This window comes from Catenulispora rubra, assembly GCF_015356825.1.
Taxonomy (GTDB): domain Bacteria; phylum Actinomycetota; class Actinomycetes; order Streptomycetales; family Catenulisporaceae; genus Catenulispora; species Catenulispora rubra.
The window spans coordinates 1-42,700 of the sequence record NZ_JAACYW010000075.1; the positions used below are offsets into that span (position 1 = coordinate 1).

At 69.2% G+C, this 42,700-nt stretch carries 37 protein-coding genes; 31 read left to right on the plus strand and 6 right to left on the minus strand.

Features of this window, described 5'->3' with window-relative positions; genetic code table 11:
- The first annotated feature begins 23 nt into the window (after nt 1–23).
- The 6 genes from GWK61_RS21595 (at nt 24) to GWK61_RS21620 (ending at nt 8,523) form a co-directional block, all read left to right on the plus strand.
- Complete coding sequence (locus tag GWK61_RS21595; protein WP_194910789.1) at nt 24–515, plus strand: SRPBCC family protein; 492 nt, start codon at nt 24–26, stop codon at nt 513–515.
- Nucleotides 516–517: 2 nt separating this feature from the next.
- Nucleotides 518–1,081: a dihydrofolate reductase family protein gene (locus GWK61_RS21600; protein WP_194910791.1), complete on the plus strand. Its 564-nt coding sequence runs from the start codon at nt 518–520 to the stop codon at nt 1,079–1,081.
- Nucleotides 1,082–1,315: 234 nt separating this feature from the next.
- A complete protein-coding gene (locus GWK61_RS21605) occupies nt 1,316–2,959 on the plus strand; it encodes an extracellular catalytic domain type 1 short-chain-length polyhydroxyalkanoate depolymerase (protein WP_194910793.1) in 1,644 nt (547 codons plus the stop codon).
- Between the two features lie 43 nt (nt 2,960–3,002).
- Nucleotides 3,003–5,066, plus strand: coding sequence for a cellulose binding domain-containing protein (locus GWK61_RS21610; RefSeq protein WP_228562700.1), 2,064 nt, complete (start codon nt 3,003–3,005; stop codon nt 5,064–5,066).
- A gap of 364 nt (nt 5,067–5,430) precedes the next feature.
- Nucleotides 5,431–8,067 (plus strand): glycoside hydrolase family 48 protein, encoded by a 2,637-nt coding sequence (locus tag GWK61_RS21615; protein WP_194910796.1) that lies wholly within the window; start codon nt 5,431–5,433, stop codon nt 8,065–8,067.
- Between the two features lie 81 nt (nt 8,068–8,148).
- Complete coding sequence (locus tag GWK61_RS21620; protein ID WP_194910799.1) at nt 8,149–8,523, plus strand: methyltransferase; 375 nt, start codon at nt 8,149–8,151, stop codon at nt 8,521–8,523.
- Nucleotides 8,524–8,591: 68 nt separating this feature from the next.
- On the opposite strand, the gene GWK61_RS21625 is transcribed toward GWK61_RS21620, so the two are convergent.
- Entirely contained in the window at nt 8,592–9,320 is a 729-nt protein-coding gene (locus GWK61_RS21625) for a FadR/GntR family transcriptional regulator (RefSeq protein ID WP_438939775.1), read from the minus strand.
- 439 nt (nt 9,321–9,759) lie between these two features.
- Here GWK61_RS21625 and GWK61_RS21630 point away from each other — a divergent pair, with 439 nt between their 5' ends.
- The 11 genes from GWK61_RS21630 (at nt 9,760) to GWK61_RS21680 (ending at nt 20,402) form a co-directional block, all read left to right on the plus strand.
- Complete coding sequence (locus tag GWK61_RS21630) at nt 9,760–11,145, plus strand: ABC transporter substrate-binding protein (RefSeq protein ID WP_194910807.1); 1,386 nt, start codon at nt 9,760–9,762, stop codon at nt 11,143–11,145.
- Nucleotides 11,142–12,062, plus strand: a complete 921-nt coding sequence (locus GWK61_RS21635; RefSeq protein WP_194910809.1) for a carbohydrate ABC transporter permease — start codon at nt 11,142–11,144, stop codon at nt 12,060–12,062. Before GWK61_RS21630 ends, GWK61_RS21635 begins: the two co-directional genes overlap by 4 nt.
- Nucleotides 12,052–13,014 carry a carbohydrate ABC transporter permease gene (locus GWK61_RS21640; protein WP_194910811.1) on the plus strand — a complete coding sequence of 321 codons (963 nt, stop codon included), beginning with the start codon at nt 12,052–12,054 and terminating at the stop codon, nt 13,012–13,014. The genes GWK61_RS21635 and GWK61_RS21640 overlap by 11 nt, the downstream gene beginning before the upstream one ends.
- 32 nt (nt 13,015–13,046) lie before the next feature.
- Nucleotides 13,047–14,984 carry a DUF8034 domain-containing protein gene (locus GWK61_RS21645; RefSeq protein ID WP_194910813.1) on the plus strand — a complete coding sequence of 646 codons (1,938 nt, stop codon included), beginning with the start codon at nt 13,047–13,049 and terminating at the stop codon, nt 14,982–14,984.
- 211 nt (nt 14,985–15,195) lie between these two features.
- Complete coding sequence (locus GWK61_RS21650) at nt 15,196–15,468, plus strand: hypothetical protein (protein WP_194910815.1); 273 nt, start codon at nt 15,196–15,198, stop codon at nt 15,466–15,468.
- 1 nt (nt 15,469) lies between these two features.
- Nucleotides 15,470–15,811: an L-rhamnose mutarotase gene (locus GWK61_RS21655; protein ID WP_194910817.1), complete on the plus strand. Its 342-nt coding sequence runs from the start codon at nt 15,470–15,472 to the stop codon at nt 15,809–15,811.
- Between the two features lie 40 nt (nt 15,812–15,851).
- Nucleotides 15,852–16,703 carry an RICIN domain-containing protein gene (locus GWK61_RS61550; RefSeq protein WP_323747681.1) on the plus strand — a complete coding sequence of 284 codons (852 nt, stop codon included), beginning with the start codon at nt 15,852–15,854 and terminating at the stop codon, nt 16,701–16,703.
- 92 nt (nt 16,704–16,795) lie between these two features.
- Nucleotides 16,796–17,854 (plus strand): zinc-dependent alcohol dehydrogenase, encoded by a 1,059-nt coding sequence (locus GWK61_RS21665; RefSeq protein WP_194910822.1) that lies wholly within the window; start codon nt 16,796–16,798, stop codon nt 17,852–17,854.
- Nucleotides 17,851–18,618, plus strand: a complete 768-nt coding sequence (locus GWK61_RS21670; protein ID WP_194910824.1) for an SDR family oxidoreductase — start codon at nt 17,851–17,853, stop codon at nt 18,616–18,618. Before GWK61_RS21665 ends, GWK61_RS21670 begins: the two co-directional genes overlap by 4 nt.
- Complete coding sequence (locus GWK61_RS21675; RefSeq protein WP_194910826.1) at nt 18,615–19,583, plus strand: aldo/keto reductase; 969 nt, start codon at nt 18,615–18,617, stop codon at nt 19,581–19,583. Before GWK61_RS21670 ends, GWK61_RS21675 begins: the two co-directional genes overlap by 4 nt.
- Before the next feature lie 39 nt (nt 19,584–19,622).
- Complete coding sequence (locus GWK61_RS21680) at nt 19,623–20,402, plus strand: maleylpyruvate isomerase N-terminal domain-containing protein (RefSeq protein ID WP_194910828.1); 780 nt, start codon at nt 19,623–19,625, stop codon at nt 20,400–20,402.
- 15 nt (nt 20,403–20,417) lie between these two features.
- Here GWK61_RS21680 and GWK61_RS21685 read toward each other — a convergent pair whose 3' ends face one another.
- Nucleotides 20,418–22,430: an alpha-L-fucosidase gene (locus GWK61_RS21685; RefSeq protein ID WP_194910830.1), complete on the minus strand. Its 2,013-nt coding sequence runs from the start codon at nt 22,428–22,430 to the stop codon at nt 20,418–20,420.
- A gap of 185 nt (nt 22,431–22,615) precedes the next feature.
- Here GWK61_RS21685 and GWK61_RS21690 point away from each other — a divergent pair, with 185 nt between their 5' ends.
- Both GWK61_RS21690 and GWK61_RS21695 read left to right on the plus strand, forming a co-directional pair.
- Nucleotides 22,616–24,331, plus strand: a complete 1,716-nt coding sequence (locus GWK61_RS21690; protein WP_323747682.1) for a cellulase family glycosylhydrolase — start codon at nt 22,616–22,618, stop codon at nt 24,329–24,331.
- Between the two features lie 75 nt (nt 24,332–24,406).
- Nucleotides 24,407–25,345: an alpha/beta hydrolase fold domain-containing protein gene (locus GWK61_RS21695; protein WP_194910834.1), complete on the plus strand. Its 939-nt coding sequence runs from the start codon at nt 24,407–24,409 to the stop codon at nt 25,343–25,345.
- 29 nt (nt 25,346–25,374) lie between these two features.
- On the opposite strand, the gene GWK61_RS21700 is transcribed toward GWK61_RS21695, so the two are convergent.
- Nucleotides 25,375–26,658 (minus strand): MFS transporter, encoded by a 1,284-nt coding sequence (locus GWK61_RS21700; protein WP_194910835.1) that lies wholly within the window; start codon nt 26,656–26,658, stop codon nt 25,375–25,377.
- A gap of 85 nt (nt 26,659–26,743) precedes the next feature.
- Here GWK61_RS21700 and GWK61_RS56685 point away from each other — a divergent pair, with 85 nt between their 5' ends.
- Complete coding sequence (locus GWK61_RS56685) at nt 26,744–27,154, plus strand: ArsR/SmtB family transcription factor (protein WP_323747683.1); 411 nt, start codon at nt 26,744–26,746, stop codon at nt 27,152–27,154.
- A gap of 13 nt (nt 27,155–27,167) precedes the next feature.
- On the opposite strand, the gene GWK61_RS21710 is transcribed toward GWK61_RS56685, so the two are convergent.
- Nucleotides 27,168–27,695 (minus strand): hypothetical protein, encoded by a 528-nt coding sequence (locus GWK61_RS21710; protein WP_194910840.1) that lies wholly within the window; start codon nt 27,693–27,695, stop codon nt 27,168–27,170.
- 69 nt (nt 27,696–27,764) lie between these two features.
- On the opposite strand from GWK61_RS21710, the gene GWK61_RS56690 reads away from it, so the two are divergent.
- The 9 genes from GWK61_RS56690 (at nt 27,765) to GWK61_RS21755 (ending at nt 38,211) form a co-directional block, all read left to right on the plus strand.
- Nucleotides 27,765–27,944 carry a hypothetical protein gene (locus GWK61_RS56690; RefSeq protein WP_228562701.1) on the plus strand — a complete coding sequence of 60 codons (180 nt, stop codon included), beginning with the start codon at nt 27,765–27,767 and terminating at the stop codon, nt 27,942–27,944.
- A gap of 66 nt (nt 27,945–28,010) precedes the next feature.
- Nucleotides 28,011–29,939 (plus strand): molecular chaperone HtpG, encoded by a 1,929-nt coding sequence (gene htpG, locus GWK61_RS21720; protein ID WP_194910842.1) that lies wholly within the window; start codon nt 28,011–28,013, stop codon nt 29,937–29,939.
- 608 nt (nt 29,940–30,547) lie between these two features.
- Nucleotides 30,548–31,567, plus strand: a complete 1,020-nt coding sequence (locus GWK61_RS21725; RefSeq protein WP_194910844.1) for a LacI family DNA-binding transcriptional regulator — start codon at nt 30,548–30,550, stop codon at nt 31,565–31,567.
- Nucleotides 31,568–31,729: 162 nt separating this feature from the next.
- Nucleotides 31,730–33,016 carry a sugar ABC transporter substrate-binding protein gene (locus tag GWK61_RS21730; RefSeq protein WP_194910845.1) on the plus strand — a complete coding sequence of 429 codons (1,287 nt, stop codon included), beginning with the start codon at nt 31,730–31,732 and terminating at the stop codon, nt 33,014–33,016.
- A gap of 61 nt (nt 33,017–33,077) precedes the next feature.
- A complete protein-coding gene (locus GWK61_RS21735) occupies nt 33,078–34,073 on the plus strand; it encodes a carbohydrate ABC transporter permease (protein WP_194910847.1) in 996 nt (331 codons plus the stop codon).
- Nucleotides 34,073–34,930: a carbohydrate ABC transporter permease gene (locus GWK61_RS21740; protein ID WP_194910849.1), complete on the plus strand. Its 858-nt coding sequence runs from the start codon at nt 34,073–34,075 to the stop codon at nt 34,928–34,930. The genes GWK61_RS21735 and GWK61_RS21740 overlap by 1 nt, the downstream gene beginning before the upstream one ends.
- A gap of 90 nt (nt 34,931–35,020) precedes the next feature.
- Nucleotides 35,021–36,754 (plus strand): amylo-alpha-1,6-glucosidase, encoded by a 1,734-nt coding sequence (locus GWK61_RS21745; RefSeq protein WP_194910851.1) that lies wholly within the window; start codon nt 35,021–35,023, stop codon nt 36,752–36,754.
- Between the two features lie 136 nt (nt 36,755–36,890).
- A complete protein-coding gene (locus GWK61_RS21750; RefSeq protein WP_194910854.1) occupies nt 36,891–37,451 on the plus strand; it encodes a SigE family RNA polymerase sigma factor in 561 nt (186 codons plus the stop codon).
- Nucleotides 37,414–38,211 carry a hypothetical protein gene (locus GWK61_RS21755; RefSeq protein WP_194910856.1) on the plus strand — a complete coding sequence of 266 codons (798 nt, stop codon included), beginning with the start codon at nt 37,414–37,416 and terminating at the stop codon, nt 38,209–38,211. The genes GWK61_RS21750 and GWK61_RS21755 overlap by 38 nt, the downstream gene beginning before the upstream one ends.
- A 79-nt stretch (nt 38,212–38,290) precedes the next feature.
- Here GWK61_RS21755 and GWK61_RS21760 read toward each other — a convergent pair whose 3' ends face one another.
- Both GWK61_RS21760 and GWK61_RS21765 read right to left on the minus strand, forming a co-directional pair.
- A complete protein-coding gene (locus tag GWK61_RS21760; RefSeq protein WP_228562703.1) occupies nt 38,291–40,147 on the minus strand; it encodes an alpha-L-arabinofuranosidase in 1,857 nt (618 codons plus the stop codon).
- A gap of 143 nt (nt 40,148–40,290) precedes the next feature.
- A complete protein-coding gene (locus GWK61_RS21765) occupies nt 40,291–40,527 on the minus strand; it encodes a hypothetical protein (RefSeq protein ID WP_194910858.1) in 237 nt (78 codons plus the stop codon).
- An 11-nt stretch (nt 40,528–40,538) separates the two neighbouring features.
- Here GWK61_RS21765 and GWK61_RS21770 point away from each other — a divergent pair, with 11 nt between their 5' ends.
- Together GWK61_RS21770 and GWK61_RS21775 are read left to right on the plus strand one after the other, a co-directional pair.
- Nucleotides 40,539–42,047 carry a glycoside hydrolase family 62 protein gene (locus GWK61_RS21770; protein WP_194910861.1) on the plus strand — a complete coding sequence of 503 codons (1,509 nt, stop codon included), beginning with the start codon at nt 40,539–40,541 and terminating at the stop codon, nt 42,045–42,047.
- 26 nt (nt 42,048–42,073) lie between these two features.
- The coding region (locus tag GWK61_RS21775; RefSeq protein WP_194910863.1) for a glycoside hydrolase family 11 protein at nt 42,074–42,700 on the plus strand (627 nt) is incomplete at its 3' end.

Below are 42,700 nucleotides of genomic sequence, written 5' to 3' on the forward strand. Positions count from 1 at the left end.
GAGACATACTCTGGGGAGGGCGCATGAGTGCCGGGGCTCCGCAGCTCGTCATCTCGCGGGTGTTCGATGCGCCGCGGCGGCTCGTTTATCGGGCCTTCACCGATCCTGAGCATCTGGCGGCGTGGTGGGGGCCGATCGGGAACTCGTTGCCGCGGGATGAGATCGAGTTCGATGTGCGGCCGGGTGGCTTTCAGCGGTGGACGGAGGTCAATGCGGCCGAGCCGGAGCTTCGCGTGCACGTCCATGTCGACCTCACCGATGTCGCCGAGGGCGAACTCCTCGACGGGGTCATGCATGTCAGTGGGCGGCTGCCGGAGGGGGTCGAGCCGTTCGAGACGAGGGTGCGGGTCGAGTTCCACGACGAGGCCGGGGGGCGGACGCGGCTGGAGATCCGGCAGTGGCTCCCCGAACATCTGGCGCCCCACAGCAAGGAGGGGTGGCGCCAGGCGTTCACCAAGTTGGACGCCGCGCTGATGAATGCCCAGGCCGTTGCGGCCGATCATCGAGAGGTATAGCCATGGCGAAGCTGATTTACGCGACGAACATGTCGCTGGACGGCTACATCGAGGACGAGCGCGGCGCCTTCGACTGGTTCCCGGTCGACGACGAGGTGTTCGCGGTCCACACCGAGCTCCTGCGGTCTGTGGGCACGCTTCTGTACGGGCGCCTGCTGTATGAGGCGATGGCTGTTTGGGAGACTGATGCCTCTTTGGCCGCGCACTCCGAGCTTATGGCTGACTTCGCGGGGGCGTGGCAGGCGGCGGGCAAGGTTGTGTACTCCACGAAGCTGGAGGCGGTGTCGACTGCCGATACTCGGATCGAACGCGGCTTCGATGCGGCTGCGGTGCGCGAGCTGAAGGCTGCGGCTGGCAGTGATCTGATGGTGGGAGGGGCCAACCTTGCTGCGCAGGCTTTCCGGGCCGGGCTGGTGGATGAGTGTCAGTTGTTCATCCTGCCTGTTGTTGTTGGCGGGGGGAAGCCGGGGTTGCCGACTGGCATGCGTGTCGGCCTTGAGCTCATCAGCGAGCGCCGGTTCGGAAACGGCGTCGTGCAGCTCCGCTACCGCACGGTCGGGCAGTGAACGGCAGCCGGGGCGGCCGATCCTGCCGCGGCGCTCTGAGCGGGTGAAAGTTTCCAGCGTGTGTCGCCGCGCCCGCGCCTCCGCCGCGCGGTGAATCGGCAGGTCGCTCCACCTCTCCGAATCGGTTCGACGCAGGTCCCGCGCCTGCGTGGCCGACGCCGTCGTTGACGGCCAGTCCGGGGCCGGGCTAACTCCCTGTTAGCGCTAACATCCGCCCCCGGACTAAGAGGTCCCATGCTGCGATCCCGCTCCCTGAAATCCCGCCTGCTCGGCCTGCTCGTGGCGGTCGCGGCCGCTGTCGGTGTGAGCCTCCCCGCGGCGCCGCAGGCCGCCGCCGCCTCACTGACACCCGCCGTTTCATTGATACAGATCACGAACTTCGGCACCAACCCGAGCAACCTGGCGATGTACCTCTACGTGCCGAACAACGTCAAGCCGAATCCGCCGGTCCTACTGGCGCTGCACGGGTGTCAGGGCTCTGGCCCGTACCTGTACTCCAGCACCGACTTCGGCTCGCTGGCCGACCAGTACGGCTTCGTCGTCATCTACCCCTCGACCAACCCCGGCGGCAGTTGCTGGGACGTTTCCTCCGACCAGGCCCTGACGCGCAACGGCGGCAGCGACCCGGTGGGGCTGATGTCGATGATCACGTACACCGAGCAGCACTACGGCGGGAACGCCAACGCCGTCTACGTCACCGGCGAGTCTTCCGGCGGGATGATGACCAACGTCATGCTCGCCGACTACCCGGACGTCTTCAAGGCCGGCGCGGCGTTCATGGGCGTGCCCTACCACTGCTTCTACACCGGCACCGTGCGCGGCTGGAACGGCCCCTGCGCCGGCGGCCAGGTCTCCATGACCCCGCAGCAGTGGGGCGACCTGGCCCGCGGCGCGGACCCCGGCTACACCGGACCGCGCCCCCGGATGCAGCTGTGGCACGGCACCGCCGACACCACCCTGAACTACAACAACCTCGGCGAAGAGATCAAGCAGTGGACGAACGTCCTCGGCGTGAGCCAGACCCCGTCGTCGAGCGACACCCCGGTCGCCAACTGGAACCGCACCCGCTACAACAACAGCGCCGGCACCACGCAGGTCGAGGCGTACAGCATCGTCGGCGCCGGGCACCAGCTGCCGATCCAGGGCACGCCGATGGCCGCCTACGCCATCCACTTCATGGGCCTGGACGGCAGCTCCACCGGCGGCAACACGGTCACCGTCACCAACCCCGGCAACCAGAGCGCGGCGTCCGGCACCCCGATCAGTGCCCTGCAGATCCACGCCACCGACTCGGCGTCCGGACAGACGCTGACGTATAGCGCCACCGGTCTGCCGCCGGGCCTGTCGGTCTCTTTCAGTGGCCTGATCTCCGGCACTCCGACCAGTGGCGGCACCTTCACCACCGTCGTGAGCGCGAGCGACACCACTGGTGCCTCCGGCTCGACCAGCTTCACCTGGGCCGTCAGCGGCACGACCGGAGGCAACACCGGCGCGCTGCACGCGGTGGGTGCCGGCAAGTGCCTGGACGACCCGAACTCGACCACCACGCTGGGCACCCAGCAGCAGATCTACAGCTGCAACGGCCAGGTCAACCAGACCTGGACGCACAACTCCTCGAACGAGCTGACCATCACGGTCGGTGGCAGCACCCTGTGCCTGGACGCCAATAACAAGGGCACCACCAACGGCACCAAGGCGATCGTCTGGTCCTGCAACGGTCAGACCAACCAGCAGTGGAACCTGAATTCCAACGGCACCATCACCGGCGTGCAGTCAGGACTCTGCCTTGATGTGAGCGGAGCCGGAACCGCCAACGGCACCCTGGTCCAGCTGTGGTCGTGCAACGGCCAGAGCAACCAGCACTGGACCCTCGGATAGCGCCGATCCCGACCCGAATCCCATAGCGGAAAGGAGCATGAGCATGCTCGCACTGACCAGACGCACCGATCGCCGCAAGATCGTGTCCCTCGCGGCAAGCCTGAGCGTCCTCGGCGCGTGTGCACTGACGGTCGTGGTCCCGTCGGCACCGGCGTACGCGGCGGACAGCGCCTCGATCAACGGAGCCACGACCTACCAGACCATCGCCGGGTTCGGCGCCTCCGAGGCGTTCGGCGAGGCGGCCACCGTGATGAACGCCCCGTCGTCGGTCCAGCAGCAGGCGCTGGCCGCCCTGTACAGCCCGACCACCGGCGCCGGGCTGACCGTCCTGCGCAACGAGATCGGCGCGGACTCGGGCAACACGATCGAGCCGAACAACCCCGGCGGCCCCAACGCCGCGCCGAACTACCTGCCGATGTCGCAGACCAACCAGGACCAGGGCCAGCTGTGGTTCGCGCAGCAGATCAAGGCCCGTTTCGGCGTCACGAACGTCTACGCCGACGCCTGGAGCGCCCCGGGCTACATGAAGAACAACAACTCCGCCTCCAACGGCGGCCAGGTCTGCGGCTCGGCGGGCGCCTCCTGCTCCAGTGGCGACTGGCGTCAGGCCTATGCGAACTACCTGGTGCAGTACGCCAAGGACTACGCCGCCGCCGGGGTGCCGCTGTCCTACGTCGGCCCGTCGAACGAGCCCGACTTCAGCGCCAACTACGACAGCATGACGATGAGCCCGGCGCAGATGGCCAGCGTGCTCGACGTGCTCGGCCCGACGGTGAAGAACTCCGGCCTGTCCACGCAGATCTCCTGCTGCGCGGCCACCGGCTGGCCGAAGGCCGGCCAGTACGCCGCGGCGATCGAGTCCGACCCGACCGCGCTGGCCGCCACGGCCGTGGCGACCGGCCACGGCTACAGCGGCGAGCCGAACTCGCCGCTTCCGGGCTGGACCAAGCCGGCGTGGGAGACCGAGTGGTCGACCTTCGAAGGTTTCAGCAGCGCGTGGGACGACGGCTCCGACGCCTCCGGGATGACCTGGGCCCAGCACATTTACAATGGACTGACTCAGGCGAACCTCAGCGCGTATCTGTATTGGTGGGGGAGCACCACGCCCTCGGAGAACGGTGACAACGAGGGGCTGCTGGAGATCAACGGCAACTCGGTGATCCCCACCGGCCGGCTGTGGGCCTTCGCCAACTACAGCCGCTACATCCACCCCGGCGCCGTCCGCATCGGCGCGAGCAGCTCCAACGGCTCGGTCCAGCTGAGCGCGTTCAAGAACCCTGACGGCTCGCTGGCGATCGTGGCGCTCAACACCGGCAGCGGCTCCGATGCCATCACCTACTCGCTGGCGAACACCGGCGTCGCGAACGGCGCCACGGTGACCCCGTACCTGACGAACAACTCGAACACCGTCGCGGCTCAGGGCACGACGACGGTCAACGGCGGCGCGTTCAGCGCGACTGTGCCGGGCCGCTCGCTGGTGACGTATGTGATCCCCGGCGGCACGGTGACCGGCGGCAACACCGTCACGGTGACCAGCCCGGGCAACCAGACCGGGACAGTCGGCAAGGCCGTTACGAGTGTGCAGATTCAGGGCACTGACTCCGGGGCCGGCCAGACGCTGACGTATACGGCAGCTGGGCTTCCTGCCGGGCTGTCGATCTCCTCGTCCGGCCTGATCACCGGGACGCCGACGACCGCCGGAACTTCCACCGTGACGGTGACCGCGACCGATTCCACCGGAGCGTCTGGATCGGCGAGCTTCACGTGGACGGTCTCCGGCGGCACCACCACAGGCCCCTGCCGTGTCGACTACGCCAGAACCAACGAGTGGCCGGGAGGCTTCACCGCCAACGTCACCATCACCAACACCGGAACGACGGGGATCAACGGCTGGACCGTGAGCTGGACCTTCCCCGGCGACCAGAAGATCACCAACGCCTGGAGCGCCACCACGACCCAGAACGGCGCCGCTGTGAGCGCTACGAATGCCGCCTACAACGGATCGATCGCGCCAGGAGCGAACACCTCGTTCGGGTTCCAGGGCACGTTCACCGCGAACGACAGCTCCCCGACGAGCTTCACCGTGAATGGAGCCACATGTAGCTGAGACATAGCGATCGACCATGCCGTGCCGGGCCTTGGTGCCCGGCCGGCTTGGCGTTCCCGCATTCCGGTCCTGAGCGTCGGCCGACGTTCCCGCGTTGCGCAGGTGTAACTTTCACCGCCAACGTGGCGGCGCTCGCCCTGACTCAAGTCTCGATCATGGTCTCTACCTGCGATTTTCCGTCGCACTGAGGAGGCTGTGAAGCCCCGAGCGTGTTGACAGCATGTGTCGCCAAGCCGAACATCACCGGTGTTCGAGCCGTTGACGTCAACGCCGACACCAGCGCCGAGGCCTCGCCCCCGGCGCCACCAGCAGCCCACTTTCTGCCGGTCCGCATCTCGGCAGGTCCCCGAAGCAGAGGTCCAACATGAGCAAACAGCTGTCTCGCAGGCAGTTCGCGACCGCGGCCGGCGGCGCCCTCCTGGCGTCGGCCATCGCCCCCTCCGTCACGCGGGCGGCGAGCGCCGCCCCCGACGCGACGTCGGCCGCCACGGATGCCTACACCCAGCAGTTCCTCACGCAGTACAAGAAGATCAAGGATCCTGCGAACGGCTACTTCAGCGCGGCCGGGATCCCCTACCACAGTGTCGAGACCCTGATCGTCGAGGCGCCGGACTACGGGCACCAGACGACCTCGGAGGCGTTCAGCTTCTGGATGTGGCTGGAGGCGACGTACGGCCGGGTCACCGGCGACTGGACGGCGTTCAACAACGCGTGGACGACCGCCGAGCACTACATCATCCCGCAGCACGTCGACCAGCCGACCAACAGCTCCTACAACCCGAGCTCGCCGGCGACCTACGCCCCGGAGTGGCCGGCCCCCAGCAGCTACCCCAGCCCCCTGAACACCTCGGTGTCGGTCGGCCAGGACCCGCTGGCCAACGAGCTGACCTCGACGTACGGCACCTCGGACATCTACGGCATGCACTGGCTGATGGACGTCGACAACAAGTACGGCTACGGGAACACGCCGGGCACCGGCGGGGAAGCCGGGCCGACGGCGACGGGGCCGTCGTTCATCAACAGCTACCAGCGCGGCGCGGCGGAGTCGGTGTGGAAGACGATTCCGCAGCCGACCACGGACCTGTTCAAGTACGGCGGTCCGAACGGCTACCTCGACCTGTTCGTCGCGCAGTCCAGCGCCTACTCCAAGCAGTGGAAGTACACGACCGCCCCCGATGCCGACGCGCGCGCCGTCCAAGCGGCGTATTGGGCCTATCACTGGGCCTCGGCGCAGGGCAACCAGGGCCAGATCGCCGCCTCGGTGGCGAAGGCCGCCAAGATGGGCGACTTCCTGCGGTACTCGCTGTTCGACAAGTACTTCAAGCAGATCGGGAACTGCACCAACGCCTCCACGTGCTCGGCCGGCAGCGGCCGCACCTCGGAGCACTACCTGCTGGCCTGGTACTACGCCTGGGGCGGGGCCGAGCCCGGGGGCGGCTGGGCCTGGCGGATCGGCGACGGCGCGGCGCACCAGGGGTATCAGAACCCGCTGGCGGTCTGGGCGATGTCGAACGTGGCGGCCCTGACCCCCATGTCCCCGACTGCGAAGACCGACTGGACCGCCAGCCTGACGCGGACGATGGAGTTCTACCAGTGGCTCCAGTCGGCTGAGGGCGCCATCGCGGGCGGCTGCACGAACAGCTGGGAGGGGCAGTACGCGGTGCCGCCGTCGGGCGACTCGACGTTCTACGGCATGGCGTACGACTGGGAGCCGGTCTACCACGACCCGCCGAGCAACAACTGGTTCGGCATGCAGGCCTGGTCGATGGAGCGGCTCGCGGAGTACTACTACGTGACCGGCAACGCCACCGCCAAGACGATCCTGCGCAAGTGGATCGCGTGGGCTTCCTCCGTGACCACGGTCACCGCGACCAGCTTCCAGATCCCCTCCACCCTCGGCTGGACCGGCCAGCCGGACACCTGGAACCCGACCAGCCCGGGCGGCAACGCCGGGCTGCACGTCTCGGTCGCCGAGTACGGCAGCGACGTCGGCGTGGCCGCGGCCTACGTCAAGACCCTGACGTACTACGCCGCCAAGTCCGGCGACACCGCGTCCGCGACCCTGGCCAAGAGCCTGCTCGACGTGATGGCGACGTACGCCGACACCAAGGGCATCGCGACGCCCGAGACGCGCAAGGACTACAGCCAGTTCAACGACACGGTCTACGTGCCGTCCGGCTGGTCGGGCAAGATGCCCAACGGCGACCCGATCGCGCCCGGGGCGACGTTCATCTCCATCCGCTCCTGGTACAAGAGCGACCCCGACTGGCCGAAGGTGCAGGCCTACCTCAGCGGCGGCTCCGCGCCGGTGTTCACCTACCACCGCTTCTGGGCCCAGGCGGACATCGCCATGGCGTACGCGGTGTACGGCGAACTGATCGCCGGCGGCGGTGGCGGAGGCGGCGACACGACCCCGCCGAGCGTGCCGACCGGGTTGGCCGTCACCGGCACCACCAGCAGCAGCGTCTCACTGAAGTGGACGGCCTCGACCGACAACGTCGCGGTGACCGGCTACAACGTCTACCGGGGCACGACGCTGGCGGGGACGTCGACCACGACGACGTTCACCGACTCGGGCCTGACGCCCTCGACGCAGTACAGCTACACGGTCTCGGCCTACGACGCCGCCGGGAACGTCTCGGCCGCGTCCACCGCCGTCACCGCGACGACCAGCGCCGGCTCCACCGGCGGCGGCGGTCCGGCGTGCACCGCGACATACACCGTCAGCAGCGACTGGGGCAACGGCTTCAACGCCAACGTGACCATCACGAACACGGGCACCACGGCGACGAAGTCGTGGACGGTCACCTGGACCTGGGCGGGCAACCAGACGGTCACGAACATGTGGAACGCGACGGAGACGCAGACCGGGAAGGTCGTGACCGCGACCAACGCCGCGTACAACAACGTGATCGCACCCGGGGCGAGCACCAGCTTCGGCTTCACCGCCAGCTACTCCGGGAGCAACGCGGTGCCGACGGTCACGGTCACCGCGACCTGAGCGGCGACCAGACGGTGGCTTGTACGCTCACTGAGCGTACAAGCCACCGATGGTGCGATCGGTGGCTCCCAGAGAACGAAAGTGACGCGAGATGTCCGAGCAGAGTGCCGAGCAGAGTGCCGTGCCGAGCCCGCCGCCGACCGCCTCATAGCAGACATCTACGTTCTCGGCTGGATCCTGCACGACTGGAGCGACGAGGACTGCCGGCGCATCCTCGGCTCTATCTCGGCCGCTGCCGAGCCGGGCGCCAGAGTGCTGATCCTCGAAGGACTGATCCCGCCGGGAGACCAGCCGCACCCCATCAAGTCCATGGACCTGACCATGCTCGGCATCCTCAGCGGCAAGGAGCGCACCGAGCAGGAGTACCGTGACCTGCTCGACAGCGCCGGCTTCAGCCTCGACCGAGCCGTGGCCACCCCCAGCCCCTACTCGATCCTCGAAGCCAGCCTGCGCTGAGCACGGCGTTTTTCACGGACACGGCGTTCTTCACGAACCCGACGCCCCGTCCCCGTCAGCCAAAAAGCTCACCCGAACAAACGCCGCTGGATCTCCCGCCGATAGTCCTCCAGCGTCTTGTCCAGATGCACCCCCGCCGCCGCGGCCGCCGCCTCCGGGTCGCCGCGGCGGATCGCCTCGTAGATCGCGGCGTGCTCGGTGATCGCCTCGGCGGCGTGGCTGCCCAGGGCGCCGTGCAGGCCGATGGTGCTGGACTGGCGTTGCAGGCGGCGGGCCTCGCGGACCGCCGCGAGCAGGAACGGGTTGTGCGAGGCGGTGGCGATGCCGAGATGGAACTCGTCGTCGCCGCGGTCGAACAGCGCGGTCTGGTCGGTCAGGTGGCCCTGTTCGCATAGCTGCGCCGCGGTCTCGATGGCGCGCAGTTCGGCCGGGGTCGCCCGGGTCGCGGCCAGCCTGCTGGCGGCCGACTCCTGGACCCGCCGGAACTCGAAGAGCATGTAGACGTGGTCCAGGTCGGTCGGCAGGAAGAAGCCGCCCCACCGTGAGGAGCCCAGCATGCCCTCGTCGTCGGCGACGTAGAGGCCGCGGCCCTTCTGCGCGCGGACCCGGCCGACGGCCGACAGGATCTTGATCGCCTCGCGGACCACGGTCCGGCTGGCCCCCAGGCGCTCGGCCAGTTCCTTCTCGGTCGGCATCCGGTCGCCCGGCTGGAGCCGCGATTCGACGATGAGCTGCAGGATCTGTTCCGCGATCAGTTCATAGCCCGGACGGTAGGTGTCGGCCCGGGCCTCTTCCAGTCTTCCTGTGGACGCGCCGTCCTCCGCCAGGACGGGTGTGCCGTCCACCGTGGCCTCCCTCACCCCTGCTTTGGTACCAAGTGCCAAGGAGCATACATGTGGACCTCATTCGAGACCAGATGGGTCCTACACATATGACCATCGACGGCATCCAAGCCGCGTCCAAACCGTAAGCAAGTCGGGCATAACCGCGGCTCGGATGGCGCGCACGGAAAAAGATGTTGAAGAGATGTGTGCTGCCCTCTTGACGCGCGCCCCCCTGCCCAGCTGTTATGTGTGCCACAGGTCACCGCCTCGGGTGTGTTACCGGTAACCAATCGGCAACATCGGGGCGACGGCCCGAAACCGAGTCGCATCGACCCGATGAGTAGGACACATGTCTTCATTTCCGGTCCGCCCAGTCGCAGCTCGGCGGTGCCCCAGTGCAGGGGAGTCGTTCATGAAAGTGAAATTCCGCGCCATCGGCGCGCCGGCCACGGGCCGCGGTCGCGGACGCACCGCGCTCGTGGCGGTCGGAGCCCTGCTCGCGCTCGGTGCCGCCGCCTGCGGCGGCTCGAGCTCGGGGAAGGCCGGCACAGCCGGTAGCAGCGGCACCTTCAAGCCCGCCGCGCAGACCGGCGGAACCCTGACGGTCTGGGTCGACTCGACCCGGCTGGCCGCCGCGAAGCTGTACCAGAAGGACCATCCCGAGGTGAAGATGGACATCGTCACCTACGACGGGGACGCCAACGGCTCCAACTACCTGCAGACCAAGGTCTCCCTGTTCAACCGGACCGGGTCGGGCTGGCCGGACGTCGTCTTCAGCTCGCAGAACAACGAGACCTCGTGGGCGGTTCAGGCCGGGTTCACCGCGCCGCTGAACAAGGGTCTGATCCCGCAGGCCACGCTGGACGGCTGGGCCACCGACGCCAACGCCCCGTGCACCGTGGACGGCACCGTCTACTGCCTGCGCAACGACCTGTCGCAGACCGTGCTCTGGTACAACGACAAGCTCATGAAGCAGTGGGGCTACCAGGTCCCCACGACCTGGGAGCAGTACCAGGCACTGGGCCAGAAGGTCGCCACCGAGCACCCCGGCTACCTGGTCGGCGCCGCCGGCGACACCTTCACCCCCGAGGTCTACATGTGGGCCGGCAAGTGCGGCGCAAATCAGATACAGATCACCGGCGCCAAGGCCGTCACCGTCGACACCACCAGTGCGAACTGCACCAAGATGGCGGGGCTGCTCGACACGCTCATCCAGAACAAGACCATGTCGATCTCGAGCGTGTTCAGCTCCGACTTCGACAAGAACGAGCCCGACAAGATCCTGATGATGCCCGGCCCGTCGTGGTACGGCGGCGCGCTGTTCCAGGGCACCTTCAAGACCCCGGCCGGGCAGATCGGCGTGGCCCCGATGCCGCAGTGGGCCGGCGAGACCAGCCCCTCGGTGGGCAACGTCGGCGGCGGCACCTGGCTGGTGTCCGCGCACAGCAAGAACCTCAAGGCCTCGACCGACTTCCTGACCTGGGTCACGACCGCCGACGACTACCAGGGCAAGCTGGCCCCGGGCTACCCGGCCTATGCGCCGGCGGCCAAGACCTGGCTCGCGGCCCAGGCCGCCTCCGGGTACTACGCCGACGACATCACCGCGCCGCTGACGACCGCGGCCGGCCAGGTGTGGTCGGGCTGGGGCTACGGCCAGTTCAGCCAGGAGGCGGTCTGGGCGGCCACGGTCACCCCGGGCGTCAACGCCGGCAAGACCATCACCTCCCTGCTGCCGGCCTGGCAGGACTCGATCGCGAACCACGCCAAGGCCGACGGATACCAGGTGACGTCGAAGTGAGTTCACGCACTGCGACGACCGGCCGGACCACAGCGCCGCGCAGCACTCGGCGCACGCTGTGGCCCGGCCGGGCCGGCCACGGCTTCGTCGCCGCCTACGTGGTGCTGCTGATCGCGTTCGGCATCGTGCCCACCTGCTACGCGGTCTACTTCGCGTTCACCAATGGGAACGCGCACTTCGCCGGTCTGTCGAACTTCTCCCGGGCCGCGTCGGACTTCCGGTTCGTACCGGCCGTCGAGCATGTCGCGCTGTACCTGCTGTTCTGGCTGGCGGCGCTGGTGGTGCTCGTCGTGGGGCTGTCGCTGCTGCTGCACCGGCTGACCGCCCGCGGTGTGAGCAAGGCCCTGAGGTTCCTGTACTACATCCCGGGTGCGCTGGCCGGTGCGGCGGGCGTCATGGTGTGGCTGTTCCTGCTCGACCCGACCGTGAGCCCGGTGAGCTTCCTGCTCCGGGCGATGGGGTTCGCCACCTTCGGCCAGGTGGTCGCCCCCGGGCACCTGCCGGTCCTGTTCACCCTGATCGCGTTCTGGACCGGCGCGGGCGGGTGGATCGTGGTGATGCACGGGGCGCTGAACAACATCCCGCACGAGGTCATCGAGGCCGCGCGCATCGACGGCGCGAGCGCCTGGCAGACCGCGCGGCGGATCCAGATCCCGATGCTGCGCAAGTGGATCATCTACATGGTGATCCTGGCCTTCGCCGGCGGCACCCAGCTGTTCGTCGAACCGCAGCTGCTCTCGCAGGCCAGCGTCGGCGTCGCGGGCACCGACTACTCGCTGAACCAGCTCTCCTATGACTTCGCCTTCCAGAACAACGACGTCGACACCGCCGCGGCCATCTCGGTCGAGCTCCTGCTCGTCGGCCTGATCGTGGCCGCCGTGTTCGTCGCCAGATCGGGGTTCTTCGATGCCGACTGAGGGACACCCGGGCGTATCGGCCTTCCGTACCCGGACCGCGACGGCGGCCCCGCCCGCCGGCCCCGGACCGCGACGCAGCGCCGCCGCACGCCGCCGCAAGCCGGGCAACCCGCTGCCCGCGCTGGTGCTCGGACTGTTCGTGATCTTCTTCGTGCTGCCGGTGCTCTGGCTGGTGCTGGCGGCGACCAAGACCGACGACCAGCTCGTGCACGGCAACCCGCTGTCGGTCGGGTCCTGGCACGCGCTCCGGGCCAACTGGGACGCGCTGACCTCCTACCAGGACGACGCGATCTTCCAGTGGCTGCGCAACTCCGCGGTCTACTCGTTCCTGGCGCTCGTGATCACCTTGCTGGTGGCGATCCCCGCGGGCTACGCGCTGGCGATGACCGAGTTCCGCGGCCGCCGCATGCTGCTGATCGCCACCCTCGTGGTGATGCTCATGCCGAACGCGACGCTGGTCGTGCCGCTGTTCCTGGAAGTCAACGCGGTGCACCTGATCGGGTCGATGTGGTCGATCATCCTGCCGTACGCGTTCTATCCGTTCGGCGTGTATCTGGCCTACATCTACTTCAGCACCGCGCTTCCCAGGGAACTGCTGGAGGCCGCACGGCTGGACGGCTGCAGCGAGATCGGCGTCTTCCGCCGGGTCGCGTTGCCGCTGGCCGCGCCGATCGTGGCGCTCGTCGGGTTCTTCAGCTTCGTGGCCAACTGGACCAACTACTTCCTGCCCTACGTCATGCTGCCGCAGAGCAGCCAGCTTCCGGTCCAGGTGGGCCTGGGCACGCTGCTGAACGACGTACCGCAGTTCAACCCGACCGTCGGGGACCTGGCCGTGCAACGTCCGGAGCTCGCGCTGGCGACCCTGCTGGCGATCACCCCGGTGCTCATCGTGTTCCTGTTCTCCCAGCGCTTCCTGGTGACCGGCATGCTCGCCGGCGCCACCAAGAGCTGAACATCCAGAACGTCCAAACGGAGATACCTTTCATGCATCCCGTCATCAAAGCCTCTGTCCCGGTGCTCGAGCCTCCCGGCTGGGCGCTGGCCGAGCGCGAGCTGTTCGATCTGCTGGACCGGTCGTGGCGGCGCTTCGCCGAGGACTTCACCGGCCCCGGCGGCGAGCTCAGATACCACGGGACGCTCTCCACGCGCGACGGCGGCGACGACTTCTACGAGGTCTTCTTCAACTGGCCGCAGCTGTATCTGCTCGGCGGCGCCGACGACCTGCTCGCCGCCTCCGAGCGGCACTGGGAGGGCGTGACCCGCCAGCTCACGGAGCTCGGCATGCTGCGCGACGAGTACGAGCGCGGATACGACTGGTTCCACCAGGGCGAGAGCCTGCTGCTGTTCTACTTCCTGTGTATGGCCGCGCCCGACCGCTGGCGCGAGCGCGCGGTCCGCTTCGCAGAGCTCTACATCGACCCGGTGCACCGCAACTACGACGCCGAACACCGCATCATCCGGCGCCCGCACAACGGCAGCGACCCGGACCGGGAAGGCCTGTTCGACGGCGAGAGCTACCCGTGGCTGCCCAAGGAAGCCGAGATGTACGGCTTCCCCCTGAACTGGATCCTGCCCGCGGGCGCCGAAACCCCGCCGCTGGACAAGGATCCGCGCCTGGGCGAACAGATGCGGCTGCGTACGGGGGTCGGCGACACCGCGGTCAACCTCGCGGCCACCAACCTCGCCCTCAATGCCCTGATCCTCACCGGCGAGGAGCGCTACCGGGACTGGATCGTCGAGTACGTCGGCGCGTGGCGGGAGCGTGCCGCCGCCAACGACGGCGTCATACCCGACAACGTCGCCCCGGACGGAACCGTCGGCGGCCTTCTGGAGGGCCGCTGGTACGGCGGCCACTACGGCTGGAACTGGCCGCACGGCTGGCACAGCGTCGGACCCGCCGCGGCGGTCGCGGCCCTGGCCGCCGCCACCGTCACCGGCGACGACTCCTACCTCGACCTGGTCGGCCCCACCCTCGACGAGGTCATCGCGCACGGCAAGACGATGACGTTCGCCGACGCGGACTCCAGCCTGCAGTCCAAGTGGACCATCCAGCTGCTCGACGACGTCCGGACCCCGACCTTCCACGTCCCGTACCGGCACGGCGACGACGGCTGGTTCGACTACAACCCGATGCCGGCGGTCGTGCCCGCCGCGCTCTGGCACCACACCGCCTCCGACGCCGACCGCGCGCGCATCGAGCAGCTGCGCGAGGCCTCGGGCATCGACTGGAGCGTCATCCGGCCGTTCCGCAGCAAGGAGGAATCAGGGCACGAAGAGCCCTGGTTCGCCTTCCTCACTGGCGACGACCCCGGCTACCCCGAGCGCATCCTGGCCACGGCGCAGGCCCAGGTGCGGCACCGCCTGACCCGCATGGAGCGGTACCGGGACCTGGACGTGCCCGAGGCCGACATCCACCTGTGGCAGCAGTCGAACCCGGTGGCCACCGAGGCCCTGGTCCAGCTCACCTGGGGCGGGCCGCAGGTGCTGTACAACGGCGGTCTCCAGCAGGCGCGGGTGCGTTACTACGACGCCGAATCGCGCCGTCCGGGCCTGCCGCCGTCGGTCGCGGCGCTGGTGTCCAGCATCGATCCGCAGGCGACCGTCGTGGAGCTGGTGAACCTCGACCCGGAGCAGGCGCGCACGGTGATCGTGCAGGCCGGGGCCTTCGCAGAGCACACCATCGCCGCCGTCGAGTACACGGCCTGCGAGGACCCGTCGTGGATCGGCGACCTCTATGACTACGGACACCGGCAGCCGGCCGAGACGTCGGAGTCGGCCGAGGTCGGCGGTCCGTGGCTCACCGTCGAGCTGCCCCGCTCCACGCGCGTGCGGCTGACGCTGCGCCTGGAGCTGCGCACCCGCCAACCGTCCTATCGCACGCCGTTCGACGCCGAGCCCGCGCAGACGGACGGCGCGGAGTGACCACGGAGCATCAGGACCCTGGGCTGGTCCGGGTCGTCGCGCGTGTCCGGCTCGAAGATCCGGAATCGGTGCGCTGTGCGATCGGCCGCCGCTCGGACGACCCGTACGTCGTCGGCGCGCCGCAGTCTTCAGGACGCGCCGGCGGGCTTCTTGGCCGATCCGGGATTGCGGGACGGGGCGTGCCTACTCTGCGCCGCCGGACTGCCGTTCGATGCCTGGGTGCGAGAACACCAGCAGCCCGAGCCGGTCGGGCTCGCTGCGGCGGTTGGCCGAGCACGACAACGTCGTGGTCAAGCTCTCCGGCCTGGCCACCGAACTGATGACGCAGGTCACCTCCTACGAGGACTGGTTCGCACCGGTCCTGGAAGCGCTCAACGCGTATCTGGCGGCGACCGCCGACGCGATGCTGTCCGCCAACGCAGAACGCGTGTACGGAGTCCGCGCCGCCTCTTCGGCCGACACCCACTCGATAGGAAAGCCCTGACATGCAACGCATAGCCCAAGTGGCCCGGCTGCGGCCAGAGCTGCGCGAGGAATACCTCGCCCTGCACCGCGAAGTCTGGCCGGGTGTCGAGGCCGCGCTGCGCGCGGCGCACATCCGCAACTACAGCATCTACCTCCACGGCGACATGCTCTTCGCCTACTACGAGTACCACGGCGCGGACTTCGCGGCCGACCTGGAGGAGATCATCAAGGCCGACCCCGAGACACAGCGGTGGTGGACCTTCACCGACCCCTGCCAGATCCCGTGGCCGGACTCCGCCGAAGGCAGCCGCTGGTCGGACCTGCCGGAGATCTGGCACCTCAGCGACGAACCACGTGTGTGACCGCTAACATTCCGCACGGCCAGCCCGAAGGAGGATCATGATGTCCGGCTTGCCCAACCGTTCCGGCCACCGCCGGAGACCGACGAGAACCGCCCTCACTGCAGCCTTCGCCGTTGTTGCCGCCGGTGCGTCCGTCGTCGCCCCGAGCGCCGCGCAGGCCGCCACCACCACGCTCTACGCCTCGCCGACCGGCAACGGAACGTCCTGCACGTCCGCCGCTCCGTGTTCCCTGACTCAGGCGCGGTCCTCGGTCGAAGCCATCGACACGAACATGACCGGCGACATCGTCGTCCAGCTCGCCGGCGGCGCCTACCGCCTGACCTCGCCGCTCAGCCTCGGCAGCGCCGATTCGGGCACCAACGGGCACACGGTCCGCTGGCAGGCGAACAACATCTACGCCGCGTCGGTCCCGGTCGGAGCCGACTCGCGGCAGCTCTACATCGACGGCGCGCCGGAGGTCATCGCGCAGGCCGGGGTGACCGCCAACGGCGGCACCGGCACCGCCGCGGTCCACGCGGTCGGCGCGGGCAAGTGCCTGGACGACAACAACTGGAGCACGACGCCGGGGACCCAGCAGCAGATCTGGGACTGCAACGGCCAGAGCAACCAGACGTTCACACACACCGCGTCGGGCCAGATCACCCTGTTCAGCGGCAGCAGCCAGCTGTGCCTGGACGACTACGGCTGGGGCACCACCAACGGCACCCAGGCCGTCGTCTACACCTGCACCGGCCAGGTCAACCAGCAGTGGAACCTCAATCCGGACGGCACGATCACCAACGCCTTCTCCGGCCTCTGTCTCGACGTGAGCGGCGGCGGGACGGCGAACGGCACCCTGGTCCAGCTCTGGACCTGCGACGGCGGCGGCAACCAGCAATGGAACCTCGGCTGACCATCCGCCGCACCCGACCTCTGTCCGGGGCCGTGACCGACGCCCCCGGCCCCGGGCAGAGCCACCATTTCCCACAGAAAGATCCTGACACCATGACGACCCCGCTGGCCGTGCGGTACACCGCCGCGCGCACCCTGACGACCGGCCCGGCCGAAACGGCGGCCCCGGGCCCCGGAGAGGTGGAACTCGCCCCGGCCTACGTCGGGATCTGCGGCACCGACCTGCACATCTTCCACGGCGACATGGACGCGCGGGTCAAGACGCCCGCCGTCATCGGGCACGAGATGTCCGGGCGGGTGGTCCGCGTCGGCCCGGGGGTCGAGGGTTTCGCGCCCGGCGACCCGGTCACGGTGATGCCGCTGCGCTGGGACGGCACCTGCCCGGCCTGCCTGCGCGGGCATCGGCACGTGTGCCAGAACCTTGATTTCATCGGCATCGACTCGCCCGGGGCGATGCAGCAGCGCTGGACCGTGCCCGCCTCGACGCTCGTCCGGCTGCCGGAGTCGCTGCCGCTGGACCGGGCGGCGCTGGTCGAACCCACGGCAGTGGCCGTCCACGACATCGGCCGCGCCGGCGTGCGCGACGGCGACCGGGTCGTCGTGGTCGGCGCCGGGCCGGTGGGCATGCTGATAGCCCTGGTCGCCGGAGCCGCCGGCGGGGACGTACGGATAGTGGAACCGAACGCCAATCGTCGGCGCCTGGCCGAACAGCTGGGGCTGCGGACGTGGGACCCCAGCGCGGATTCGGCCGACGGCGACGTGCTCGAGCGCGTCCGCGACTGGACCGGCGACGCCGGCGCGGACGTCGCGTTCGAAGTCTCCGGCGCCGAGGCCGGCGTGCAGACCGCGGTCGACGTGCTCGCGGTGCGCGGCCGGCTGTGCCTGGTCGCCATCCACCCCCGGCCCCGGCCGGTGAACCTGCACCGCTTCTTCTGGCGGGAACTGACGCTGATCGGCGCGCGGTTGTACGACCGCGAGGACTTCGAGACCGCTGTGCGCCTAGTCGCCGAGGGCACCGTCCCGGCCGAGCAGCTGATCAGCAGGGTCGTGCCGCTCGCCGACGCGCTCGGCGCCTTCCAGTCGCTGGAAGCCGGTCACGACGTCAAGGTCCTGGTGGACTGCACCGACTCCTCCTCGGAAGGCTCGGCATGAGCACGAACCGATTCGACTTGACCGGACGCCTGGCCGTCGTCACCGGCGCGCGCCGCGGCATCGGCCGGGCCATGGCCCGCGCACTGGCCGAGGCCGGGGCCGACGTCATCGGCGTGAGCGCGAACCTGGAGAGCGCCGGCAGCGACGTCGAGAAGGACGTGACCGCCGCCGGACGCACTTTCGAGGCGATCCAGGCCGACTTCTCCGATCCGGCCGCCGTCGCCGCACTCGGCGCGGACCTGGCCGGTCGCGAGCGTCCGGTCGACATCCTGGTCAACAACGCCGGCACCATCGCCCGCACTCCCGCCGCCCAGCACTCCGACGCCGACTGGGACGTGGTCCTGCAGGTCAACCTCTCGTCGCAGTTCGTGCTCACGCGCGCCGTGGGGGAGCGGATGATCGAACGCGGCCGAGGCAAGGTCATCTTCACCGCCTCGCTGCTCAGCTTCCAGGGCGGCATCACCGTGCCCGGATACACCGCCGCCAAGCACGGGATCGCCGGGCTGACCAAGGCGCTGGCGAACGAGTGGGCGCCGCACGGCGTCAACGTCAACGCCATCGCTCCCGGCTACATCGCCACCGACAACACCCAGGCGCTGCGCGACGACGCCGAACGCAGCGCGGCGATCCTGGGGCGCATCCCGGCCGGCCGCTGGGGGAGCGCCGACGACCTGGCCGGCGCGACCGTCTTCCTCGCCTCGGACGCCGCCGCGTACGTGCACGGCACGATCCTGCCGGTCGACGGCGGGTGGCTGGGCCGATGAACCGCCGAGAGGTCACGAACACGCCGCTGGCCCTGACCGATCTCGGCTTCGGGGGCTCGCCGATCGGGAACCTGTATCGGGAGGTCTCCGACGCTGATGCCGAGGCTGCGATCGTCGCGGCCTGGGACGCAGGCGTGCGTTACTTCGACACCGCGCCGCACTATGGACTCGGACTGTCGGAGCGCCGCCTCGGCGCGGTGCTGCGCGAGCATCCCCGCGACGAGTACATGCTGTCGTCGAAGGTCGGCCGCCTGCTCGTCCCCAACGAAGCGCCCAGCGGTCAGGACGATGACGGCTTCGCGGTCCCTGACACGGTGCGCAGGCAGTGGGACTTCAGCAGGGACGGCATCATGCGCTCCATCGAGGCGTCCCTAGACCGTCTCGGTACGGATCGCCTCGACATCGTCTACGTCCACGACCCCGACGAGCACTGGCGCGAAGCGGCCGAGGAGGCCATGCCCGCTCTCGCTCAGCTGCGCGACGAGGGCGTCATCGGCGCGATCGGTGCCGGGATGAACCAGTCCGCGATGCTCACCCGCTTCCTGCGGGAGACCCCCGCGGACGTGGTCATGCTGGCCGGCCGGTACACCCTGCTCGACCAGGGCGCCCTCGACGACGTGCTGCCGGCTGCGCTCGAGCACCGCAAGAGCGTCGTCGCGGCCGGTGTCTTCAACTCCGGTCTGCTGGCCACCGAGCATCCGGCGGCTGGGATGAAGTACGACTACCGGGAGGCCTCCGCAGAGCTCGTCGCCCGCGCCCAGATGATCGCGGAGGTCTGCGAGGCACACGGGACGACGCTGCCCGCCGCGGCCATCGCCTTCCCGTTCACGCACCCCGCTGTCGTCAACGTCACGCTCGGTATGCGGACCTCTGAGCAGGTGGCCCGGAACATCGAGCTGTACCGGGCGAGCGTTCCCGAAGCCCTGTGGTCCTACCTGCGGTCCCTGGGTCTGATCAGCCTTTAACCAGTGGCCGCCAGTGGAGATCGCTGGTAGACATCCGTCGTGCATACGACTCCCGAGCTGCCTGAGCTGCTCAAGCTGATCGAAGACCGCTCGTCCGCCTTCCGTGCCGCAGTGCAGGCCGCGCCTGATCTCGACGCGGAGGTCGCGGGCTGCCCCGGGTGGACGCTGACGGTCCTGGCGCGGCACCTGGGCGGCGTGCAGCGCCGGTGGTCCGGCATCGTCGCGGCCGGTCCGGCCGACGCGCCCCCGCCCGGGACCTGGCAGACGGCGGCCGAGTCGGCGCCGGAGGAGCGCGAGGCCCTGCTCGACTGGCTCGCCGAGTCGACCCGGCAGCTGGTGGACACGCTGCGCGAGGCCGGCCCGGACCGGGGCTGCTGGACCTGGTGGGGCGACACCCAGTCGCCGGAGACCTCCGGCGCCGTCGCCCGGCACCAGGTGCAGGAAGCCGCGGTCCACACCTACGACGCCCAGCTCGCCGGCGGCGTCGCACAGCCGCCGGCCCTGCCGGAGGAGGTGGCGGTCGACGGTGTCGAGGAGTTCAGCACGACCTGCGGCACCACCGAGACGCCCTGGCCGCACGAGCCCGCCACCGTCGACGTCCACATCACCGAGGGCTACTCCTGGCGCCTCACGCTGTCCGCCGACGGCTCGAGCGTGCGCCAGCTGTCGGACGCCGACGCGGGCTCAGCCGCCACCGCCTTCATGCGAGGCACGGCGAGCGACGTGATCCTCGTGTCCTACGACCGGATCCCGCTGGACACGCTCGAGCTCGGCGGCGACGTGAGCGTTGTCGAGCGGCTCCGCACCTGGGAGTTCTAGGCCAAGCCCGGGACCCTACAGGGACGGATCGAAGAACGGTCGGTCGTAGACCTCGAACGAGCGGATCGAAGCCCAGCAGCCGGTGTCCAGGGCGGTGACCGTGATGCGGAGGTGGCGTGTGGCCGCGGCGAAGGTGACGGTCTGGACCTGGGCGGTGCTGGTGGTCGCGGTCAGGTCGGCGAGGGTGGTCCAGGACGTGCCGTCGGGGGAGGCGTCGATCCGGTAGCCGTAGCGGTGGCCGGCGAATTCCCAGGCGACGCGCGCTCCGGTCACGGTGGTGACGCTGCCGAGGTCGACGCTCAGCCAGTGGCCGGTGGCGCCGTCGGCCGCGCACCAGCGGGTGGAGGTGTCGCCGTCCACGGCGTTCGCGGCGAGGTTTCCGTGCGCGGTTTCGACGCTGTCGGCGCTGGTCGCGCGACCGCGCGCGATGCCGGTGGGGATGACGGTTCGGTCCAGGACGATCGCGATCACGGTGTCGTCCGGGTAGCGGGTGCGGTCGATGCCGCTGATCGTGGCCTGATTTCCGGTGCTGCTGCCTGTATTGAGCGCGAGCGGGGCGTGCGACACCACGTCGTAGGCCCGCACCGCGTGGGCGTCGCCGAGCGCAGGCGTGGTGAACGTACTTCCGGAGTAGCCGGGCAGCAGGTGGACGTAGACGGTGTTCGCGGTGAAGGTGAAGCCGTACTGGCCGTCCACCGGGTCCCACGGTCCGCCGCGCGTGTTGTAGACCGCCTCGCCGTTGGCCTTCATGAACGTGCCGAGCTGCTGCATCAGCGCGGCCTGGTTGGCCGGGACGGTGCCGTGGCGGTCCGGTCCCACGTTGATCAGCACGCACATGTCCCGGATGAAGCTGTTGACCAGCAGCGCCATCGCGTCGGCGTAGCTCATCACGTGCCCGTCGGAGTTGTAGCCCCACGTGCTGCCGACGCTGAACGTCTTCTGCACCAGGTGGCCGGACCGCAGGCGGCCGGTGGGCACGGCGCCGCCTTCGTCGACGTCGTAGTCGCCGATCCAGCCCGATCGGGGCGTGGTGGTCGCCGTCGGTTGGGATTGGCGCACCAGGCCGGTCAGTCCCAGCGGCAGTCCGGTGCCCGTCTCCGTCGCGCCGTAGGCGGCGTCCACCTGCCAGCCGTTGCCGGAGTCCCGGTAGCGGCCCGGCTCCCAGAAGAACGACGCGTCGGCGTCAGAGCCCTGCTCGGCCAGCCAGCCGCCGTCCCACCAGAAGTCGTCCAGCGCGCCGTACTGCGTGACCAACTCCTTGACACACTGGTACACCTCCTCCTTCATCAGCCGGGCGTTCTCGTGGTGCGCCGGGTCGGTGGTGTAGCCCCAGGGGTTGGCGGCGCAGTGGGTGCCGGTGACGTCGTAGTAGCCGGGGTAGCGCCAGTTGATCGGGGAGTAGTAGAGGCCGACCCGCAGTCCTGCGGCGCGCACCGCGGACACGTACTCCCTGACGAAATCGCGCTTCAACGGTGCCTGCCCCGCGTTCCAGCTGGTGGGGTAGCTGCTCGGCCACAACGCGAAGCCGTCGTGGTGCCGGGCGGTGAGCACGGTGTAGCCGGCGCCGAGCTGCTGGGCCAGCCGGGCCCAGTCAGTGGGCTGATAGGCGTCGGCGGTGAACTGCTGCGGCGAGGACTGCGTGACGAAGTTCTGGTACGCAGCGGGTGTGATGGCGGCCGAGTGCATGTACCACTCGCCGTGCGCCGGGCCGGCGTAGACGCCCCAGTGGATGAACATGCCCAGGCGGGTGTCGCGCAGCCACTGGATCGTCGCGTCGGGTTGCTGCCACATCCCCTGGTCGAGCTTCGGGATCCGCAGGGGGACCAACGGATTCGGCTGCGTGGCGGCGTCCGTGGCGTCCGTGGCGTCGATGGCGTCGATGGCGTCGATGGCGTCGATGGCGTGCGGAGTGTGGGCGGCGTCTGCGAAAGCTTCAGCAGGGTTTTCTGCGCCGGCAGCGATGCCTGCGGCGGTCAACGTCGCCGCCGTGCCGGTGAGCACGGTGCGTCGGGACACAGAGTTCGTCATCAGGGGTCTCCGAAACTGTCGGGAAGCTTGCCGTGCCGCCAAGCGGCTAGTAGCCTCCGTCGCGCAAGGCAGGGAGAAACTTTCTCTTCATACTAGCGAAAGCTTTCTGCCTCACAAGTCCCCGCGCTCACCTTGGAGGTCCCATGCGGCTTGCTGTCTTCTCCAGAACCCGATGGCGGTCCGGCGTGACCGTCGTCGGCCTCGCCGGCCTGCTGTTCGCCGGCGTCTCCGCGGCCGCGCTCCCGGCGAACGCCGCTGGCGCTATCACCGCCTCGCAGAGCACTGCCGGGCCGTCGAACGCCGCGACGCGGTTCGTCGCCGACATGCAGCCCGGCTACAACATCGGAAACACGCTCGACGCCATCCCGACCGAGACCTCCTGGGGCAACCCGCTGATCAACCAGCAGTACCTCCAGAAGATCAAGTCCCTCGGCTACAAGAGCATCCGGCTTCCGGTGACCTGGAGCGGGCACGAGGGCGCCGCCCCCGACTACACCATCGACCCGGCCTGGACGGCCCGCGTCAAGCAGGTCGCCGACTGGGCGCAGGCCGACGGCCTGATCGTGGTGGTCAACGTGCACCACGACTCGTGGCAGTGGATCACGAACATGGCCACCGACCCGACCGTGCGGCCGCACTACGACGCGATCTGGACCCAGATCGCCGGCGCCTTCAAGGACGAGCCGCGTTCTCTGGTCTTCGAAGCCGACAACGAGCAGTCGTTCGCCGGCGTCACCGACACCCAGGGCGAGACGCTTCTGAACGAACTCCAGACGGACTTCTTCACCATCGTCCGCGGCACGCCGGGCGCGAACTCCACGCGCTATCTGATGCTGTCCACCCTCGGCGACACGGCTTCCCAGCCGCTGGACGACGCGCTGTCCGCCGAGATCGCCTCACTGCACGACTCGCACCTGATCGCCTCGTTCCACTACTACGGCTACTGGCCGTTCGGCGTGAACATCGCTGGCGTGAACACCTTCGACGCCACCTCGCAGCAGAACATGCTCGACGCCTTCAACCTGATGCACACCGAGTTCGTGGCGAAGGGCATCCCGGTCTACGCCGGCGAGGTCGGTCTGTACAACGATTACAAGGCGTTCGGCGGCCTTGAGCAGGGCGAGGTGCTGAAGTACTACGAGCTGCTCGGCTACGAGGCGCGCACCACCGGCATCACCCTGAGCTACTGGGACGACGGCGGCCGCATCCTGGACCGCACCACCCTGCAGCCGCTGGAGCCGTCCATATTCGCCGCGGAGCAGGCGAGCTGGACCAGGTGCTCGGGCACCGCGTCCAACGACACGGTGTACGTGCCCAAGGCGAGCCCGGTCGCCGACCAGAGCCTGACGCTCAACCTGAACGGCCTGAAGTTCACAGCGCTCTACAACGGGCACCAGCTGCTGCACCAAGGCCGCGACTACACCGTCAGCGGCACCCAGCTCACGCTCAAGGCCGCGCTGCTGACCAAGCTGACCACGCAGGCCGGCGCTCCGGCCTACGGCGTGAACGCGACGCTGTCGGCGCACTTCTCGCGCGGCCTGCCGTGGCAGATCAACATCGTGACCAACGCCCAGCCCGCGCTGACGGCGGCGACCGCGACGGGCGGCACGTCGAGCGCGTTCACCATCCCCACGCAGTTCAACGGCGACACGCTGTCCATGATGCAGTCCGTCTACGCCGACGGCACCAACGCCGGCCAGGCGACGTGGACCGCGTACCAGGCGTACAACTCGTCGTTCTCGGCCGACTACGCGAACAACGGCATCGTCCTGCCGTCCGCATATCTGGCCTCGCTCACCGATGGCAAGCGCGTGACGCTCACGTTCCACTTCTGGAGCGGCGCCACCGCGACGTACTACGTGACCAAGTCCGGCAGCACCGTCACCGGAACGCTGTCCTGACCCCACCCCGAGCCCACCGCGTGCGCCTGGAGCTGAGGACAGGCGCGCGCGGTGGTCATCGTTTGAGGAGAAGGTGTGCCGCTCGATCCGTTCCTCGCTGCCAAGACGCATCTTCTCGACGGCGTCACATGGGAGACCGCGTGGCAGAATCCGGACCACACGGCGCGGCTCACCGAGTTCTTCGCCGACCCCGACGGGCCGGGGATGCCGGACGTCGCGATCGAGGATCGCGTGATCCCGGGGCCGCACGGCGATATCAGCCTTCGTGTTTACCGCCCGCGCGGTGAGGCACGGCGCGCCTTGGTGTGGGTGCACGGCGGCGGATTCACCGGCGGCGAGCTCGATATGCCGGAGGCGCATCGGGTGTCGGCCGAGCTCGCCTTCCGGGCCGACGCGCTCGTGGTCTCCGTCGGCTATCGGCTTGCGACGGAGGCCATTCGCTATCCGGTGCCCGTTGACGATGTCCATGCCGCATGGCTGTGGCTCGCCGAGGGCGAGGGCGCTTCGCTGCTGCCGCCCGGAATCGTCGCGCTCGGCGGTGCCAGCGCCGGCGCGGCCTTGGCCCTGGCCGCCGCGATCCGCTTGCGTGACCAGGGCCGGCGGGGCCCGGACCGGTTGCTGCTCGCCTATCCCTTCGTGCACTTCCCGGTTCCGGCGTTGGAGGGCGAGGCGGCTGCCGAGATGCTGGGCCTGTCGTCGGTACTGCGGCACCCTGCCTCAGACATCGAGCAGATGGTGCACAACTACGTCGGCCGCCTATCCGTGCTGCCGCCGCTGGCCTTTCCTGGCGCGGCCGACCTCGCGGGTCTTGCGCCGACTGCTATCGCAGTGTCCGAATACGACGATCTGCGGCCCTCCGGCGACCTGCTCGCGAAGCAGCTCGAAGAGTCCGGCGTGCCCGTGCGCAGGTATCTCGCACCGGGGATGCTGCACGGGCACCTCAACCGTGCTCCCAGCCTCGCGGAGGTCGGCCGCACGCTTGGGTTCTTCGCCTCGGCGCTCGTCGGCTGGTGAAGTGAAGAAGACTCCTGATTCCGTTCGGTTTAGGCGGGTTCCTCGACCCGGTGCCGTGTCGCCACCACGACTGCCGCGCCGCCGATTGCCAGCGCCGCGAGCACCGCTGCGAACACCGACGCGCTGGTGCTGAGTCCGACCGCGTCGCTGAGGTATCCGGCCGCGACCGGCAGGGTTCCGGCGGCGAGGTAGCCGCCGACGTTCAGGGCCGCGTTGGCCTCGGCCAGGCGGCGCGCCGGGATGGTGGCGTTCAGCAGGGACAGGCCGGCGAGCTGGCCCAGGCCTTGGCCGACGCCGGCCAGGATGGCGGCGGTGAACAGCAGCGGTGCCGAGCCGGCGGTGACCGCGCCGGCCAGCGCCGCCATCGCCAGCGTCGTGGCGCCGAGGCTGACCAACAGGATGCGGCGGCGGCTGAGGCGATGGACGGCGAACTGCGCTCCGGTCGCGGCGGCGAACATCACGAACGCGGTGCAGCCGGCCAGGATGCGGCTGCCGGAGTGCAGCAGGTTCGCCAGCAGGGAGGGGCCGAGGGAGAGGACGAACGAGGTCGCGGTGATGCCGGGGGCGAAGGCGGCGATGCCGTGCAGCAGCGGCACGCGGCCGTGGGGCGGGACCGAGGGGATGCGGATCCAACTGCCGCCTGCGGTGCCTCCGGTGCCTGCGGCGCGTGCGGCTGGCGCGGTGTGTGCAGCGCGCGCGGGCTTGGGAAGCGGAAGTCGCAGCACGGCGACCAGCGCCGTCAGCAACAGCACGGCCTCCACCGCGAAGACGGTGACCGTCGGTCCGGCGACGGTCTGCGCCAGGATCCCGGCCGCCAGCGGGCCCAGCCCCGCGCCGAACACCATCGCGCACGAGGCGAGCAGCGCGCCCTGGCGCCGGCGTTCGGGCCCGGCGACGTCGGAGACCGCAGCCATCCCGGCGCTGACCACCGCGCCGACCGCGATCCCGGTGAACAGGCGGGCCACGATGAGCGCGACCACGGATGTGGCCGTGGCGAAGACCAGGCAGGCGGCCAGCGCAAGGAGCAGGGCCGGTATCAGGACCGCCTTGCGTCCCAACCGGTCCGAGGCGATGCCGCTGACCAGGAGCGATGCCAGCAGGCCGACGATGTAGAAGGCGAAGATGACGGTGAGCGTGCCCTTGGAGAAGCCCATGGAGCGCTGCCAGAGCACGTAGAGCGGGGTGGCGGCGTTCGACAGGACGAACACTGCGGTGATCGGCCAGGCGGCGGTCAGGATCGAGCCGACGGATGCTGTGGCGCGCTCGGGCCGCTGACGGACCTGTCGCGCTGTGGAGGAGAGGACTTCAGGCATGAGGCTGCCCCCGGAATGTAGTACGAGTTTCTTCGAACAGGCGACACTGTACGATAGAACTCGTACTGAGAGCGAGGAGTCAGCCGTGACAGGCACCAAGGCACGCGCCGCGAGGCCCGAGGCGACATCCGGGGCCGCGCACCGGTTCGCGACGTTCCCGGCGCGCCCGGACGCGCCGGAGCCGCTCGACGAGCCGGCGCGCGACGACATCCGTCTGGAGCAGGTGATGGCGGCGCTGTCGGACCCGCTGCGCCTGACGATCGTCCAGCGGCTGCTGCTGGCGGCCGAGGCCTTCGACCACACCTGCGGCTGGTTCGGCTTCGACCGGCCGAAGTCCTCGCTGACGCACCATTTCAAGGTGCTGCGCGAGGCGGGTGTGACGCGGCAGCGGCAGTACGGGCTGGAGCGGCGCAGCCAGGTGCGGATCGAGGACCTGGAGGAGCGGTTCCCGGGGCTGCTGGACCTGGTGGCGGACTGGGAGCCGCAGGAGCTCTAGGCGGGCTGGGGGACTACCAGAGCCCGACCGGCTCTCGTCCGGCCGCTCGGAGCAGGATGTCCCGCATCGAGCCCATCCCGTACATGTCGACGTCGCTGGAGATGTCGGCCACGTCCAACAGCAGCGGCCGGAGGTCGACACCGGCGTCCCGCGCCTGCCCGCACAGATCGTTCAGGGTGAGCATCATGTCCCGCGTGTCGCCGTCGTGGTCCTTGGCGGACATCTCCAGCAGCCGCTGTCGGAAGCCCTCGGGCGTTGGCTCGAAGGGCAGCGTTGTGGCCCAGCAGAACGAGTGATACCGCTCCAGGAGTGCGCGCAATTCGGCCCGGACCTGCTTGTGGCCCTCGGCGTAACAGGAGATCACGTCCCGCAGTGCCGCCTCAGCCTCCGGACGGATCCCCGCCTCGTCCAGCGGATGCGGGCCCTGCCGCATCTTCGGCACCCAGTCGGGGTCGGTGAGGTCCACCGGCCGCGTGGCGATGGGCTCGACGCAGGCATCGAGCACTGCGACGCGTTCTTCAAGCTCCGCCAGATCGCTCATGGCGTCATTCTCCTCGTGGATCGACTCGACGACGAGCCCTGATATAACGTGTCATCGAAATGACGACAGGTGCGGACGTCGCAGCTGCGCGAGCTGCGCACGCAGATAGCGGGCTGGGAACCGGAGCTGATCGAGGCCGCCCGCGCCTTCGGCGCCGGCGCCGCCGCCGACCTGGCCGCCCTCCGCAACGCCCTGAGTCACCTCGATCCGGCCGATCTGCTGGGCACCCGCTGGCCGACCCGGCCGTGAGAAGACACCAGCACAGACACCAGAATACCGATACCGAAATCGACACCCCATAAGGAGAACCGCCCGGTGGCCAGCAGCACCGAGACCCTGGAGTTCCAGGCCGAGACCCGCCAGCTGTTGCAGCTGGTGATCCACTCGATCTACTCGAACAAGGACATCTTCCTGCGCGAGCTGATCTCCAACGCCTCCGACGCCCTGGACAAGCTCCGCCTGGAGTCGCTGGTCGACTCCGACCTCGACGCCGACACCTCCGACCCGCACATCACGCTGGAGGTCGACAAGGACGCGCGCACCCTGACCGTGCGCGACAACGGCATCGGCATGGCCCGCGAGGAGGTGGTGGAGCTGATCGGCACCATCGCCAAGTCCGGCACCGCGAGCCTGCTGGAGAAGGTCAAGCAGGCCAAGGACGCCGAGGCGGCGCAGGGCCTGATCGGGCAGTTCGGCGTCGGGTTCTACTCGGCGTTCATGGTCGCCGACAAGGTCACGCTGCGCACGCGTCGCGCCGGAACCGCCGAGGGCACCCTGTGGGAGTCCGACGGCGAGGGCACGTACGACATCTCCACGGCCGAGGACCTGCCGGTGGGCACCGAGGTCACGCTTCAGCTGAAGACCGCCGACGGCGAGGACGGCCTGGCGGACTACCTGGCCGAGTGGAAGATCCGGGCCATCGTGAAGCAGTACTCGGACTTCATCCGCTGGCCCATCCGGATGGCGGTCGAGCGCGGCGGGGAAGACGGCGTGACCGTCACCGAGGCGGAGACGCTGAACTCGATGAAGGCGCTGTGGGCCAAGGCCCGCAGCGAGGTGACCGAGGCCGAGTACCACGAGTTCTACAAGCAGATCAGCCACGACTGGACCGACCCCGCCGAGATCATCCACATGCGCTCCGAGGGCACCTTCGCCTACGACGCGCTGCTGTTCATCCCCTCCCAGGCCCCCTTCGACCTGTTCGCCCGCGAGACTAAGCGCGGCGTGCAGCTGTACGTCAAGCGGGTGTTCATCATGGACGACTGCGAAGCGCTGGTGCCGAACTACCTGCGCTTCGTCAAGGGCGTCGTGGACGCCCACGACCTGTCGCTGAACATCTCCCGCGAGATCCTGCAGCACGACCGGCACATCCGCGGCGTGCGCCGCCGCCTGGTGAAGAAGGTCCTCGGCACCGTCAAGGACATGCAGGCGGACAACGCCGAGGGTTACGCCAAGCTGTGGGACCAGTTCGGCCGGGTCTTCAAGGAAGGCCTGATCGAGGACACCGACAACACCGAGGCGCTGCTGGAGCTGATCTGTGTTGACTCCACCCATGGCGCCGACTCCACGCACGACGCCGAGAAGCCCACCACGCTGCGCGAGTACGTGGAGCGGATGAAGGACGGCCAGGACGCGATCTACTACCTCACCGGCGCCACCCGTGCGGCGGTGGAGAACTCCCCGCACATGGAGGCCTTCGCGGCCAAGGGCTACGAGGTCCTGATCCTCACCGACCCGGTCGACGAGGTCTGGGTCGACCAGATCACCGAGTTCGACGGCCACCGCTTCCAGTCCATCGCCAAGGGCCAGGTCGACCTCGACGCCGACACCGACGAGGGCGACGGCGAGGAGCGGAGCAAGCGCGAGGCCGACTTCGCCGCCCTGCTGCCCTGGCTGGCCGCGACCCTCGGCGAGCACGTCAAAGCCGCCCGGCTGTCCTCCCGGCTCACCACCTCGGCGGCCTGCGTCGTCGGCGACACCGGCGACATGACGCCGATGCTGGAGAAGATGTACCGGGCCATGGGCCAGCAGATGCCCCCGGTCAAGCGCATCCTGGAGATCAACCCCGACCACCTGCTGATCAGCGGCCTGCGCACCGCGCACGAGAAGAACCCCGACGACCCGGCGCTCCCCGAGCTCGCCGAGATCATCCTGGGCACCGCCCTACTCGCCGAAGGCGGCGACCTGCCGAATCCGGCGCGTTTTGCCCGGCAGCTGACCGAGCGGCTGAGCCGGAGTCTGTGACCTGACCCGTCAGGGGCACGGCCGGCGGGCGGCTGGCCGTGCCTCGTGCTTTTTGGGCGCTGCTGCTTTGTGTGTGGGTGCTGGTGTCGGGTGGCGGTCGCGTGTCAGACGCTCGCCCGCACGACGTGTGCGCAGTGACTCAGACCGCCGCGTGGTTGTATTCGCGAAAACCGGCGGCCGCCAGCGCGAAATGACTCGCTCAACCGAACTGCGTCCCCCGCGAGGCCATCAAACCATGCGCGAAGCCGTAAAAAGCCCTTAAAACCTACAAACCAACCGCACCCGCCACACCCACCCGACACCAGCACCAGCACCCACACACAAAGCAGGAGCGCCCTTTTTCGCCGTACCGCGCGCCGATCGCGCGCGCCTGCGCCACCTTCCGTGGCCGCGCCTCTCTGCGGTCGACCATCTCGTCGAACCGGTTCGTCAGAACCTAGGCCGCCGGCCCCCGGCTGTCAACGCCCCCGGGGCGACCAGGTCGTCAGGGCTCGGCTTGCTCGCTGTTCACATGATTGACACACGAAGCCGACGCGCCTACTCTCGCTTCAACTCGCCGGTCGAACCGGTTCGATTTCAGCCCGTCCTTGTCGCCATCGGAGAGTCGCGTGAACATCGGTGAGATCGCTCGTCGTGCGGGAGTCTCCCGCAGCACGGTGTCCTACGCGCTGTCCGGGAAGCGGTCGATCTCGCCCGAGACCCGGGCGCGGATCCAGGCGGTGATCGACGAGCTCGACTATCAGCCCAGCGCCACCGCGCGGGCGCTGTCCTCGGGCCAGACCCACACCCTGGGCCTGGTGTTCCCGCCGGCCAGCAGCCACTACACCGACATGCAGTTGGACTTCATCGGCTCGCTGGTCGAGGCCGCCGCCGGGTTCGGGTACGACGTGCTGCTGGCTGCGTCCGTCGGCGACAACGAGCAGGGGCTCCGGCGCCTGGTCGCCGAGCGGCGGGTGGACGGCGCGGTCCTGATGGAGATCCGGCTGGACGACGCGCGGGTCGACTACCTGGCCGAGGCCGGGTTCCCGTTCGTCACCATCGGCCGCACCGGCAAGCCCGACCACACCCGGTGGGTCGACATGGACTACACCGCGCTGGTCAGATCGTGCGTGCAGCACCTGGCGCACCTCGGCCACCGGCGGATCGCGTTCGTCAACCGCTCGGAGCGGCTGTTCCGCGCCGGGTACGAGTCCGCGCACCGCAGCCTGACCGGGTTCGAGGCCGCCTGCCGGGAGCAGGGCGTCGTCGGCACGGCCTACCTGTGCGGCGACGACGCGGCCTCCGGCGAGGACACCGTCGGCCGGATCCTGGCCGCCGCTCCGGACACCACCGCCCTGGTCACGGTGAACGAGGCGGCGCTCGGCGGTCTCTACCGGGGCCTGGCCGCACACGGCCGCAAGGTCCCGCTGGACTTCTCCGTCACCGGGATCGCCCTGAGCCGCTGGGCCACCGCGGTCACGCCGCAGCTGACCGCGGCCGACGTCTCGGCCGCCGAAATGGGCCGGGTCGCGGTGGAACTGCTCCTGGAACTGCTCGCCACCCCCGACGCGCCGCCCCGGCACGTCCTGCTCGCACCACCGGTCTCCCTGCGCGCGAGCACCGGGCCCGCCCCCGCATCAGAGCACTGACAGCTCACTGACAGTCATCCGGCAGGCGACTGTCAGACGGCATCTCAGAGCACTGACGCAAGGCGTTCTCCCGGCGCTCGCGCGACCCAGAAATCCCATCCTCCGCACGGCAATGCGGAGTCCGTCAGCCGCCTGGTGGCGGCGGATCGAAAGGGAACGACTATGAAATCACATTCCATAACCCGGCGGCTCGCCGCCGTCGGACTGGCCTTGGCGATCACCGGCGCGGCCGCCGCCTGCTCGGCGTCCAAGAGCTCCACGGGCGCCGGGGGTTCCGGGTCCGGTTCCGGGTCCGGCGGCGCGGCGGCCGGCGGCACCTTCACCGTCTGGGACCCCTACCCGCAGTTCGACAGCGGTTCGGCCTGGTCCCAGCTGCTGAGCAAGTGCGGCACCCAGGCCGGGGCGACGGTCAAGCGCACCGGCTTCGACACCACCGACCTGACCACCAAGGTCCTGCTGGCCGCGCAGCAGGGCAACTCCCCGGACGTGCTGATCGTCGACAACCCGGTGGTCTCCACGCTCGCCGACGCCGGAGTCGTCACCGACACCGGAACCACGCACCTGGACACCTCGGGCGTCGCGCCGAACCTGCTGGCGGCCGGGCAGCTGGCGGGCAAGACCTACGGCGTCCCGATCGGAGCCAACACCCTGGCGCTCTACTACAACAAGGCCGTGCTGACGGCGGCCGGCGTGGACATCGCCTCGGTGAAGGACTGGCCCTCGCTGACGGCGGCGCTGGCGAAGGTCCACGCGGCCGGCAAGAAGGGCATCACGTTCTCGGCGATCGGCACCGAGGAGGGGAGTTTCCAGTTCCTGCCGTGGTTCTGGGGCGCCGGGGCGAACCTGAAGCAGCTCGACTCCTCGCAAGGCGTCGCGGCGCTGTCGCTGTGGACCGACTGGCTGAAGAAGGGCTACGCGCCGAACTCGGTCATCAACAACACCCAGACGACCAGCTGGCAGGAGTTCGCCACCGGCCAGTACGCGTTCAGCGAGAACGGTACGTGGCAGCTGGCCAACGCCAAGAAGGCAGGGTTCGACTACGGCATCATCCCGATCCCGGCCATGACCGGCGGAACCGCCGCGGCGCCGACCGGCGGCGAGTTCGTCACCATCCCGGTCCAGGACAAGACCGACCGCTACACCACCTCGCAGAAGCTCGTGGCCTGCCTGACCAGCGCCGACAACGCGCAGGCCACCGACACCACGCTGTCCTACGTCGCGGCCACGCCGGCCGTGCAGGCCAAGCAGGTCGCCGCCAATCCCGACCTGCAGCCGTGGGTGGCCGCGGTCGCCGCAGCCAAGGGCCGCACCAGCGACGACCTGGGGACGAAGTACCCGAAGATCTCGCAGCCGATGTGGACCGCGGTGCAGGCGGCGCTCAGCGGCTCGTCCTCCCCGCAGGCCGCGATGACGACCGCGCAGAACGCCGCCGCCGCGGCGACCAAGTGACGCCGGACATCCAAGGCACCTGCTCATGGACTCCACGACGCTCATGAATTCCACAACGCCCATGAATTCCACGACACAGGCCGGAGCGCGGTCTGTACCGGATGCGAAGGGCGTGCGGGGCGCGCGCGGGGCGGTCCTCACCGCCCTGCGCCGCGGTCCCGCGTCCGGTCCCCGCCTCACCTCCGCGAACTGGGCGGGCTGGGCGTTCCTCGCCCCGGTCGCGGTGTATCTGGTGGCCTTCTACGCCTACCCCATGTACCGCAACATCGAGCTCAGCCTGCACCACTACACGGTGCGCTCGTTCGTCCACGGCGGCGCCCCGTTCACCGGCCTGGACAACTATCGCAAGATCCTGAGCGACCCGGCCTTCGGCCCGGCGCTGATCCACACGCTGGTGTTCACCGGCGTGTCGATCCTGTTCCAGTTCTGGATCGGCATGGGGCTGGCGGTGTTCTTCACCCGGCACTTCCGGTTGTCGGCGACGCTGCGCGCGCTGTTCCTGGTGCCGTGGCTGCTGCCGCTGATCGTGTCGGCCTCGACGTGGTCGTGGATGCTCAACAGCGACTCCGGCGTGGTCAACCACGTGCTGCACAGTGTGGGGATCGCGCCGATCGACTGGCTGACGTCCCCGAAGTGGTCGCTGGCCTCGGTGATCATCGCGAACGTCTGGATCGGCATCCCCTTCAACCTGGTCATGCTCTACAGCGGCATGCAGGCGATCTCGCCGGAGTTGTACGAAGCCGCGGAGCTGGACGGCGCGAGCGCGTGGCAGCGGTTCTGGAAGGTGACGTTCCCGCTGCTGCGCCCGGTCGCGGCGATCACGCTGCTGCTCGGGCTGGTCTACACGCTGAAGGTCTTCGACATCATCTGGATCATGACGAAGGGCGGCCCGGCCGGCTCCTCGGCGACCTTCGCGACGTGGTCCTACCAGCTGGGCTTCGGCAACCTGCTGCCGGAGTTCGGGCCCGGGGCGGCGGTCGGCAACCTGCTGGTCGTGATGGCGCTGGCCTTCGGCCTGGTCTACATCCGGGCGCAGCGCAAGCAGCGGGAGGCGTGATGCAGAACGTTCGAGGCCCCGGCGCTTCCCGTGCTCTCCGTGCTCCCCGCACGACGTGGTGGAAGACCGGCGTGGGCCTGGTGCTGACCGCGCTGATGCTGTTCCCCGTCTACTGGATGGTCAACGAGTCCCTGACCCGCGATCAGGACATGCGCAAGACCCCGCCGAACTGGTTCCCGGTCCACGGCACCCTCGACGGCTACCGCGCCGTACTGCACCAGCAGATGCCGTACCTGGGCACGAGCTTGTTCGTCGGCCTGGGGACGGTGGTCCTGACCGTGGCGGTCGCGGCGCCGGCCGGCTACTCGCTGGCCAAGCTCCGGCCGCGCGGCGGCGGCCTGCTCAGCTTCGCGCTGCTGATCGCGCAGATGATCCCCGGCATCATCATGGCGATGGGCTTCTACGCCATCTACCTGAACCTGGGCCTGCTCGGCAGCGTGCCGGGGCTGATCGTGGCCGACTCCACGATCGCGGTCCCGTTCGGCACGCTGGTGTTCGCCGCCTTCATGTCGGGCATCCCGGAGGAGTTGCTGCAGGCCGCCAAGACCGACGGCGCCGGGCAGCTGCGCACGTTCTGGTCCATCGTCATGCCGGTCAGCCGCAACGCCGTCGTGACCGTGTCGCTGTTCGCCTTCCTGTGGGCGTGGTCGGACTTCATGTTCGCCAACACCCTCGACAGCGAGGGCGGCGCGCAGCCGATCACCCTTGGCATCTACCACTACATCGGCAACAACAACCAGCAGTGGAACGCCATCATGGCCACCGCGGTCGTGGCGTCGGTCCCGGCCACCGTCCTGCTCGTCGTCGCCCAGCGCTACGTCGCCGCCGGCGTGACCGCCGGAGCGGTCAAGGACTAGCAGGACCAGCAGGACTAACAGGACCAGCAGGGCCGGCAAGGTCCAGCCCGCCGACGCAGCCGTCCGCACCCCGTACACAGAAAGACCACTATGACCATCGCCGGTGCCCTTCCGACGTTCGACGTCCGCGACATCCCCTTCAGCCACCACGGATCATGGTTCGGCATCTCGCCGGTGATCGCCGAGGCGACTTACGCCGAGGACCTGCACCTCGTCTCGCACCAGAACGGACTGCACGCGGTTCTGCGCTTCACGCCGACCGATCCGTCCGGCTCCCGCGTCGAGGCGGCCGTCGAGGCCACGCCGGCCCGGCTCGGCTGGACGTGGCAGGGTTCTGCGATCGAACTCGGATACGAGACCGACGACACGGTGCGGGTGCGCGGCGACGGCACGGGTTTGGGCCTGCGCGTGAGCGCCGCCGATCCGAAGCTCACGCCGTTCAGCGGGCCCTACTTCTACCGCGATCCGGTCGACGGGTCCTACATCTACACGCTCTACCAGACCGGACGCCGCTATCGGATCACCGTGCTGTCGGGGGAGCCCGCCGAGGTCTTCGGGGAGCAGGCGCTGGGAACCGCCGAACGAGGTCTGCTTCTGCCCGCCGACCGGGCCTGGGAGATCGCCGTCGAGGAGTTCGACAGCGCCCGGCCGCGCTATCGCAGGGGTGTGGCGTTCGACGGCGTCGTGAAGGCTGCCGAGAAGCGGTTCGCAGAGTTCGTGGACGCGATCGCGCCGTGGCGTGGCGCCGAGACTCCGGCGGCGGAACTGGCCGCGTACGTCCTGTGGTCGGCGACCGTGCGGCCGGCCGGATTCCTGTCCCGGCCAGGCGTCCTGATGTCGAAGCACTGGATGGACAAGGTCTGGAGCTGGGACCACTGCTTCAACGCGATCGCCCTGGCCGCCGGCGCGCCGGAGCTTGCGTGGAGCCAGTTCCAGATCCCGTTCGACCATCAGGACGAGAGCGGTGCGCTGCCGGACTCGGTGACCCACTCCGAAGTCCTCTACAACTACGTCAAGCCGCCGATCCACGGCTGGGCCCTGGGACATCTGCGCGCGAACCTTCCCCGCGAACTGAGCCGCGCCGAGGTCGTGGACGTCTACGACAAGCTGTCGGCCTGGACGCGCTTCTGGCTGTCCGCACGCCGCGTCCCGGGCCAGGCGCTGCCGCACTACCAGCACGGCAATGACAGCGGCTGGGACAACGCGACCACCTTCGACGCCGACCGCGTCGTCCAGACCTCGGATCTGGCCGCCTTCCTCATCCTGCAGCTCGACCGGCTCGCCGGACTCGCCGAGGAGCTGGACCTCCCCGACGACGCCGACGTCTGGAGACGCCATCGCGAAGAGGTGAGTACCGCGATGCTGAAGGAGCTGTGGCGCGACGGCCGGTTCGTCGCGCGTGGCGCCGCGACCGGAAAGGCCACCGCCAGCACCAGCCTGCTGGACCTGATGGCGATCGTCCTCGGCGACGCTCTGCCCGGCGACGTCCGGGACACGCTGGCCCGCGACATCGAAGCCCACCTCACGCAGTACGGCCCCGCCACCGAACAGCTCTCGTCGGAGCACTACGAGGCCGACGGCTACTGGCGCGGCCCGATCTGGGCCCCGTCGACCGTCCTGATCGAGGACGGTCTGCGCCGCGCCGGCTTCGCCGAGCTCGCCGACGAGGTGAGCAGCCGCTTCCGTGCCCTGTGCGAGAAGTCCGGCTTCGCAGAGAACTTCGACGCTCTGTCCGGCACCGGCCTGCGCGACCGCGCCTACACCTGGACGGCCAGCGCCTACCTGATCCTCGCGGCCGCCCACGAATCGCGGAGGCAGGGTTAGTTCACCCCGCAGCATCGGACAGCCACCGGTCCGATGCCGGTGTTACCGGTCGCCTGCTAAGCTGGCGACCCGCAAAGCGGTTGAACGTTCATCAACTTACCCCCGGTTCATCTCTCTGAGAGGCTTCCTCGCGAAGATGGTCGTCGACGATGCCTCGGCGGAGTTCCACGACTTCTTCGAGCGCCACTACGCCGAGCTGAGCCGGCTGGCCTTCCTGCTGACCGGTGAGTCGGAGGGGGCGGACGACCTCGCCGCGGACGCCATGCTCGCGCTGTGGCACCGGTGGGACCGGCTGCGCGCGGCCGACCATCCCGTCGCCTACGCCCGCGGCGTGGTGGCGAACATGGCACGCAACCGCACCCGCCGGGCGATCCGCGAGCGCAGCCGCGTCAGGCTGCTCTGGGCTGGCCGGACCGAGCGGGTCGAGGAGCCGGACGTGGCCGGCGGCGTGGACGTCCGCGCGGCGCTGGCCCGCCTGCCCTTCCGCAAGCGTTCCTGCGTGGTTCTGCGGCATGCTTTCGACATGTCGGAGAAGGAGACCGCGCAAGCGCTCGGGATATCGGTCGGTACGGTGAAGAGCCAGACGTCGAAGGGCATGGCCGAGCTCCGACGGCTGCTCGGCGTCCAGGCGGCCGGAGATCTGGCGGAAGGGGGATTCGGTGGACGACACTCGCAAGCATCTGCGCCAGGCCGCTGAGGCCCACCAACCGGACCGGGAGGCGATGCTGGCCCGGATCGAGCAGAGCATGGCCGCCGGGCCGCACGCCGATCGCGGGCCCCGCGCCGACCGGGCCCGGCTGTACCGGCGGCGCCGGCAGGCCTCCTGGCTCAAGGTCGCGCTCGTCGGCTTCGCCGGCGTCGGCGTGCTGGGCCTCGGCGGCCTCGCCCTCGCAGCCGGCGTGCGGCAGGAAGCGCCCCAGCATCCGACGCCGGTGACCGTGACGCCGACCGCCCCGGCCACGACCTCGCAGCCCCAGGCTCCAGCCACGACGAAACCGCCGACCTCCTCCGGGCCGTCCACGCCGCACCGCTCGGCCACACCGAGCGCCGACGGACCGAACGCGCTGAACGGGCTGATCTCGGCCCACGCAGACGTCAACGCGCACAGCACCGTCTACTGGTCCCAGAACGACCTGACCCTCGACGTCGCCCAGCCGCTGAGCGCGCTGACCGTGGAACTGCGGATCGCCCAGACCGGCGCCGTGCAGAGCACCGGAGACTGGCAGACGGCGCCGCCGGACGACTTCACGGTCACCGTGACACCCTCCGACGGCTACCTGGTCTACCGCTGGACCCTCAAGCCCGGCCACACGATCCCGGCCGCGCAGCAGCTCTTCGGCGCGCAGTTCAACCACGCGACCGGCAAGCGCGACGCGGGCCGGGACACGTACCTCATCGATGCGACCGCGGCCGGCCACACCGGCGAGATCCGCGGGGGCTTCGCGGCAGGCAACTGAAAGCCCCTCCGGTCGCCGGGGCTCAGGGCTCCAGTGACCGGAAGGGCTCGGATTCACAGCAGGTCCAGCGGCGAACTCATCACCCCCGGTGCGCAGCCTTGGTGCGCCGCCGGCGCGTCACCAGAATGCCGCCGGCAGCGATGACGATCACGCTTCCGATCATGGTGTAGGTGATCGCGCTGCTCGCTCCGGTGAAGGCCAGCACGCCGCCAACGTCCCCATGGTCCTGCGACGCGTCAGCCGCAGCCGTGGTCGATCTGCTCGAAGTCGGCGTCTTCGCTGCACCGCCGACACTCCCGCGGTATTGCGAGCCCCCGGCGGTGGAAGAGGTGTGCGATCCCGGCGCGCTCTGATGCGTGGGTTGCGTGGGATGGGTACCCGATGTGGCTGGGGTCGGCGCCGAGGAAGGAGCCGCGGTCGGCGGAGCGGCCACCGGCCCGGTCGGCTTCAGTTGGAGCGTCGTGATCGAGTACGGCGGCAGCGTCTGCGCGGCCGCGGTACCGGCCGTCGCGGTCGTCAGCGCGGTCCCGCCCTTGGTGTACGAGACGGTCGTGACCGCCCCGGCGGCCGGCGTGAACCCGCGGTACGCCAGCGACACCGTCGCCGCGTTCGCCGCGTCCTTGTTGATCAGCATGACGTTCAGGCCGCCGCCGGTCGTGCGCACCGCGTGCACGGCCACCGTCGCGCTGCCCGACGACGACTGCACCATGGTGTCGCCGGGTGCGGCCAGCGCGGTGAGCGAGCGGATGCCCCAGTACGTCGGGAAGGGTGTCTCCAGAGCCGGCTCGCACGTCCCGCCGGAGCAGGTCCCGCTGGACAGGATGCCCTCGTCCTCGTAGTCGGTCTGGCCGTCGAGGGACTTGGCGGCGCTGGGGCCGTTGTGCTCGTCCCACCAGTCGACGTTGAAGACCCCGTGCTCGAACCAGGTCATGAAGGTGTCCGGCGCGTACAGCGCCGCGGCCTGGCTGGTCTTCGCGGGGGAGTTGTCGCCGTCGGTCTCGGTGACGGCGATCTGCACGGACGAGGCGCGCGACCCCGCGTAGGTGGCGATCAGTGAGCGCAGCGTGTCGGTGATGGCCCCGATCTTCTCGGGGGTGTTCAGCAGGTCCGCCGAGGTCGCGCCGCCGGGGTAGGAGTGCACGATGACGAAGTCGATCGAGCTTCCGGCGATGGACAGCACCGTGTGGTTCCAGTCGGCGCCGTCGCCGGGGCCCTTCGTCCCGTCCGGAAAGCCGCCGGGGGTGGTGAGCACCGCTCCGATCTTCACGGTGGGATCCACGGCCTTCATCGCCTTGGCGTAGGCGACCAGGTTCGTGGCGTACGTGGTCGGGCTCTTGTCGGCGTGGTTGTCGGTCTCCCAGCCGCTGCCGTTGCTGTAGTGCCCGTTGCCGTAGACCTCGTTGCCGATCTCCCAGTACTTCACGCCGTAGTGCTTGTCGACGTTCGCGTACTTGACCCAGTCGGCGGCCTCCTGGGGCGAGCCTGAACCGTAGTCGGCGATCAGGATCGGCTGCGCCCCGACCGTCTTCGCGGTGGCCATGAACTGGTCGAAGCCGGTGTTGGGCAGGTTCCAGGCGTTGGGTCCGTCGAGGGTGTGGGTCTTCCAGTGGTAGCCGTCGCCGTAGGACCCTCCGGGATAGCGCAGCCGCTGGATGCCGGCGGCCTTCATCAGCGACGTCGCCGCCGGGTCGCTCATGTTCGGGTCGTAGACGGCCGTGTTGAGGCCGATGCCGCCGGCGGGCACCGTGCCCAGGGACGTGCCGGCGTCCACGGTGACCGTGGCGGCCGGCGCGGCGTAGGCGGTGCCGGTGGTCGCCGTCATGGCGCCGGCGACACCTGCGGCGACGACGAGCGCGACCGCTCCGGGTATCGCGGGGTGGCGGACCAGGCCGGTTCGGATGTGGGGCCGGACGGCGGTCGGGTCGGTGGGTGACACGGAGGGCTCCCCTTCAGGGCGGATGGACGTACGTTCGGCCCCTTAGTGGCCCGAGGCCCGCAGAAGGTTGCCGTCCCGATCGGGAAATCTTCGAAGATTCATGGGATGTCGATGATCGCGGCCGACGCGGGACGTGTGGCGCGCTACGCGCAACCAGCCAGTACAGAGGTGAAACTTTCGCCGGTCGCGACCTGCGGCTCGGCTCTTCGAACGCTGCGAAACCGCTCGTCCTCCCAGCTCATCACCGTGATCGCGAAGCGGTCGGCGTGGTCGGTGCCGGGTACGGTCTTGAGGCGGCCAGGCGTTCGTGGCAGCTTCACGCACTGGTGCGGCATGCCGACACCACGTCGAGTGATCCCATCTCCATCGAGGGTCTTCAAGGAGCGTGTCCATGAGCCTCTTCGACCGCCGCGCGGCGCTCGCCGCCGTCGTGGCGACCGGTCTCGCGGTCGCCGGCGTGGCCGTCGCGACGACCGCCGCCCGGGCCTCTGCCGGCTGCCAGGTCGTCTACACCGTGTCGAGCCAGTGGTCCGGCGGGTTCAGCACGAACATCAATGTCACCGACCAGGGGGATCCTGTCACCTCCTGGCGGCTGACGTGGTCGTTCGGCGCCGGGCAGACAGTCACCCAGCTGTGGAACGGGATCGTCACCCAGACCGGCGCGCAGGTCAGTGTGGCCAACGCCGCCTACAACGGGTCCATCCCCTCCGGCGGTAGCGTGAGCCTGGGCTTCAACGGGACGTGGACCGGCAGCAACCCCGTCCCCACGGACTTCGCGCTCAACGGCGTGTCCTGCGAAGGTTCGCAGCCGCCGCCGACCACTCCGTCGACGGGGCCCACGACGACGCCTTCGACAACGCCTTCGACGAGCCCGTCGAGCAGTCCGTCGACCTCCCCGTCGACCACTCCGAGCAGCCCCGGCGGCTCGCTGCCGAGCAGCTTCCGCTGGAGCTCCAGCGGCATCCTGATCAGCCCGAAGTCCGACGCGACGCACAACATCATCGCGGTGAAGGACCCGTCGGTCGTGCACTACAACAACCGGTGGTACGTGCTGATGTCCACCGTGGACTCCAACGGGAACTACGGCATGGCGCAGACCAGCTTCACCGACTGGTCGCAGGCCGCCTCGGCGCCGTTGACGTACCTGGACACGACGCCGATCGGGGGCGGCTACAAGACCGCGCCGATGGTCTTCTACTTCGCGCCGCAGAAGCTCTGGTACGTGACGTACCAGATGGGTTCGAACATCGGGTACTCGACCAACCCCGACATCGGCAACCCGTCCGGATGGAGCGCGCCGCACACCTTCTACAGCAACGGGATCCCCTCGATCATCCAGCAGAACATCGGCAGCGGCTACTGGGTCGACAGCTGGGTGATCTGCGACTCGGCGAACTGCTCCCTGTTCTCTGCCGACGACAACGGGCACATCTACCGCTCGACGAGCTCGCTGTCGCAGTTCCCCAACGGGTTCGGCGACGGAAGCAACACGGTCATCGCAGCGTCCGCGCCGAACAAGTACGACATGTTCGAGGCCGACAACGTCTACAAGGTCGACGGGTCGAACACGTATCTGATGGTCGTGGAGGCCATCGGCTCTGACGGCCACCGGCTGTTCCACTCCTGGACCGCCAACAGCCTCACCGGCTCCTGGTCCCCGCTGGCCGCCACGCAGTCGAACCCGTTCCTGGCCGCGTCGAACACCACGTTCGGCGGGACGCCCTGGACGCAGGACCTCAGCAGCGGAGAGGCGATCCGCAGCGGCTACGACCAGACGGTCACGATCAGTCCCTGCCACCTGCAGTACCTGTACCAGGGCAAGGACCCGTCCGCGAACCAGAGCTACAACCTGCTGCCCTGGCGCATCGGGCTGGCCACGCAGACCAACTCCACCTGCTGAAACCCCGCGAGATGAAAGGATCGGCAATGATCATACGTGGCAGACGGCTTTTCACAGCCCTCTGTATCGCGCTGCTGGCAGCCCTCGGGGTCTTCATGCCGAGCACGGCCAGCGCCTCGACGATCTGCAACAGCCAGACCGGGAACAACAACGGCTACTACTACTCGTTCTGGACCGAGGGCAGCGGGTCGGCCTGCATGACGTTCGGCTCCGGCAGCAACTACAGCACGTCCTGGAGCAACGCCGGCAACTTCGTGGCCGGCGAGGGCTGGAGCACCGGCAGACGCCGGACCGTCAACTACTCCGGCAGCTTCAACCCCTCCGGCAACGGCTACCTGTCGCTGTACGGCTGGACCACGAACCCGCTGGTCGAGTACTACATCACCGACAACTGGGGCAGCTACCGGCCGACCGGGAACTACATGGGCACCGTCACCAGCGACGGCGGTACCTACGACATCTACGAGACGACTCGGGTGAACGCCCCCTCCATCATCGGCACGGCGACGTTCAACCAGTACTGGGCGGTCCGGCAGTCCAAGCGCACCGGCGGCGCCATCACCACCGGGAACTTCTTCGACGCCTGGGCCAGCCACGGGATGAACATGGGCCAGTTCAACTACATGATCCTGGCCACCGAGGGCTACCAGAGC

Bases quoted from the DNA above. Each gene is read 5' to 3' on its own strand.
- GWK61_RS21595 (WP_194910789.1), top strand. From the start codon at position 24: ATGAGTGCCGGGGCTCCGCAGCTCGTCATCTCGCGGGTGTTCGATGCG.
- GWK61_RS21600 (WP_194910791.1), top strand. From the start codon at position 518: ATGGCGAAGCTGATTTACGCGACGAACATGTCGCTGGACGGCTACATC.
- GWK61_RS21605 (WP_194910793.1), top strand. From the start codon at position 1,316: ATGCTGCGATCCCGCTCCCTGAAATCCCGCCTGCTCGGCCTGCTCGTG.
- GWK61_RS21610 (WP_228562700.1), top strand. From the start codon at position 3,003: ATGCTCGCACTGACCAGACGCACCGATCGCCGCAAGATCGTGTCCCTC.
- GWK61_RS21615 (WP_194910796.1), top strand. From the start codon at position 5,431: ATGAGCAAACAGCTGTCTCGCAGGCAGTTCGCGACCGCGGCCGGCGGC.
- GWK61_RS21630 (WP_194910807.1), top strand. From the start codon at position 9,760: ATGAAAGTGAAATTCCGCGCCATCGGCGCGCCGGCCACGGGCCGCGGT.
- GWK61_RS21640 (WP_194910811.1), top strand. From the start codon at position 12,052: ATGCCGACTGAGGGACACCCGGGCGTATCGGCCTTCCGTACCCGGACC.
- GWK61_RS21645 (WP_194910813.1), top strand. From the start codon at position 13,047: ATGCATCCCGTCATCAAAGCCTCTGTCCCGGTGCTCGAGCCTCCCGGC.
- GWK61_RS21650 (WP_194910815.1), top strand. From the start codon at position 15,196: ATGCCTGGGTGCGAGAACACCAGCAGCCCGAGCCGGTCGGGCTCGCTG.
- GWK61_RS21655 (WP_194910817.1), top strand. From the start codon at position 15,470: ATGCAACGCATAGCCCAAGTGGCCCGGCTGCGGCCAGAGCTGCGCGAG.
- GWK61_RS61550 (WP_323747681.1), top strand. From the start codon at position 15,852: ATGTCCGGCTTGCCCAACCGTTCCGGCCACCGCCGGAGACCGACGAGA.
- GWK61_RS21665 (WP_194910822.1), top strand. From the start codon at position 16,796: ATGACGACCCCGCTGGCCGTGCGGTACACCGCCGCGCGCACCCTGACG.
- GWK61_RS21670 (WP_194910824.1), top strand. From the start codon at position 17,851: ATGAGCACGAACCGATTCGACTTGACCGGACGCCTGGCCGTCGTCACC.
- GWK61_RS21675 (WP_194910826.1), top strand. From the start codon at position 18,615: ATGAACCGCCGAGAGGTCACGAACACGCCGCTGGCCCTGACCGATCTC.
- GWK61_RS21685 (WP_194910830.1), bottom strand. From the start codon at position 22,430: ATGACGAACTCTGTGTCCCGACGCACCGTGCTCACCGGCACGGCGGCG.
- GWK61_RS21700 (WP_194910835.1), bottom strand. From the start codon at position 26,658: ATGCCTGAAGTCCTCTCCTCCACAGCGCGACAGGTCCGTCAGCGGCCC.
- GWK61_RS21710 (WP_194910840.1), bottom strand. From the start codon at position 27,695: ATGAGCGATCTGGCGGAGCTTGAAGAACGCGTCGCAGTGCTCGATGCC.
- GWK61_RS21730 (WP_194910845.1), top strand. From the start codon at position 31,730: ATGAAATCACATTCCATAACCCGGCGGCTCGCCGCCGTCGGACTGGCC.
- GWK61_RS21735 (WP_194910847.1), top strand. From the start codon at position 33,078: ATGAATTCCACGACACAGGCCGGAGCGCGGTCTGTACCGGATGCGAAG.
- GWK61_RS21740 (WP_194910849.1), top strand. From the start codon at position 34,073: ATGCAGAACGTTCGAGGCCCCGGCGCTTCCCGTGCTCTCCGTGCTCCC.
- GWK61_RS21745 (WP_194910851.1), top strand. From the start codon at position 35,021: ATGACCATCGCCGGTGCCCTTCCGACGTTCGACGTCCGCGACATCCCC.
- GWK61_RS21750 (WP_194910854.1), top strand. From the start codon at position 36,891: ATGGTCGTCGACGATGCCTCGGCGGAGTTCCACGACTTCTTCGAGCGC.
- GWK61_RS21770 (WP_194910861.1), top strand. From the start codon at position 40,539: ATGAGCCTCTTCGACCGCCGCGCGGCGCTCGCCGCCGTCGTGGCGACC.